Genomic DNA, 57,671 nt, shown 5'->3' with positions numbered 1-57,671 from the left:
AGATTATACTGGCATACGCATGAAACCAATCTCCGCGGACAACGACTGTATGACTGGGTGGCCCAAAAGAGCGGGATGATCGAATATCGTATGTAAGGATAATAATACTCAGGATAGTATTTAATTATTCAGTACTAAAAATAAGCCTCTGAGTAGATATACTCAGAGGATGTCTCGGTGACAAATCCCCCCAACCTGAATAAGATAAGGAAAAAAACCAGCGATAAGCAAATTCTTAAGAATCAAAAAGGTAAAGAGCCAGCATGGCAACGATAAAGGATGTTGCAGAGTTAGCGGGAGTGTCCACCGCAACAGTTTCACGTGTTATTAATCAAACCGCATGGGTTGAACCCGTGACGCGTGAGCGTGTTGAAAAAGCCATGCGCGAACTGAACTATCATCGCAATGCCGCCGCTATTGCATTAGCGAAACGCAGCGGTGACATGCTCGGGTTATTGACCGGCAACCTTGCCGATCCCTTTTTTGCCAGGCTTGCCCGAGGCGTGGAAGAAGTATCACGCCAGCAGCAATTTCGGCTGATGGTATGCAGCGGTGGCCACGATGAAGGAATGGAAAAATCAGGACTCGATTTCCTGATAAACCAGGGCTGCGAAGCTATTGTGGTCCATGCCAGTAGACTGTCTGAAAAGGAACTGTTGCGATATGCCGCTCATTTTCCTGCCATGGTGGTCGTGAACCGCTATATTGCCGGGATGGCCAATCGCTGCGTGTGGCTGGAAAATAGTCAGGCAGCTAAAACAGCCACGCTACATCTCCTGGAACAGGGGCACCGTTGTATTGCCTGCGTGACAAGTGATTTACCGATTATCGATCGCCGTGAGCGGCTGGAAGGCTATCGCCAGGCGCTGGCTGAATATGGCATTACGCCAGATAAAAACTGGGTGATTAGCGTGCCCTTTAATGAAGAAGGTGGCGAACGCGCTGCACATCAACTGCTTAATTGTGGCATTCCTTTCACCGCAACGGTGACATTTAATGATGTGATGGCCGCCGGGATTATGCGCATCCTCCATCAGCAGGGAATTACACTTCCGCAGCAGCTTTCGATCGTTGGATTTGATGATGTGGTGATGGCCCGCTATCTCTACCCCGCACTCACAACAATGCATTATCCCGTTGAGCGCATGGCTCGCTGCGCTTCGCAGCTGGCGATACAGCTTTTTAAGGGCGCAACTCAGCGTCCCAGCGTGAATAGTTTCACTGCGGATTTAGTGATCCGCGATTCTGTTCTTCCCCCCTCTCTCTGAAATCAATGCGTAAATCGTCAAGCCCCTGAATTGTGATCGACTTCAAGTTTAACGTCTTCATGTAATCGCTTACATGAGGGCCAATGAGCGATCACAGTCAGGCAAAAGGGTGTTCTCTACTCTTGAGCGACCTTACAGACTGGAGATTCATGAATGAATGCCTCTCAAAATCAGAAAAAAACACTCTCATTTGGACTGGCAGTGATCCCTATTTTAGCCATGCTACTGCTGCTAATTATTGGCTACGGCATCATGGGGCTACGTATTGAGCCCTTGTTGCTATGTTCTGCTGCAGTCGCCGCGGGCATGGCCTGGTGGCAAGGGTATTGCTGGGAAGACATCATTAATTCGGTGGTTGATAAACTCGCCAAAGCAATGCCGGTTATCATGATTCTTATCTGTGTCGGCGGCCTGATTGGTACATGGATGTTCAGCGGCACCATCCCTTACATGGTGTACTGGGGACTTAAACTCATCAGCCCCGAATACATTCTCATCGCCGCGTTCTTTTTGACCAGCGTCGTATCGGTGTGTACCGGAACCTCCTGGGGTTCCGCCGGAACGGTTGGCGTAGCATTGATGGGCGTAGCCGCCGGACTGGATGTTTCGATGGCAGCAGCGGCAGGTGCCGTTGTTTCTGGCGCTTACTTCGGTGACAAGATATCGCCGCTGTCAGACTCCACCAACTTTGCGGCCATTGTTGCAGATACCACCCTTTTCGAGCATATCCAGCACTTATTATGGACCACCATTCCCAGCTTTCTGCTTGCCGCCGTGGTTTATCTTATTGCCGGCCACAGCAATATGCTGGGCGAGGTCGCCACGCCGCAACGGGTTACCGATATTGTCAACGCTCTGGAGTCGCTGTACCACTTCAATATCATTCTGATTTTGCCGCCGGTTATTGTGTTGTGGGGTGCAATTCGTAAAAAACCGGTCATTCCTTTAATGCTGAGTGCATGCGTATTAGCCCTGATTCTGGGCGTTGTCATGCAAGGACTCAGCATCAAGCAGGGACTGGATGCCTTTATAGATGGATTCAACATTACTATGTTCCCGCAAGGGAGTGAGGGCATTATTGCTGATGTTCCGCGCCTGCTGAACCGCGGCGGAATGTTCTCAATGATGAGCACTATCCTTCTGGTATTTTGCGCATTCTCTTTTGCTGGAGCCTTAACGTTAACCGGCGCGCTCAACATTATCATTAACCGCTTACTGACGGTCATTCACAGTGTCGGTCAGTTAATTGCGGCAACCATTGGTACCACCCTTCTGGTGACCGGAGCGACAAGCGACGGCAAGCTGGCTCTTCTGGTTCCAGCTGAACTATTTAAAGACGCATATCGTCGTATGGGACTGGATACCAAAAATCTGTCCCGCACCATTGAAGACGCTGGCACCGTTATTGAGCCGTTGTTGCCGTGGACCGCTGCCGGAGTTTATATGGCCACGACATTAGGAGTGAGCACGCTGGATTTATTGCCATGGGCGATTCAGTGCTATGCCGCAATCTTCTTCGCCTTGATTTACGGTTTCACGGGAATTGGTATTGCGAAGGCGCCATCAGTGGCAGAAACAGAAAAAAATATTACGGCAGCAGAATAGGGAGAGCATGTAATGGATTTTAATAAGATTATCGATCGTCACGATACCGCCTCGTTGAAATGGGACTTTATGGCGCGATATTTCGGCGAGGATACACATCAACTATTGCCAATGTGGGTGTCTGATTTTGACTTTACTTGCCCGCCCGCTGTTCAGGAGGCTTTAACTCACCGCGTCGGGCACGGTATTTTTGGTTACAGCGAACGACCACAAAGCTACTTTGATTCATTAATTTCATGGTTCTCAACCCGGCATCAGCTGGAAATCAAGCAAGAGTGGATCTGCAGTATTGAAGGTGTTGTTCCGGGATTATCGCTACTCGTACAAATGCTAAGTCAACCCGGTGAAGGCGTGGTCGTTCAGGGGCCTTATTATGGTTCATTCGCTAAAATTATCTCTCTGAACGGCAGACAGCTGCTGGAAAATCCGTTGTATGAGGACCCGGCTACCGGTTATCAAATGGATTTTGCTCACCTGGAAATGTTATTCCGGACTGAACGTCCGCCGTTGATGATTTTATGTAATCCGCATAATCCAACCGGTCGTTGTTGGACTGCACAGGAGCTGGAACAGCTACTTACGCTATGCGAGACCTATGATGTAACGTTGCTGTCTGATGAGATATGGGCAGATTTATTGCTTCCAGGAGAACAATTTACTTCAGTTCTGCATCTGGGAGAACGCTGGCATTCACGTGTAATTTCAGCCACTTCAGCCAGTAAAACGTTTGGTTTGTCGACATTGCGTATTGCTAATTTTCTGATACCGGCACCAGCATTGCGTGAACACTTTTTACGCCGTCTGGATGCGCATGGACTGGATGTATTCAATGCGCTATCCGTCGAGGCGAGTACGGCTGCATGGCAACATGGTGCACCATGGTTAGACGATTTACTTGGCTATCTGGCTGAAAATCGACGCTGGTTTATTCAACAAATTGATGAATATCTCCCATGGGCTCGGGTTGTTCCTTCCCAGGCAACGTATCTACTGTGGATAGATTGCAAAGCGCTTGGACTGGATGATGAGCAGCTCAAATGGGTAATGCTTGATGTTGCCGGTATTGCGCCTTCAATGGGAAATGGCTTTGGTCCTGCTGGAAAAGGTTTTATCCGCCTGAACATGGGATGTCCACGCGCCTACCTCGAAAAAGCGGTAGAGGGATTGAAGCGTATTGCATTTACATCCTGTTGAATCTGCTCAGTAAACGAATCGGCCCTGGCACAGGGCCGCTCGATATTATCAGCCATTTCGACGAGGCCTGATTAACGGCCTCTTAACTACCAACCAAGAATGGCGATACGGAGAACGTGGTGCAGGTTACCCGAAAAATAAGATGTGCGCTGAAAACCGCAGTAAACGGGGTTTGCGTTGATTTCGGTAGACCTGGGAGGAGTTTGAAATGGTGCGATAATAGGAGTAAAACACAATAAATAATGCATTGTATTTATTGCATTTTATTTACAAATTATCGACAGATACCCGAATTGATACCCGTTTTTTTTATTTCGCTCCCGATTGGGGAACAAAACAGGCTATTCCGTCGCTTTATACCACGCCTGCCAGCGGTACTTATCCAGCCGCAACTGGCGCAGACATTCAGCAGTTTCAATGTCCGCCTGCAGGTCTTCATCGCTGTCAGTTCCTGCTTTGCTCGCCCCCCTGCACGGTTCCTGCATCAAATCTGCTGATGGAGTTGGCCGCGTCGAGGGCGTGCTGACGCAACTGCACAGCGTGATCGTCAAAATCGCACTTAGTATGATTCGGGTCGTTAACATATTTCACCACATCGCGATAAATGGTCCGGTAAATCACTTTTCCTTCTGCGCTGGCGGCCGCCGCTTTCTGTTCGCCGGCGACGACAGCCTTCTCTACCTTTTTGTTCTTTTTTGCATACTCGTCATTTACCATTTCGCTGTGGGTGTACCAGCCTTTGAGATAGCCGGCATAGTATGTACCGACAAACAGCGCCAGCAGAGCGGCCAGCGCTGACAGTTTCGCTTTTAAAGTCACTGGTCTATCCCCCAGCACGTCAACGCGCTTTCCTGGTCCCGACGCGACACCTGTCCGTAGCAATTGTTCGAACGGATACGGCAATCCCGACCGCCGTCTTTTATCCACCAGCGGATCGCCTCGCATGCTCCCTTGCGGTCGCCAGCGTTGATACGCTTATAGAACGTGGACGGGAAACATTTCCCAGGGCCGATGTTGTAAGGACAGAACGACGCAATCCCGGCTTTCTGCGGTTCGGTCAACGGCACCTTAATGTTGCGCTCCACCCAGGACAACGCCTTATTACGTTCGATGGCGTTAACCTGGTTGCATTTTGCCTGCGTCAGCTTCATGCCCTGAACTACCGGTTTACCATCCACCATCGTAGCACCACGACAAATCGTCCAGATCCCCCCGGCGTCACGATACGCCGTCAGGTTGTTACCTTCTTTCTCGTCAAGGAACTGATCGAGAATAACGGACGCTGGCGCACCGGCGAGCACAAGCCCCAGAACTGCGGCGCTAAGCTTAGTCCTGTTGCTGGCCATAAAGTTGAGCCTCTTTTCGCCGATCTTCTTTGATTTTGAAATACAGGTTGGTCAGGTATGTAACCAGCCCCAGAAAGATACTTCCCAGAACACCGATAGCGGCCCACTGACTGGGGCTTACCTTATCAAGCAGTTGTAACAGCCAGTAAATACCGCTACCGCCGGATGTGATATAGGAAGCCCCTGCAGCCAGATCTGAATGGTTGTTCATCCTCATGCCTTACCCCCGTGGGGTCCACTTAATTTAGTGGTGAGGGTAAGGCATGAGAGCGGTCGGAATCCTGACTATCCACTCATGAAAGCCATAGTGACAAGAAATAACGAATCTAAATCTTGGTTAACTGCACACTATTTATACTGGTTTTTCTTTCATAATGATGTACTATCAGCGCCAACATACAAAAAATTCAACATAACCTATATATATATAAGTATTTTTGTTAATAATTTTAATAGAATAAGCTGAATATAATGGAAAAAAGAAAAACAATTTACAATTTGCAAATGATGCGTTTTTTTGCTGCAGCAATGGTGGTGTTAGCGCATACTGAGTTAAGTCAATACAACACCACCACAGGAGATGGTTTTCTTGGTGGTTTTGGTGTTGATATATTCTTCGTTATCAGTGGATTTATTATTCCATATGTCGCCTATGGAGGAAATACATCTGAAGGAAGTTTCAGGATGTCACCCTTTAATTTCTTTATGCGGCGAGTGATAAGAATCATTCCAATTTATGCGATAATAACAGCACTCTGTGTTTTGTCAGCATATATTGTAAATCACATGAGTAATCCGACGGCTGCAATTAGTTATTGGTGGCCAGCATCTAAAATAGATTTTCAATGGTATATTGAAAGCATTACATTTACTCATTGGCATAGACCAGCGATTCTAAGTATTGGCTGGACACTTCAGTATGAGTTTTTGTTTTATACTTGCTTCTCTTTGTTTATGGCTATGAAGCTGTCAAAAATAGAGTATATCGACATAGCGTTTGTTACAATAATTGTTTTTGTGAACGCCTTAACATATCATCACGTAACAAATACTTTTGTAAAAGAATATGCTCTATTTATAGATGTTATGTCGCAACCAATTATGGTTGAGTTTGCTCTCGGGATGTTTATGTACAGATTGTATATATCAGGGGTCATGCTCAAAAAGAATATAGCGCTGGTAATTTTAGTTGCATTTATACCAGTTTTCTATATATGTGAAAGCATGTGGTTAACAAGAGAGATGGGCGGAGGATGGCATAGGCCATTGGTATATGGCTTCTTTGCCTTTTATGGTGTATGGGCTGCATTAAGCCTTGAAGGAAAGATTAAAGCCCCGCGTATTCTTACATTTCTTGGTGATGCGTCCTATAGCATATATCTTATGCATGGCCTTACCACTGCCTGGGTTTCATATATCTTCGTAGCTACAGGCGCATTAGCGTATACGAATATTGTGGTTTATATAGTGTGTTACTTCTTGATAAGTTGTGCGCTTGGCTCATTAGCCCACGTTTATCTTGAGAGACCTATAGCCAAATTCTTAAAGAAATATATTTAGTTTGAAGGGGGCCGCAAGCCCCCTTTTTTTTAGTTATCAATGTCGTATTGGCCTACACTTACCGCCGTATAGTAATCAAACGCTGCATCATAAACAAACTTCATACTCCTATGTTTGCTGGCTTTTGGGTTGCTCCAACCAGCATACCGTAAGCTATTATCGAAGTTAATTACAGGAGAGTCAGTCCCGGCGGTATTAAAAATAGTAATGTTAAACTCGATACCATCAATACGTGGTGATGATAAGGTTCCTATGTTAATTGGTGAACCAGTCATAAGTATGGAGAATTGTGAAGCCTCCATTGGATTGATTGTTACTGTTTCTCCTGCCGCTGCCGTTATTTGTTTCCTCTCAGGATATGGGTTTGTGGAGTTGACAACTTGCGCTGTTTTTAAATTCCACACCCTGCGCCAGGTGTTACGTATACCACTATTTGAAATAGTTGATGCAACATCGATAAATGTCACACCATCGACGTCATTATCATGGCTTTCAGGTCTAAAATCAAAACCACTACAACTACCTCCAAGGAATTTATTCCTGTACCCCTTAACTTGTATAGAAGGTGAGGAATAACCAGCTTTTAAGCCAATAAAATCATTCATACTAGATTGTGAATTTATTAAAATATCAGTTGCTGAGTTTTCCTCTAAATCCATACCTATAATGGTGTTGCCAAGGGCCGCCCAGTCTTCAGTATCATGGCCTAATTGAATTCCTATGCTATTACCTTCTGACGTGCCGTTAACAAAGACGGAATTTATTAAAGCAAGCGCAGCAATACCCGCGCCACTTACATGCTCTATACATGGGTTGATGTAGATGTCTGCAGATGACCCCCTATCATTGAGGCCGTTAATATCTTTTACCGCAAGTATTCCATTAGCAGGAGTGGTTGAAAAAACCTCTATGTTATTGCTACATTCATAATTTTCATATGTACATAGCTGTGTCCATGCCTGGTATAACCCTGCTACAGTTATGTTTGTCGTTCTGATATTTGGAAATTGTGATGAAATCACTCCACGTAGTGAAAGACCATATTTTGCATGTCCACCACCATCAATAATTAAACGTTCACCACCAAAATAAGCCCCGTACCCCCAATGCCCCTTGTCTGCCCCCCTCAAATCAATTTGCACAACATAGTCATGATCACCACTTGTTAGTTTAATTCGTGCACCGGCTTCCGCATGCCAGTAAATGGGCTTTGTAAATGATAGCGGCTGGGATGTCAGGCAGACTCCCGATGGTTGAACAATACGGATGCCTGTTTGCGCGGCTGCCATAGCCGACTGAAGTGCATCCGTATCATCAGTGACCCCATCGCATTTTGCGCCAAAATCCTTCAGGTTGATTACCTGAGCATTTTTGTCATGCTGAGTTTGATCCGCGGCACCAGCGACCGGCTGTTTGACACCGAGCAGATTATCTCCTTTTCCGCTCTCAGTACTGGCCAACTCAATCAGTACATCCGTAGCACTACCGGATTCAGGTAACACGACAATAGGCTGACCGGAATAATTAAATGCCAGCAGGCGATTAGCGCGTTCGGCCGCTGGAGGGATCGGGTTGACGGAAGACTCAGGAACGCGTAGCGCCCTGATTAGGCTAACGTTATCGACATAATTCTTGGTTGCAAAATCCTGTTTGTCTACCGGATCGGCGCCTTCAGAAATACGATAGCCTTCTGCGTTGTATGGACCGCCAAGCAACGGACGACGCAGCGCCAACCCAAGGTACAAAAATGATCTCTGTATCGCCATCCATAGACGGTCAAAATCTTTATTTACTGTATCGGCCAGTAAGTCGCCATTATCCTGGTAATCTGTCAGTCGGAAAGTAGGAACAACGCGCTCCAGCATAACGACTGTTCCGTTAGCTGGCGGCGTTAAAAAGACTACATCACCGCCGCCAACGTTTCCCACACCAGATACTGTGTACCCGGATGTCACTACTTCGCCATTCATTGTTATCTGAATATCGCTGGCACTGATGATATAGAATTCGAAAGGAAAAACGGTCGTAAGACCGTTGGCGTTATAAATAATATAGGGTATCTGGTTAGGTACCGACATAATGCGAACCTCTGGCATGTTAATAATCGACTTCGACCTCATGGTCTCCATCACTTAACTGCCAATATTCGCGCGACTGCCCGGTCGGGATCCCGACCACTTTACCGATACGTACCGGCGTTGCAATGACAGCGCCCGCGCCTGAATCAATGAAATCGTCTGGCTGGTTAGTCAGCGCCGGGTTGAAGTCGCGCATCTGGTCGTACATCGGGCCGTCCAGCACGTCGCTATGCGCCCACAGGAACCGGGAAGACAGCGGCGCTTCGAACGCATCAAGGATACGCTTCTGCTTATTGGTAACGCTGAATTCTTCCCGGACGCCGCAACCAGTTCCTTTAAGCGCCTGCCGCAGCAATTTACCCGCGAAACTGCCGGGACCGTTCACCTCGACACACACTACGGGGATCTGGAATCTGATAACCAGCTCTTTAATCTGCGCCACCTGGCCACCGGTGATTTTGTCGTTCTCATCAAATTCTGCCAGCTCGCCTGTCAGTTCCTGGCAAATATGCCAGTAAAGATGTCCCCGCGCGTCGGTCAGCATCAGAGAAAACGCCGAGGCGTCAGCTTTCACTTTGCCTGTTGCCACGTCCCACCATGCCACGGCGCCGACAATTTGCGTACTACCAAGCCACATTGACGCGGTACGGTTGGCGTAGCGAATTTCAGGCCGTACGCTGTACTCGCGTATACTTCGCGCGGCCGGTCGCTACTGCATAACTGAATACTTCACCGCACCACCGGCGCGTTTTGGCTGCTTTCTCGGTTGCGCCGCGGTTTTCAATTTTGCGCAGCGCCGTCAGCATCTGGACCGGCTCGATTTCAGCCACCGGCAACTTACCAACCGCCGGGAAAATATCTTTGTTAAACGCTTCGAGAATGTCAGAGGCATAGCCAGGCGACCAGCGCGGTTTCTTGAATTCGTGCCATTCTGTAGCAATTTCTTTAAATGTGATCGTCTTTGCTGCGGCAGCTGCAACATGGCTTTTGACCTTCACCGGATCGATACCCGCCGCAACGTTCCGCCGGGCCTCGTCGCGCTTTTCGCGAGCGGCCGCCAGCGAAACTGCCGGGTAGACACCGAGCGCCAGCATCTTTTCTTTACCGGCAAAGGTGTAGCGATAGCGCCAGTATTTTGCCCCGCTGGTTTTCACCAGCAGAATAAGCCCGTTGCCGTCTGGCAGCTTATAGTCTTTATCGGCTGGCTTTGCCGTCTCTACCTGTCGCGCGTTTAGTTTCATAGGTACCCGCCTCAAACTCAGATACCCGTTTATGTACCCGTTTTAAATTTGGATTGCAACGGCAAAAGGCGGATAACGCTGGACAAACAAAACAGCCAACGCCGCGAAAAACAAGGAAAAATGGACGATTAGGGATGATGCTGGATGAAAAAATGGTGCCGATAATAGGAGTCGAACCTACGACCTTCGCATTACGAATGCGCTGCTCTACCAACTGAGCTATATCGGCCCTGATAAGGACATGCCCACGAATGTGAACACGGGGTAGAAGGTTAAAACTAACCGGGCGATGCGTCAATGGCCTTGCGAATCAAACGCCTATTTTTGCATCATCCGAATTCAATTACGCACGAATCGTGTCGTCACAGGCTTCCTTGTACGCGGCAAGGGTATTCTATAACCAGCGGCGAACACGCTGCTCATAGCGTATCCATTCCGGCCCGAAATGTTTTCGCAGTTGTTCCTCTTCAAAATCAATATGTAATCTGGCAACCACCAGTATAAACAGCGGTGCAGCCAATATTCCAATCAGGCTACCGACGTAAAGAGAAAAAGCTAACTGGAGTCCACTCATTCCAAGATAGATTGGATTGCGGCTCCAGGCATAACATCCGCCAGTAACAAGTGTGGTCGATTTCTCTGCATGCAGTGGGTTTAGCGTCGTACGTTTCTTCCGCATCTGCCACGCGGTATGCAGTATCATCGCCAGACTGACGCTAGCCAACAATGCACTTATTACGATAGTCACCGCGCCAAATGTGAAACGCGGGATCGCCGTAAACGCATCCGCGATGAGGAATAATACCAGGATGAGTGGTGGTGGAAGCCAGACTCTTAATTTTGTCAGGAAATGACGCATGGCTACGGGCAAACCTCAGTACCTGTTTGATTAACGCCGATATCACTATAAATACCCCGTTTAAGATACATAAACAAACGGTGCACACCTCACTATAGGACTTTTTACTTAACCAGGCAGACAGGCAGCGATGCAAAGACGCCCATACCAGAGGCGTCTGCCCCTGGTGTTCAGGAAAAAATCATGCTGCAGGCCATGTCAGCTCAGAGCACATACTCGTTTAAAGGTTTACCCTTCAAATGTAAAAACCGTGTCAAAAATGAATTACGTAGATAAAGGTGAATCCGACGCTGATTCAAACAAATCTACAGACTGCTGGTAATACCGGATAAAATCATTAAATGTCACTGGCGGTAGAAACTGATACCCCTGCAGATAGTCAACATTATTTTTTCCCAGCCATTGTTGCTGATAGTCATTTTCAACGCCCTCGGCCACCGTACGTAACCCCAGAAGTCCTGAAAGGTGAGTAATTGACTCGAGCATAGGGATATATTGATCAACCTCTTTAATTTCCTTAATGAAGCTTTTATCAATTTTGATTACATCCAGGTCTAACTCATTGAGATAGCAGAGATTAGCGTATCCAGTACCAAAATCATCCAAAGCAAACAACACACCTTTATTTCGTAACGAACGAATAAGTTCTTTGATTGCAGGAGTGATCGTGAACGTCTGGTTCTCTGTTATCTCTATCATCAATTTTATCGGCAGACCTTGCGTTATATCCATAAAATTAAGGCATTCCCAATAGAATACGGGATTATTTAAACCTGACGGACTGACATTAAAAGAAACGAACAGAGTTTTATTAATGCTTGCGCCTCCAGAGACCAGATTGCGCGCAACAGCGGTCATTAAATAGCTAGTTAACTCATTGATTAAGCCACTTTTTTCAGCCAATGGAATAAACTCTCGCTGAGAAATAGCATAGTTATGTCCCTGTGGCCAACGAGCCAATACCTCAACACCACAAACGTCGCCCCTGATATTCACGATGGGCTGAAAATAAGGAATGATCTCCTCATTCCTTATTGCCATACTCAGTCTACTAGTATCCGAAACATCATATGCGTCAGTGTAAACTGCATCCCCATTCACATTATTATTGATTATAGAGCTTTCATTTAATAAATTATTTCGGGTTAAAAAGATAACAGTTTCATTAAAATTGGAAAAGCCGAGGCGAGCAGTAATTTTATCCCGATATCGATACACTGACTTAATTGTTAGCGAATTAGCAATACAGAAATCATGCAGTTTTTCTTTTGTGAATGATGAATACAGCATTTCTTCTTCAAATTCAGTCAAGTTAAAAGTAAACATCGGTGAATCTTTATTGACTTCCACAACTTTGTTAGGTGCCAATAGACTCTCTTTTAATTGAGCGATCAACTGCTCCGACAATACCCCCCCATTGATAAAGGAATATTCTTCATATCCCCGATTAACAGGCAGGGTTTCGCACATCCGCAGAACAATACAGTGTATGTTGATGAACTGTGTACTGTTTCTCTGAAGCCATTTTTTGACCAATAATAATGGCAACCGGTTATCGATCACCAGCAAGCAGGACGGATATTGCGACATAACTGACTGCGTGCCAGAAATAAATGTCCGTGCATCGATCAATACCAGATTTGGTAACCATGCTTTTATTCCTGAAAAAAGGAAAGTATCATAACTGAGCAGAAAAATTTTTTTCGTATTCATAGTTATCACCAACTTAAATTTATGGCATAGCAGGTCCCTCGCTCTATTCACGAGAGAATATACAACACCTTCGACCTCCAATAATCATAAGGCGATTCGTGATATAACTTTATCCATAAGCCATATCACGTAAATTCAGAATTTATAATCACAGTTATCCATATGAGTATTCTCATCACACCGTAAGTTCCATTTAAAAATTGAAAAAGAAAAATCTCCATTTCTTAATCAGTACAAATCCCTTTACTCACTTTCACTTCATTACAAAACAAAAAGCTATAAATACAAAATTTACAAAACATATAACTACAGTGACCAACAGAATAACATATTACCGTAGTTTATGCTGACCGACAAACTAAGAGAGGATGTCGTAGATCTTGTATTCATAAACATTTCCGGCAATATGCACGACATATTGTTTCATCGACTCTAAATTTATTGCTACATTTTCTATAGCGAGTGACAGTATAGGTTCAATATATAATCAGGGCATATTGGTTCAGACCCAACCCCCTTAATGATTAATTTTTGAGCAACTCTGACCCACGGGTAGGTATTTCTGCAACGCTACGATAAATTTCCGGTTTTTTGTTTTCAACTCACTACTATGCCAGGTTTCCCCCGGTAACACATAACGCATGGTGGCTTCATCATCAGTTGAGTGACACCCCTGGTGTACGATAATTTTGAAAAAAGTATTCCCTGTGTTTTTCAACGTCCCGTTTATCTCATCAATGGTGTAGGCCAGGTTCATTTTCCTCGGACGAACGACCAATATGGTATCCATAGCGATCACCGGGAGAGCCTGTCCGCCTTTCCCTTGATTACGCTCGGTAAACAGCGTTATCGGCATTTCACGAAACAGTATTCGGTAATAGCGTTCTTTATCATCCTGCGGGCCACGATAGAAAATCTTAAAAAACTCACTTGCCTGCGGTGCCAGTGAAAAACGGAGCGGAGTAAACAAAAGTTCGCCTTCGGCAATAGCACTTCTGTTTTCACCTCCCGGTCCCGGTTTATCTATTTTAACTGCGCTAATACTGTACACGTTCTGTTTCTGGCTATCGTTATAGATTCGTTTACTGATAAATGATTTATCCGATGGCATCTCATAAATAGTCGACTCCAGGTAGACGGCCTGTGCGGAGAACACCGTCAGCCCGGAAAGCAAGGCCAATATCCATCTTAGCGCCAAACGACAGTGGCTCATGGCGTCACTCCCACCCAATTCGCCGTCACTTTTATCTCTCCGCTGGCACTGACAACACCTTCCCAATCCGCACCGGAAACGGTCAACATCGAACGCGAATCATTCATTGGGAAAAGCAATTTTAAATCAGTCGCAAAGTAGCTTCCATCATCTGTATTATTTGCGTCCCAGGGCGTCTGTTGCCATTGCGCATCTCTCATGCTGATCGCCGCTTCACTACAGCTATTTCGTTTCTGTACCACGCCACCCGACTCACTGTTGTATTGCAGAAAGGCGGGAATTGGGACGGACAACCCGCCTTGCGTAGAAGTGAACAGGCAATAAGGCACATTGTTTATCGTCGTACTTTCCCCAATAACTTGTGCGGTAATGCTATCAGCCTGACGAGGCCCCGAGACCGTCACGGTGTAATCCATCTCAATCGGAGCGGTCTCGCCAATTGTGCCGCTGCCGCTTGCCGAGGTGCTGTTATCCGATGAGATAATACTGATCCCATATTCCTTTGGAACAATATTGAGCTGTAGCGAAGGAGTAAACTGGTAATACCCCGACTCTGGCGTTAAGCCATTATAAAAACCAAAAGTAAACGGTTGACTATTAGTGATACTGATTCCTGAATCGACAAGATTTTTCAGAAATACTTTCGACAGAAAAATATAAATATACTCTCCGGACGTGGTGAAAACGTTGTAATACGCCGTTGGCGTACCATAGTTATACCAGTTTGCACCATTCCCGGAGTATTTCACCGTAGTCGAACCCGGCGTAAAACCAAGCATCGCTGTGTCAACATAAGCTCGAAATGTCAGAGAGGCGGTCAGATTAGCCGTTTGTTGCAGGTTATAACTCACCATCTTACAAATCACACCGTCGGTGCCGCCTACTACGCCAAGTTCACAATAACCGGAGTCTTTGGTGATGCTTGGCGTTCCGTCGCTGGCAACCCAAAGTTCCTGAAACGCATTAGTCGATTCAAGTGACAAATGCCCGCGTTTGGTCAACGTGTAATTAACGTAATTCCATAATCCGGTCGACTGGTCTTTGCAACGCTGTCCGGAAGAATAATCATAATTTACAGAAGTATAGCAGCGGTTGAATACGTAGGTTTCGCTGCTACCGGTAGACACATTGCGAAAATACTCATAGGCAGTATCTGTCAGGGAGGCGAATCCGTAGGCTCCGCCAACTACACCTGCGACAGATCCCACCTGTGCATGATAAAAACCATTATTGTCAGTTCCTTGCCCGGCAATAAACCCGGTCGATGGACACTGGGTACCGCTATAACAACGTATTCCCCGGAAAGGCCCATTAATCGGGGAATTATCAATCCACATATCCTGATAATAATTTCCGGGTGCAGTCCAGCCCACAAAACCTAAATATCCGAGACTGACCTGTGAGGTACCGTATTTTATCCATGTGTTTGACCCGCTGAAGCGCGGATCAAGTGCCGATGGGGTAATAAAATATTCACCATCTATCGCATTCTCAATAAACAAATAATTATTGCTGACAGAACCGGACGAGGAGGCTTTCAAAGCCAAAACAGGTAAAGGCGTAAAGCTCCCCATGGCACAGATTAAAATAGCCCATTTAATTAATACTTTCATTTTATTACCTCTGTGCCATCGTGGTTTGCGTTGCACATTTCACATCGCCAACCCACGCAGCGCCGCGTGCTTTTTCCAGATCCAGATCGGCTTCACATATCCTGCCATTGGCAGAAATTAACGTAATAACCGGATACTTTTTATCAATATCGATAGCAAACTCACCTTTTGCATCCGTACGTGTTTTACCGATGTGGTTATGAATATCGGTATTTGCAGCCAACTGTCCATCGGGATAACGAATGCGACCGAATACGGTGACCATGCTTTTCACTTCAGGGTTGATAACTCCCACGTTACCCGGATATAGCGTCAGCTCCTGTTTGCGTCCTGAAACAATATCGAAGCTGTCCTCAGAGTTTTTATCATTGAGGATTTCCAGCTTGTACTGAGCATAGGGCGGCAGTGCAATGAAATTTGATTTACCGCTGAGACGATAATTGCGGTTATTAATCTTCGCAGCCAGTTTCCCCTCGCCGGTCAAATCTGTTTTTACGATAACGCCAGAACGCTGCCTCTCTTTACTCAGACCGAAGTCTTTACCTGCCCATGCCAGAGAACCTTGGGAAGAGAAGTTCATATTGGTGGAGTTGTCAGCAGAACGTGTTACCGATACGGTGCCAGCGTTATATTTCGTGTCATAACTTAGATTGCCGTTTACCGAATAATTATTGTCGTAATACTGTTCACCACTCAGACGCGTTGATGCCGATAATCCGACCGATTTAATCGGCCCTTCAGCATACTGTTTTCGTGCACTGAGATTACCCTGGGTGCTGCCATAGCGATCTCGGGAGACGCCCATGCTCAACCAGGTCGCCAACGGCAACGATAAGTCCAGGCTGACATAACGTTCCTGTCGCCCATCGTCATTTCGGTTGTTGTAGTAATAACGCTGAATTCCTGCACGTAACCCAATCGTGGCATACCTTCCAGAATAAAGAGTCGTGTTGTAATCCAGATTACGGTATTTATTGCCTGAGTAACGATTCTCCGTCTGACTAACAGTGAGTGAACCACCATGAGGAATAAACTTTCCGAGGTTAAGAGTTCCGCCAATGGAATAGTTATCACGCTCCTGCATAGGCAAGCGATCGCCAATTTTACTGTCTTCACGAGATGCCCAAAGGGAACCATATCCCTCAGGGACATTGAGATTAATGTTACTGATGTTTCGCCATGATGAATCGTTCGCTACCAACATCTGATTGCCAATACTGACGTATTCATTCACATTCAGCGTGACATCCGTTTCATTAACCGCATTGTTGTCAAAACCATAGATCGTTGATTTCAGGCCCAGCCCCGACAATATCGCCAGCGTCACCGATGCGGCCCCCCCGGCAATCCAGGTCTGCTCACTACCCAAATCCTGATAGTGGTTACGCTTATAGCTCACCCGATCATAATCCAGCGAACCACCAAAAAACTGCCATGAGAGCTGATGAACTCCGGCAGCTTGTTGGCGAGCAAAGATCTTATTAACCCGGCTGACACGACTATTAATTGTCCGCCCATTGACCACGATATCTACCGTGACGTCGTAAACACCATACGGAAAGCGACTGGTATCAATTTCATAGCTGCCCATATTAAAGTTCTGCACGCTGAGCAAACGTCCATCGCGGAAGACATGAACCTCACCAGCGGCTGGCAAAAATACGGTAATCGGCGTGAGTGAAAGCGCGGTATTCTCAACAACCGTACTTCCTTTGTTCCCGTAGCTCACACCGTAAATTTTCCCACCATTCAGCGCATTCAGGCTGGCAATAGACTGGACATTCCATGTATCAAGCATCCCCAGCGCCAGTCGATACCCTTCATAATCGCGCTCATACATCGCACGATAAAGTTTACTGGTACCATTGCTGTCACCGATGCCGTAAAACGAACCGTTAACATTAATGTGGTGCTCCCGCAGCGATGTTGTATTGTCCATCGTCAGATAGCTGCGGGTACTGCTGCCATTTCGGTAATCGTTGTAGTAGGTACCAAAGTTGTAGTTCAGGACGTTAGACAGAGTTTCAACGCTGGAAGGTCCAAGCAAGCTACTACGCGCGACAATCGCTTCAGTTAACGCATCTTTGCTGACAATCATCTCCAGGTGAAATGATGAGACATTAAGTTGCAGTCGAGCATCATCTGACAGTTCAATATTCGTATTATCGTGAAACTTTACATCACGGATTTTTTCCACTAACGCGCGGGTTTTCTCGGATAACACAGCATTATTGGGCAATTCAGCAAGAGTCAGTGCTTTAACTGTAATATTGCCATCAACAAGCGAAATCACCGCATCGGCAATTTTTTGCTGACTTTTCTCATCAGTCTCGTTGTAACGTATATATACCGGCACCGTCATTCCCTGCTCCAGTGAACGGGCGAAAGCGCTGGGAATAACGTAATTACCCACTTTTATTGGGGCTGCATGTGAAGTTCCTGGTGTCAGCGCAAGAAAAAGACAAATGCTACCGCCAACAATATATGTTGTTGTCATATGCATCCTTACAATCCGGTATTTTTATTTTTCCCGTACAGATGGCTGCTATTGACCATCACTTCACTGTAATAAACTGCTTACCGTGCCAGATCCCAATGCGTGAGCGGCTATTACTAATGTCGGTGAACTGCAGTTTTATTTTTGTACCTGGCATAATGTAATAACGTTCACGACAGCCCCGCCCCTGATCGCGAGCATTATTTTTGCAAGCCCCATAGGCGATTACTCGAAATGAAACATTGCCAGTATTGCTAATAACATCACCATTACGGTTATATTCAAAACGCTCTTTTCGCGGCGCAACAACCAAAATCGTGCCAATTTCTGCTGACGCTGTCGCAACAGCTAATTTATTGGCCCGGGTTTCCGCGCTCTCGGTGACCGGCTCATCTATCCATTGCAGACGATAATAACGCTCGACATCATCAGCAGGCCCTTTATAAAAGAAACGAAAAACATCCTTTGCCTGACCAGGCAGAATTAGATTGGCAGGCGTAGAGAGTAATTCCCCGGAATTAACAGGTTTTATTTCGACTCCGCCCGCTAAAGGTGATGACAGTTGTTTTACCGATACGCTGACATAACGAGCCGAATCTGTCGTATTAGTGATTTCTTTCGATAATGAACTCTCAGTAGAAGTCATTATCGACGTGATATCACCGACGTTAATTGCCCAGCTGGAAAAAGATATTACCAACCCTACCAACATTGCTGCCGGTAAATATTTATTCATGACACCATTCCTGATAAATTCGGGAGAAATTCTCCTCCCGAACTTTTATTTCTTAGGCGGACGGAGTCGTCCAGGTTGCATTGAACTGTACTTTTACATCACCAGTCCAATAGCCGTCTGGCAGTGCAGAGTAATCCGTTACCGGCGTGCTACCATCAGAAGTCGCAGACGCAATGGTGAATTTGAAGTTGGATTGATCGCTGACGCGGTCAGCACCGTTGTAAGCGCCATCAGCCATCAGGCTTTCAAGACCAGAAGTCGAGCTGGAATTTACCAGGACAGTATCTGATGAATTAGTCAACGCGGTGCCATTCCATGCCACCCCTACGTTCAGGGTAGACGCATCGCCACTGGCGTTGGTCAGAGTATTGCTAATAATCTGAGCGGTCAGTTCAAAATCAGTTGCCGTTTCCTGGCCCTGAATAGTCACATCAAACGCGCCATCCTGGGAGTTGAAGCCATTCAGACCTTCCGCATACTGGAAAGTCAAAGAGTTCAGCGGAGTGACGACCAACATGCTGGTGGTATCTTTTGTTGCCGTCGCGTCCCACGAGGCCGTTGCAGAAGCAGTGACATCTGCCATTGCATTTGCCGCAACAAATACAGACGCCAGAGAGGTCACTAATAATAATTTTTTCATTTTTATCTTCTCCTAAGAACAAACTCACCACCGAGTCTTATTATTAAGTCACTCCAGCGGTTCCATTAATTGCGAGCCAGAATTGCCGCGCCCAAAAATTATCATTTGAATTAAGTAACATCTCAACAAACCCTGAAACGCAAAAATTACAAAAAGACTAAGAATTTTCCCACTAAAACGATAATCTAAGAAGTTTCCTAAGTTTAATTTACTTAAATAACACCATGAACCAGAACTATCACCCAAATAAATAAGACAAATCAAACAATTCATCTTTTTTATGTTTTTGATAAATATCAAAAAGATCATACAAATACCACGAGAGCAAAACCCTTACAAAACATAAAGATAATTAACACCTCCATAGTTTCTCTATAATGCTTATTATTTGTTGCAATTATGCTAAATTTTTAACGCCGCAAGAAAATTCTCATTATATATCCATTTGCGAGGGAATATTCTTATAAAAAAACATTCACCTACAGAAACTACATTCTAACTGATAATTATTTGACAAAATTAAAACCAGGAATTTTCCATATAAAATGAATATTCCTGGCTTATCAGGAGAGATAATGATTATCGTTAAATAGAAAATTAGATAAAACGTTTTAAACCAAGATAACTATTAATTGTTACGGTACGTACCCTATGTAAGGTAATCAAATTCTGCTGTTCAAGAGATTTTAATGAGCGGCTAACGGTTTCAATTTTAAGATCGAGATAACTGGCAATTTCCTCCCGAGAAAATGGCAAGCGAAGCGTCGTTTCTGGCCTGCCGATGCGCAAATGCATCTCGTAAAATTCCACCAGGAAAGCCGCGATCCTGGCCTCAGCATGTTTATTCGCATAGCGCCGCAGTTTTTCAACAATGAATCCATTGTCCCTGCAGAGAAACTTGATGACTGCGGCAGCTACCGAAGGCTCCTTCTCTGCTACCTTGAACAACCGCGCAATATCAATGTGGCAAACCTCTGCAGCCGTTGCGGCCTGGATAGTTGTCAGGTACTTCCCCCCTTCGACAGCATCCAGCGCCATGATATCTCCCGGAACATAAAAGCGGCTGATAAAAACGTTATCGCCACATTCCACGCTGGACTTGCAGTACCCCTCATGGATAACAAAAAGCATATCCGCGGTTTCATCCTGCCGAGCGAGTATCTCCCCAGCTTTAAACCGCCTTCTTTTGTCTATTAATTTGTATTGATTATCACGATCAATCGCCGCTCCCTTTGGGCACAGCGAACAATGACGGGGAGGAAACGGGTTGCCAAGCGGCACAACAGGAATGCTAAGTTTGTGAATATCCGATTTCACGCAACAACTCCTCATAAAAATGAGATTGATTCTAATAGATCGGGCCATGGGAACAATACGTGAAACGAAGACCAGGAAAATTCATGCTGGCAGGGAAAATTCTGTGATACGTCGCCTTTTGGGCGCTGGTGAGAGCATAGGTCAAAAACAGACTGATGCGGATGATGTTAAAACGCAGGATAGAAAAATAAATGCGGCAGCGAAGTGAAGGTTAGAATTAAGCGGGAGATGCCTTAATAGCTTTAAAATTAAGAGCGCTATTATGGCATCGCCCGTTTTCAATTACGCCCGGATCGTGTCGTCACCGAAGCCAACCCACTTATATGTGGTCAGTGCTTCCAGTCCCATTGGGCCACGTGCGTGCAGTTTTTGCGTGCTCACCGCCACTTCCGCACCCAGTCCGAACTGGCCGCCATCGGTAAAACGAGTAGAGGCGTTTACATACACGGCAGAAGAGTCCACTTCATTCACGAAACGGTTGGCGTTGCTGAGCGTGCGCGTCAGTATGGCGTCCGAGTGCTGGGTACCGTGTTCGCGAATATGGGCGATAGCACCATCCATATTTTCGACCACCACAACGTTCAGATCCAGAGACAGAAACTCGTTATCCAGCTCTTCCGGTTTTAGTGGCACCAGTTTGGCAGGGCCATGCAGAACCTGCATCACAATTTCATCACCGTGCAGCGTAACACCGCTATCCGCCATCTTTTGGCTTAACGCAGGCAGGAAACGCTCAGCAATATCCTGATGCACCAGCAGAGTTTCTACAGTGTTACAGGTGCTTGGACGCTGGGTTTTGGCGTTAACGATAATCTTCAGGGCCGGGGCGATCTCCGCGGTATCATCAACATAAATATGGCATACGCCAATACCGCCGGTGATGACCGGGATGGTCGACTGCTCACGGCACAGCTTATGCAGACCCGCGCCACCGCGAGGGATCAGCATATCGATGTACTTATCCATCCGCAGCATTTCAGCGACCAACGCGCGGTCCGGGTTATCAATTGACTGTACGGCAGCCGCGGGTAAACCGCAGGCTTTCAGCGCCTTTTGGATAACAGCCACGGTGGCGGCGTTGGTCCGGTAGGTCTCTTTCCCACCGCGCAGAATCACCGCATTGCCGGTTTTCAGGCACAGGGAGGCAACGTCAACGGTGACGTTTGGACGCGCTTCATAAATCACGCCAATCACGCCCAGCGGGACGCGACGACGCTCCAGACGCAGACCGCTATCCAGCAGGCCGCCGTCAATCACCTGCCCTACCGGGTCGGCAAGATTACAGACCTGGCGCACATCGTCAGCAATCGCTTTCAGACGCGCCGGCGTCAGCGCCAGGCGGTCGAGCATCGCTTCGCTCAGGCCGTTGGCTCGCGCCTGCTCAACATCTTGTATGTTCGCGCTGAGGATGCTTTCCGTTTGCGCTTCCAGCTCATCAGCAATGGTTTCCAGTACGCGATTTTTTTCGCGACTGGAGAGCAGCGCCAGCTTGTATGACGCGGCTTTGGCAGCAATGCCCATTTGTTCCAGCATATGCCTGTTCCTTAACGGGTGATCATGTCGTCGCGATGGACAGCAACCGGACCGTATTCATAGCCCAGGATGGTGTCGATCTGTTGTGAGTGATGTCCGGCAATACGGCGCAGCGCGTCGCTGTTATAGCGGGTGACGCCATGGGCAATATCGCGCCCTTCGAGATTGCAGATGCGGATCACTTCACCACGAGAAAAGTTACCTGTCACGCTTTTAATGCCTTTTGGCAGTAATGAGCTGCCGCGTTCCAGAATTGCTGCGGTCGCGCCCTCATCGACGGTAATCTCCCCGGCAGGCGGCGCGCCAAAGATCCAGCGTTTACGGTTCTCCAGCGGAGAGGCCTGAGCATGAAAACGCGTCCCAACGGAAACGCCTTCCATCACGTCGCCAATCACGCCCGGCTTGCTGCCTGCGGCAATAATGGTGTCGATCCCGGCGCGGCACGCGACATCGGCTGCCTGCAGTTTTGTTCCCATGCCGCCGGTTCCCAGACCCGAGACGCTGTCGCCGGCAATGGCGCGCAACGCATCGTCAATACCGTGAACGTCTTTAATCAGCTCCGCCTGCGGATTGGTACGCGGATCGGCGGTGAACAGTCCCTGCTGATCGGTCAGCAGCAGCAGCTTATCGGCTCCGGCCAGAATCGCCGCCAGCGCGGAGAGGTTGTCGTTATCGCCGACTTTAATCTCAGCGGTCGCTACGGCGTCATTCTCATTAATGACAGGAACAATGTTGTTATCCAGCAGCGCGCGGAGCGTATCGCGGGCGTTGAGGAAGCGCTCTCTGTCTTCCATATCTGCACGCGTCAGCAGCATCTGCCCGATATGAATACCGTAAATCGAGAACAGCTGTTCCCACAGTTGAATCAGTCGGCTCTGCCCGACCGCCGCCAACAGCTGTTTCGAAGCTATCGTTGCCGGGAGCTCCGGGTAACCAAGATGCTCACGTCCGGCGGCAATCGCACCAGAGGTAACGATAACAATACGATGCCCTGCGGCATGGAGCTGCGCGCACTGGCGAACCAGTTCTACGATGTGGGCGCGGTTCAGGCGGCGGGATCCGCCCGTTAACACACTGGTGCCAAGTTTTACCACCAGCGTCTGGCTGTCACTCATGATTCTCTGCCATTCAAAATTGGGGAAAATGATATCAAACGAACGTTTTAGCAGGACTGGCCCCGGTTGCCAACAACCAGCGCACAAAGCATGAAATTTTATTGCGCAGGATCAGCAAGCGTAGCGGCAGATTTTGACGCATTTATTACAGAAACAAAAAAACATCCTTTTTTAAAAATATTCTTACTTTGTCATAAAACGTTCATTGCCAGACGTTAAAAACCCTCCTGTCTTTTAACGGGGATCACACCCAGTGAATATTAGCGCGTACTTTTAATCAGGAATGAAAATGAAAAAGAGCACTCTGGCATTAGTGGTGATGGGAATTGTTGCGTCGGCATCCGTACAGGCAGCGGAAGTGTATAACAAGAACGGCAATAAGCTGGATTTGTACGGCAAAGTAAAAGCCATGCATTACATGACGGATTATGACAGCAAAGATGGTGACCAAAGCTATATCCGTTTAGGTTTTAAAGGTGAAACGCAAATTAACGATCAACTAACCGGTTATGGTCGTTGGGAAGCAGAGTTTGCCGGCAATAAAGCTGAAAGCGACTCTAACCAACAAAAAACACGTCTGGCCTTCGCCGGTGTGAAATTAAAAGATTTTGGCTCGTTTGATTATGGTCGTAACCTGGGTGCGCTGTATGACGTGGAAGCCTGGACCGATATGTTCCCGGAATTTGGTGGCGACTCCTCCGCACAGACCGATAACTTTATGACCAAACGCGCCAGCGGTCTGGCAACTTACCGTAACACCGACTTCTTCGGCGTCGTGGATGGCCTGGATCTGACCCTGCAATACCAGGGTAAAAACCAGGATCGCGATGTGAAAAAACAGAACGGCGACGGTTTTGGTACTTCTGTTACCTATGACTTTGGCGGCAGCGATTTCGCGGTGAGCGGCGCTTATACCAACTCCGATCGTACCAACCAGCAAAATCTGCAAACTCGCGGTACGGGTGATAAAGCTGAAGCCTGGGCAACCGGCTTAAAATATGATGCTAACGATATTTATATTGCGACGTTCTATTCTGAAACACGCAACATGACGCCAATTTCCGGCGGCTTCGCCAATAAAACACAGAACTTCGAAGCGGTTGTTCAGTACCAGTTTGACTTTGGTCTGCGTCCGTCACTGGGTTATGTGCTTTCTAAAGGGAAAGATATTGAAGGCGTCGGCAATGAAGACCTGGTGAATTATATCGACGTGGGCGCAACGTATTATTTCAACAAAAATATGTCCGCGTTTGTTGACTATAAAATCAACCAGCTGGATAGCGATAATAAACTGGGCATCAACGATGATGATATCGTTGCTGTCGGTATGGTCTACCAGTTCTAATTATACCCGTCATATTTCAAGCTGCATGTGCGTTGGCTTTCCTCGCTCACCCCAGTCACGTACTTATGTACGCTCCTGGGGATTCGCTGCGTCGCCGCCTTCCTGCAACTCGAATTATTTAGGGTATAGCATAAAAAAATGCCGGATGGGGTTGCGCCGCCATCCGGCATTTTACTGTTCATTATGCCGTTAACTTAACCGGTTCATCCTTAAAGTCGTCAGCAGGTTCCAGCGCCAGATTCAGCGTCGTCAACAAGCCACGTAATTTTTCATGGAATTCACGTAAGGTGTATTCCAGTCGCTCTACCACTTCAGTCTCTTTCACCGGCACCGCCGTCCAGTTACCGTCTTTATCAAACAAACCAAACTGATAGCTGTACGTGAAGCGTTTTTCCTGCGCCTCCAGTTCCATCCACCAGCCCCAGAACTCGCGTTTCTCAGGGGCGGGTTTCACGTTGACGCAAACAGCCAGACAATCGAAAAAAAATCGATTATCTTCGCACTGCCCTTCCCGGATGTACGGGCCAAGCGCGGTGAATTTCTTGATCAATCTACTTTTCGGATGCCCACTCGGTAACGTCATTACGATCTCCTTAGATGAAGCACCTGTTTTACCAAATCGCTAAAATTTAGCAAACTTTTAACACAATCTCTGATTGATCCAACCGGTTATTTCCTGCAGCCCTTTGTCAAAATTGCGATACACCGGGTTGAAGGGGATCTCCAGTAGCTTACCGTCTGAAGATGAAGATGTGATTAAACGTGACTCTTCTTCCGGGCTAAACGGATCGTTCTTCCAGAATCCCGAGAGCATTGGCGTCGGGCAGCGTCGCCCCAACAGGCCCTGCACTTTTAATGAATAGCGATTAAGTTCAACGCGCAGCGCTTCATCGGAGGCGTCATGCATCCCCAGGCGGCTAGCCAGTACATCAAGGTACATTTCCGGGACGCTCGCCTGACGCTGCGGGTCGCTAAGCAGCGCATGAACCACTGGCCCCAGACAGGCCACCGCCTTCAGACGCGATGATTCCAGATACGCCAGACGTACCGCTACGTTAGCGCCAAAGCGGAAACCGAAGGCCGCCACGCGGGTGTGATCCACCCAGGGAACATTAGGCAGCGCTTTTAATACATGCTGATGCAGCAGGCTGGAATCCTGAGTCAGTTTCCATTTTGACGAGAACCCAACCGACGGCATATCCAGCGTCAGCATGGCTATACCCCGTGGGGCAAAATAGCGCTCATACAGGGTGTAGTAATCCGTTTGCATGGAATCGAGGCCACCACACATCAGCACCGTCGGGAACGGACCGTCACCTTTTGGCATATGTAAGAAGCCGGTGATCGGCGCACCGCCAGCGACGGGAAACTCCATCTCACGCAGCGTGCCCGGCAATCGCTGTGCGGCCTCTTCATAGGCGCGATTCGCCAAAGCCTGTGCCTGCTCTGCCAGCTCATCGCCTTTCAGGTGTGGGTAAGCGGCAATGTTGTACAACGTAGACGCATGCAGCCAGTGGCGTCCGCTCACCTGCGGATCCTCTTCCATAGACGCTTTCTGTTGCCAGTCCATCGCCTGCTTCGCCCACTCATAGATCCAGTTCCCACCGCGATAGCCGATAACCGTATCGTAGAGTTCTTTATCTGTACGCTCGGCTTCGCTCATCACGATACGTGCCTGCACCTCAAGGATTTCGCGCGGGTCGACGCCGCGCCAGATCCACATCAGGCGATTCACCATGCGATACCAGTGCGGAATGGTTTTGCCATCCAGGGCAGATTGTACGGACGGCTGCGCGCCGTGATTAAAACGACGAACCAGTGTTGACGTTTCAGGGTGTTTGAAGCGGGGTTTAAACAGGACTTCGCTGAGGTTAGCCTGTGACATGATTGCAGCCTCCATGAGTACTCACTAAGGCATAGTGTAACCTGACACAGCACAAAAAGAACAACGCCCGGCAGTTGCCAGGCGTTGAAAACTTTTTAGATTAGCGACCAGAGATCGGCGGGACGAACACTACGCCCATATCCCACGGCTGCTCAATCCAGGTATCCTGAGGGATATCAACAACATAATCATTCACCAGCGGGCGACCAGCCGGCTTAGCGAAGATAGTGACGAAATGCGCTTTAGGATACATTTCGCGGATCGCAACGGCGGTACCTCCGGTGTCAACCAGGTCATCGATTACGATGAAACCTTCACCGTCGCCTTCGGCACGCTTCAGCACTTTCAGTTCGCGCTGGTTGTCGTGATCGTAGCTGGAGATGCATACGGTATCGACATGACGAATACCCAATTCACGCGCCAGCAATGCGCCCGGCACCAGACCACCACGGCTAACGGCAATAATGCCTTTCCATTGTTCAGAAGGCATCAGGCGGCTTGCCAGTTTACGTGCATGGATCTGCAACATGTCCCAGGTGACGACGTATTTTTCGCTCATGTGAAGTGTCCCAGCCTGTTTATCTACGGCTTAAAAAGTGTTCGAGGGGGAAATAGGTTGCGCGAGATTATAGAGATCTGACGCACTAAAAACCAGTGTTTCGCGGAATCCGCGCCTCTTTTTGCATGCTTTATGCTAGCCGTCAGCGGAGAAAGTGGTATTCTCAATCGCATCGCGCAAGCCTGACTTGTGGTGTTTTTAATTCTGCTAACCCCGTGGCCTGCAAGCAAGTTTTGTAGGACATCGCCAAGGAGACTCAACGTGTCTGAACTGTCTCAATTATCCCCGCAACCGCTATGGGATATTTTTGCCAAAATCTGTTCTATTCCTCATCCGTCCTATCATGAAGAGCAGCTCGCTGAACACATTCTGAGCTGGGCCCAAGAGAAAGGTTTCCACGTCGAGCGCGATCAAGTCGGTAATATCCTGATTCGCAAACCCGCTACCGCAGGCATGGAAAACCGCAAGCCGGTCGTTCTGCAGGCGCACCTGGATATGGTCCCGCAGAAAAACAACGACACCGTGCATGACTTCACTAAAGATCCTATCCAGCCTTATATTGACGGCGAATGGGTGAAAGCCCGTGGCACTACGCTGGGTGCGGATAACGGCATCGGTATGGCGTCTGCGCTGGCCGTTCTGGCTGATGACAGCGTAGTACACGGTCCGCTGGAAGTGCTGCTGACCATGACCGAAGAAGCGGGTATGGATGGCGCGTTTGGTCTGCAGGCTAACTGGCTGCAGGCAGATATCCTGATCAACACCGACTCAGAAGAAGAAGGTGAGATCTACATGGGTTGCGCAGGCGGTATCGACTTTACCTCTAACCTGCCGCTGTCCCGTGAAGCAATCCCGGCTGGATTCCAGAGCTTTAAGCTGACGTTAAAAGGCCTGAAAGGCGGTCACTCCGGCGGCGAAATCCACGTGGGTCTCGGTAACGCGAACAAACTGCTGGTACGCTTCCTGGCGGGCCACGCTGAAGAGCTGGATCTGCGTCTGGTTGATTTCAACGGCGGTACGCTGCGTAACGCGATTCCGCGTGAAGCCTTTGCTACCCTGGCCGTGGCTGCAGATAAAGTTGATGCGTTAAAAGCGCTGGTCAACACCTATCAGGAAATCCTGAAAAACGAACTGGAAGCCAAAGAGAAGAACCTGGCTCTGCTGCTGGATGCCGTAACTCAAGACAAAGCCGCGCTGACCGCTCAGTCTCGCGACAGCTTTGTGCGTCTGCTGAACGCCACCCCGAACGGTGTAATCCGCAACTCTGACGTCGCCAAAGGCGTGGTAGAGACCTCTCTGAACGTCGGCGTTGTCACCATGACTGACGACAACGTTGAAATTCACTGCCTGATCCGTTCCCTGATCGACAGCGGTAAAGACTACGTGGTGAGCATGCTGGATTCACTGGGTAAACTGGCTGGCGCGAAAACCCAAGCAAAAGGCGGATACCCAGGCTGGCAGCCGGATGCTAACTCTCCGGTTATGCACCTGGTTCGTGAAACCTATCAGCGTCTGTTCAACAAAACGCCGAATATCCAGATCATCCACGCTGGTCTGGAATGTGGTCTGTTCAAGAAACCGTATCCGGATATGGACATGGTTTCCATCGGGCCAACTATCACCGGTCCGCACTCCCCGGATGAGCAGGTTCATATCGAAAGCGTCGGCCATTACTGGACGCTGCTGACTGAACTGCTGAAGTCTATTCCGGCGAAGTAAGATTCTGCGCTAATTGCCGGATGGCGCTGCGCTTATCCGGCCTACACGCTGGTTTGTAGGCTGGATAAAGTTTTTACGCTGCCATCCGGCATGCACGCTGATTTGAAGGCTGAATAAAGTTTTTACGCTGCCATCAGGCATGCTCGCTGGTTTGTAGGCCGGATAAGGCGTTTACGCCGACATCCGGCAATTGTTCTGAATCACAGCCCCAATAGCAGTTGTCTTTCCATTTGTGGATCCAGCAGCGTGACGTGTAATCCCACCAGCCTGACACCTCGCCCTCCCCTACGCTCGTCCCAGGTCTTGCGCGCTGTCGTAATTAAGTCATCTTTATTTAAGCGCGGCCAGACGTGCTCCTGCGTAGTCTGCTGAAAATCATTAAACTTGAGTTTTATCCCCTGGCGAGCGATCAGCAGATCCGGCTTTACCTTTGCCAGACGCCGTTCCAGTTCAGGATAGAGCCGTTCAATTATCGCCTCACACTCCGACCACTCGTGAATATCTTCCGCCAGCGTACGCTCCACGCCGACGGATTTACGCAGCCTGTCGTTGTTGACGTCCCGCTCGTCAATCCCCTGACTGCGCTCCCACAGCACGCGACCAAACTTGCCGAAGCGTTTGAGCAGCATTGCCAGGTCGTATTTTTGAACATCTTCGCAGGTACGTAATCCCATTGATTCCAGCTTAGCGGCGGAGACTTTGCCAACGCCGGGAATTTTGCCTAACGGCAATGTTCTGAGAAATTCAGGAACATCGGCAGGGGTAATCACATATTGCCCGTTGGGTTTGTTGAGATCGGAGGCTATTTTTGCCAGAAATTTTACCGGCGCAATTCCGGCAGAGGCGGTTAACTGTAACTCGTTAAAAATTGTCTGACGGATTTCCTGAGCGATCAGCGTAGCTGAGCCGTGGCAGTGGGTGCTGTCGGTCACATCCAGATAGGCTTCATCCAGCGAAAGAGGTTCTATCAGCGAGGTATAGCGGGAGAAAATAGCCTGAATCTGGCGGGAGGCTTCTTTATAGGCCTCGTAACGACCAGGTAATAAAGTGAGATGCGGACACAGCTTTAATGCCATTCCCGTTGGCATTGCGCTACGCACGCCAAATTTGCGCGCCGGATAATTGGCCGTGCTGATGACCCCCCGACGTTCACGACTGCCGCCAATAGCAATGGGAATGTCGCGCAGGGCGGGGTTGTCGCGCATTTCCACTGCCGCGAAAAAGCAGTCCATATCGACATGTATGATTTTACGCATCGTTTCCCTCCCACATCACTGTTTAAGTATACAGTACTTTTATGTTGTGAGAAGTCTGGTTGTACCTAATGCTGGGCCGTTCCAGACCCATTATCCATCCAGCACGAATAAGACCCAATGAAGCGCAGTAACCAGCAAAATACGCCAGTGTCTGACTGCCTTTAAGCGCAATTTTCCGTATAAAGAAAAACTAAAGTGTAAACGCCGCACGAGAGACTTGCGAAAAACTCTCTTGGTGCTAATGTGAGCGCTCCAGATCCAGATTTATCCGATTTGGGGATTCTTTTTGCCGTCCTGGCGTGTGTGATCGTTTTATCAAGGAATAAGCAGTATGCGTAAAATCGCATTTTTTCTTGCGATGCTTTTATTGCCGTGCGTTTCATTTGCCGGTTTGCTGAGCAGCAGCAGCCCGACTACGCCTGTCAGCAAAGAATATAAGCAGCAATTAATGGGCTCCCCCGTTTATATCCAGATCTTCAAAGAAGAGCGAACCTTGGATCTGTACGTCAAGATGGGCGAACAGTATCAATTGCTCGACAGTTATAAGATCTGTAATTATTCCGGTGGCTTAGGTCCGAAGCAGCGTCAGGGTGATTTCAAAAGTCCGGAAGGGTTTTACAGCGTTCAGCGTGGACAGCTGAAACCAGATAGTCGCTTCTATAAAGCGATTAACATTGGTTTCCCTAATGCCTATGACCGCGCACACGGTTATGAAGGTAAGTACCTGATGATCCACGGTGCCTGTGTTTCCGTCGGCTGCTACGCAATGACCGACAACGGCATTGATGAGATTTTCCAGTTTGTGACCGGTGCTCTGGTGTTCGGGCAGTCCAGCGTACAGGTTAGCATTTACCCGTTCCGCATGACCGATGCCAACATGCAACGCCATAAGTTCTCGTATTACAAAGATTTCTGGGCCCAGTTAAAGCCGGGATACGATTACTTTGAACAAACACGTAAACCACCGACCGTTTCTGTCGTCAATGGTCGTTACGTCGTCAGCAAGCCGTTGAGTCACGAAGTGGTTCAGCCTCAACTGGCATCAAACTACACGCTCCCCGAGACAAAATAATGCCCACTCGCCTGGCATAATCTTTTGCCAGGTTTCATTGCCGGTTAATGGTTGAGTGGCAATCACGGTGACCACATCATTGGGTGTGGTCTCTGAGCTAAAATCGATTTCCACGTCCTGATCCAGCAATGTCGCCACGCCAAACGGCGCACGACGCGTGATCCAAAACAGGTTGGTCGAACAGAAGGCCATCACATAGCGTCCGTCAGACAACAGCATGTTGAAGACGCCCTTCTCCCGCAGTTCTCCTGCCAGCATCGCGATGTATTTAAACACTGCCGTCATATTGCCAGGCGTGCGCGGATAACGCTCCGTCAGCTTGTGGAGCAGCCAGCAGAAAGCTTTTTCGCTGTCGGTTTCCCCGACCGGGCGGAAATTTCCGGTTTCCAGCGATTTATAGCCACTGAGCTGTCCATTATGAGCATAGGTCCAGTTGCGTCCCCACAGTTCGCGGGTAAAGGGATGGGTATTTTCCAACGCCACTTCGCCACGGTTCGCCTGACGAATATGGGCAATCACGGAACAGGATTTGATGGGGTAGTCTTGTACCAGTTTGGCGATAGGCGAATTAAAGCTGGGTTGCGGATCTTTAAACGTACGGCAGCCCTTACCTTCATAAAACGTAATACCCCAGCCGTCTTTGTGTGGCCCGGTCCCTCCGCCGCGCTGAACCAGCCCGGTGAAGCTAAAGCAGATATCGGTTGGCACATTGGCGCTCATCCCGAGCAGTTCGCACATACATCACCTACCTTAAAACCGTGAACTGCCTGATGGCGCTGCGCTTATCAGGCCTACGTGGCGCTCATGTAGGCCGGATAAGGCTTCAGCCACCATCCGGCAATCGTCTTCTTATGGTTTAACCATCTCTTTTTCGATCAGCTGGATCAGGATATGGATCACTTTGATATGAATTTCCTGAATACGGTCAGCGTAGCCAAAGTGCGGCACGCGAATTTCGATATCCGCGCTGCCCGCCATTTTTCCGCCATCTTTACCGGTCAGGGTGATCACTTTCATCCCTTTCTCACGCGCTGCGGCAATCGCTTTAATTACGTTACCGGAATTACCCGAAGTCGAAATGCCTAACAGGACATCACCTTCACGACCCACGGCTTCTACGTAGCGAGAGAACACATAATCGTAACCAAAATCGTTGCTGACGCAGGAGATATGGCTGACGTCAGAGATAGCGATAGCAGGGTAACCAGGACGGTTTTCACGATAGCGTCCGGTCAGCTCTTCGGCAAAGTGCATCGCGTCGCAATGGGAACCGCCGTTACCGCAAGAAAGTACCTTACCGCCCGCTTTAAAGCTGTCTGCCAACAGAACCGCCGCGCGCTGAATGGCGTGAATATTGGCGTCATCTTTAAGAAAATTAGCCAGCGTTTCCGCCGCTTCGCTCAGTTCGTTACGAATAAGATCCTGGTACATGAGGATATCCTTCAGCATGAATGTAAATGACAAGACGCAGTGTACCGGATAGCGCTACCTGCGAGAAGTCCAAGCCACAGGAATGGCTGTCGCTTTTGATTTTTTGTGCCGGTTAAAACAGCAACAATGTGAGCTTTGTTGTAATTATTTTGTAAACATATTGCTAAAAGAATTTACATCCACTACAAACATATCATCACAAGTGGTCAGACCTCCTACAAGCAAGGGAGCTTTTCGTTATGATGATTTTGAGTATTATCGCTACGGTTGTTCTGCTCAGCGTTCTGTTTTATCACCGCGTGAGCTTATTCCTCAGCAGTTTAATTTTGCTCGCCTGGACGGCTGCGCTTGGCGTGGCTGGCCTGTGGTCAGTCTGGTTGCTGGTTCCTCTGGCCATTATCCTCGTGCCGTTTAACTTTACGCCGATGCGCAAATCCATGATCTCTGCGCCGGTGTTCCGCGGCTTCCGTAAAGTCATGCCACCGATGTCGCGTACAGAGAAAGAAGCGATTGATGCGGGTACAACCTGGTGGGAAGGTGACCTGTTCCAGGGCAAGCCTGACTGGAAAAAACTGCATAACTATCCTCAACCGCATCTGACCGCTGAAGAACAGGCGTTTATTGATGGTCCAGTGGAAGAAGCGTGCCGCATGGCGAACGACTTCCAGATCACTCACGAACTCGCGGATCTGCCGCCGGAACTGTGGGCATATCTGAAAGAACACCGCTTCTTCGCGATGATCATTAAGAAAGAGTACGGCGGGCTGGAATTCTCAGCATATGCTCAGGCTCGCGTTCTGCAGAAACTCTCCGGCGTTTCCGGGATCCTGGCGATCACCGTTGGCGTACCTAACTCATTAGGCCCAGGCGAACTGCTGCAACATTACGGCACCGAAGAGCAGAAAAATCATTACCTGCCGCGTCTGGCTCGCGGTCAGGAGATCCCATGCTTTGCTCTGACCAGCCCGGAAGCAGGCTCCGACGCAGGGGCGATCCCTGATACCGGCGTGGTTTGTATGGGCGACTGGCAGGGCCAGCAGGTGCTGGGTATGCGCCTGACCTGGAACAAACGTTATATCACGCTGGCGCCTATCGCCACGGTACTGGGTCTGGCATTTAAACTCTCTGACCCGGAAAAACTGCTGGGTGGTGAAGAAGATCTCGGTATTACCTGTGCGCTGATCCCAACCTCAACGCCGGGTGTACAAATTGGGCGTCGTCACTTCCCGCTGAACGTGCCGTTCCAGAACGGTCCTACCCTCGGTAAAGATGTGTTTGTACCGATTGATTACATCATCGGTGGTCCGAAAATGGCCGGTCAGGGCTGGCGCATGCTGGTGGAATGTCTGTCTGTAGGACGTGGTATTACCCTGCCGTCTAACTCGACGGGCGGCGTGAAATCAGTCGCAATGGCCACCGGCGCATATGCGCACATTCGTCGCCAGTTCAAAATCTCCATCGGCAAGATGGAAGGTATTGAAGAACCGTTGGCACGTATTGCCGGTAACGCCTACGTGATGGACGCTGCGGCATCACTGATTACCTACGGCATTATGCTGGGTGAAAAACCGGCGGTGCTGTCGGCTATCGTGAAATATCACTGTACCCACCGTGGGCAGCAGTCAATCATCGATGCGATGGATATCACTGGCGGTAAAGGCATTATGCTTGGCGAAAGCAACTTCCTCGCCCGCGCTTATCAAGGTGCGCCAATCGCCATTACCGTTGAAGGTGCCAACATTCTGACCCGTAGCATGATGATCTTCGGTCAGGGTGCGATTCGCTGCCATCCGTATGTTCTGGAAGAGATGGCTGCGGCACAGAGTAACGATGTGAATGCGTTCGACAAGCTGCTGTTCAAACACATCGGTCACGTTGGCAGTAACAAAGTGCGCAGCTTCTGGCTTGGCCTGACACGTGGCTTAACCAGCAGCACGCCAACCGGCGATGCGACCAAACGTTACTACCAGCACCTGAACCGTTTGAGCGCCAACCTGGCCCTGCTTTCAGATGTGTCCATGGCCGTACTGGGCGGTAGTCTGAAGCGCCGTGAACGTATCTCCGCGCGTCTGGGCGATGTGTTAAGCCAGCTGTATCTGGCCTCTGCGGTACTGAAACGTTATGACGATGAAGGCCGTAATGAAGCGGACCTGCCGTTGGTTCACTGGGGCGTTCAGGATGCGTTGTACAAAGCGGAACAGGCGATGGACGATCTGCTGAAAAACTTCCCGAACCGTCTGGTCGCAGGCTTGCTGAACGTGGTTATCTTCCCGACCGGTCGCCACTACGACGCACCGTCTGACAAGCTGGACCATAAAGTCGCGAAGATTTTGCAGGTTCCAAGTGCTACTCGTTCTCGTATTGGTCGCGGTCAATATCTGACGCCAAGCGAGCATAACCCGGTTGGTTTGCTGGAAGAGGCGCTGCTGGATGTCATTGCAGCCGACCCTATCCACCAGCGGATCTGTAAAGAGTTGGGTAAAAACCTGCCATTTACCCGTCTCGACGAACTGGCGCACAATGCGCTGGCGAAAGGGCTGATTGATAAAGATGAAGCCGCGATTCTGGTGAAAGCCGAAGCGAGCCGCCTGCGCAGTATCAACGTGGATGACTTTGAACCCGAGGAGCTGGCGACTCAGCCGGTAAAGCTGCCAGAGAAAGTGCGTAAAGTCGAAGCCGCATAACGATATACGCACAACGTTTAGCCCCGCTTAATGCGGGGCTTTTTATTGCCACATTTTCATTAATGCTCATGCTACAGTGTCAAAATGTTGTTCAACGAGGAGCCTCGATCGTGCCTGGTTTGAAAATTACTCTGCTGCAACAACCCTTGATCTGGATGGATGGCCCGGCCAACCTGCGCCATTTTGACCGACAACTGGAAACCGTCGCCGGACGTGATGTCATCGTGTTGCCCGAGATGTTTACCAGCGGATTTGCCATGGAAGCGGCAAATAAATCGTTGCCGCAGGAAGAGGTCGTAAGCTGGATGCGCGTCAAGGCGCAACAGACCAACGCCCTGATCGCGGGCAGCTCTGCTATCCAGTCTGAACGCGGCCCGGTAAACCGCTTTTTTCTGGTTGAGCCCGAAGGTAATGTGCATTTCTACGACAAGCGCCATCTGTTCCGCATGGCGGACGAGCATCAGCATTACCATGCAGGTGACGCGCGCGTTATTGTTGAATGGCGCGGCTGGCGCATTCTGCCGTTGGTCTGTTATGACCTGCGTTTTCCGGTATGGTCGCGTAATCGCAACGATTACGACCTGGCGTTGTATGTTGCCAATTGGCCTGCGCCGCGTTCGCTGCACTGGCAGCTTCTGCTTGCCGCACGGGCGATTGAGAACCAGGCTTATGTAGCAGGATGTAACCGCGTGGGCACAGACGGTAACGGCCATCATTATCGCGGTGACAGCCGGGTGATTAATCCGCAGGGTGAGATTATTGCCACCGCCGAGCCGCATCAGGCCACACGCATTGACGCCGAACTGTCACTCTCAGCGCTGCGCGAGTATCGCGAGAAGTTTCCCGCCTGGCAGGACGCCGACCCGTTCACGCTATAACTACCGCCTTCACTCCCGCTGCACTACGTTTCTTGTGGCGGGATTGTTTCACTCCGTAACCAACCGCAAAACAAATTCGCGTGGCGACATGCGGTGAGCATCGTATTCTGCAAAGGATAATCACTCGTAACCAGCGAGTGGCAGACAATGTCGATAATTTCCTTATCAGGATTTCAATAATGAAGAACTTCTTACGCATGACTTTGCTGGCGGCTACCTTAGCGGGCGCTTCTTTTAGTACGCTTGCAGCAAACGTATCCAATGTTCCTACTCCAGCTCAGGACCCGGTCGTTCAGCATCTTAAGCTGACCAACGACCAGGTGGCGCAGATTAAAAAACTGCACCAGCAGCTTGAAACCAACGTAAGCCAGATTTCGGTGAAAGATGTTAAAGACGGCGCGTTGATTGACGTCATCAAGTCCGGGAAATGGGATGAAGCTGCCGTTCAGAAACAGCTTTCCGCGTTCAGCAACATCGAACAGCAGGCGCGTTATTATCGCGTAAAATACTATTTTGACCTGAACAAAGTGCTGACCCCAGAACAGCGCCAGCAGGTGCAAAAAGATATCGCACAGACGCTGAGCGAGTAATTGTCAGAGCCTGAGTCAGCAATGATTCAGGCTTTTCGGTAAAATTTCCTGCTCAAACAGAAAGCCCTGTACAGCATCTGCGCCGCTCATACGGCAAATGGCATAATCCTGTGGTGTTTCAACTCCCTCAATGACAACCCGTTCACCCAGCCCACGAAATTGATTGACCAGAACTCTCAACTGCCACTCCGATGTTCTGAACTGATGAAACATTCCGCTTTCAATTTTGATGGCATCGAAACGGATGCCCGACAGCCGCCAGACAAAAAATAGCTCAGGCGAAACATCATCCAGCCACACGCGAAACCCGTGACGCACCAGCATTTTTACGGCAATGCATACGGCCTGCTGCTCTGCCTTATCCAGGCGCATCATGGAGCCCGGATCCTGAATTTCAATAACAATCCTCCCCTGATGCACCTGCTTTGTGAGACGTGTGATCCATGACAGACTGGTCAGCATCCTGACGGATAAATTCAGCGAATAGCTTCCAGAGAGGGCCAGCACCCGCTGCATTTGCCATAGAAAAAGCTGCTGTTTTGCCGTGATGGAAAGGTGCTTGAAAAACAAATCCAGTGGGAGCGGTGTGCGTACCTGACTTAACACCTCACAGACATCCAGCGATGCGTCATCAAAAAAATGAATGCGCTGCAAACGGATCCCGGTGATCCGCAGCAGTTCGGCGTTGCGGGGAAGTTCTGGCACATAACGGGCCTGTTCACTGAATCTGTTCATATCATTCCATTATTTTATTAAAAGGACGTCGTGCATTCTGCAGCCACGGGATACGGCGATCGTTTGGGTATATCAGGCAAAAGCGCGTCGCCAGACGATGCGCCTCGACCAGGTCGCGCTGTTGCAACGCCAGTAAGATTTGCGTGAAGGAGACATTAGGGTCTGGGTGAACGCGCACATAGTCAGGCGCCCAGCGGCGAACCGCTTCCAGCCAACGTGCGTCCCGGGTACGCTGATACCGTTGCAGATACCCCATCTGGACATCAAACCGATAGCGACTGGTAAGAAGCCAGCCTCCTACAGGGAGCTGTTCGGCAAGATGCCACTGCGTTGACTGCCTCTCCGCCAGCGTCAATTGCTGTTGCGTGTGCAGCGTGAGAAGCAGCAATGGCGCGACGGTCAGTAACGAGATAAACCCTGCCGCGCGAATCAGCGACGTCGACGTAAGCGCCAGGCGTATTCCCGTTCGCGCGCTGTCTGCACATCGAAGCAACAGGATCAACAGCAGCCAGTGTGGCGTTGACTGCCTAACGGGGTATTCCGTCAACATATGAATAACCACCGGCAGTGCCGCCACCAGGCAGGCGCGACGCCAGCAATTACCGTGCAGCCAGAGCCATAAACCACCCGCTATAAAACAGAGTGCCCCCGCAAGCCCAACCAGACCGCCCTCCACCAACCACAGCACCAGTTCGTTGTGCGGATGCGAAATGCTGCCCAGCCCCAATGGCCCCGCGCGTTCGAGAAACACGGCAGCAAAACTGCCCACGCCCCACCCCATCCACGGACGTTCGGCAAATAATGCCAGCGACGTTTTCAACACCGTCCAGCGCACTTGAGAAGTCGTCAGATGATCGACCGTGACCACAGACAAAAAATGGCGGGCCGTAGCCCCTATCGCTACGCCTAACGCCAGCGGCAGTAGAAGCAGCAGCAGCGTGCGCCGTTGCGCCGGGAAAACCGCCAGCAGCAGCACTTCACCGATTACCAGAGACAGGTAGCCGGTTTGCGACTGAGATTCATGCAGCACAAATCCCATCATTACCAGGCCTATCCCAATGGCAATTCGATACCCGCGGTGCAGACGTAAAAAGAGCGGCGCTGACAGCAGCACACCGCATGCCGTGAAGCTGGCTATCAGGTTGACCTGCTGAAATATCCCGTAGGGTCGCGTACCGCGCCGCCAGGCAAACTCCCAGTATTCAACGCCCGGCAAATGCCAGTACTGATAGACAAACGCCAGACATTCAATGACGCACGCTCCCCATAGCAGAGCCAGCAGTGCCGTTAAGGTGTTTGCCGTGAGCGGAATTTGTAATGTGACCAGATAGACGCTCACACCGCCCAGTAACGCCCCCGCCACCAGCAGTGCCTCGGCCTGCCAGACATCAGGCGTTAGCAGGCAAAGCAACGTCAGGATGAACGCCCCGACTGTAAAACCCGCAGCGGGCACAGTGATGCGCCAGCGTTGACGAGGCACCAGCATCAATACGCTTGCAGCCAGTACAACAGCGTAGATCCAGCTCGTAATATTAAGCGGCAACGACAGACCGCTGCCGCCGTTGTTCGGCCAGTAGAGATGCATGGCCCCACACCAGAAAAACAGACTAATACCGAGCAATAATTTCTGCGCAGGCAGCGGCGCAATGCGATTCAGTACGTTCATCATGCTACTGGTAGTTCAACGTCCAGGTCCCGCTGGCGCTGAACGGACCGTATTCGAGAGACTGATTTTTTATCGCCGATGGCTCCGCTGCGACCCACGCCAAGAAATTCAGCGTCATCGAGCCTTCTGTTATCTCTTTAACTGACGTGCTCTCATCAAGGCGGATTGCCGTGCCGTCTTCTTCGCTCATCCCAATCCCGATCCCTGACGCGCCGCCTTGTTCACTGCTATCCAGCGCCAGATGATCGGTCAGCTCCGCATCCTCACGACCGCTGAAGGTAACCGAGATCCCACGGAAAACCTCAGGGTTGCAGTCGCGTAACTGGATGCTGAATTTTTCCGGCTTACTGCGCCCCGAGAGATAGAGATCCTGTGTCGCGATTTGCTTGAAATCGACCTCGATTTTGTCGCCTCCCGGTGCAAGGCTGCAGGCCAGGGCTCTGATGGTGCCGTGAAAATACATATCGCCGCCGACCAGTTTGGTGTCGGCCTGCGCCATGCCACCTAGCAGTAACATACTGGTCGCGAATAACGCCGAGAATCTCATGACATCCCCCTACTGAAACTGCGCGACAACGGTGGCAGAGGCTTCAAATTCACCTTCTTTCACGCTTCCCACGCCCGGCTTTGCCACCGGCGCGGCGGTGAGATTCCAGTCGCCCTGATTCTGGTAAAATCCCTTCACGTTGTAGAATTGATTGGGCACGACGGTGCCACCACTCTCGTCTTTAAGCATAATGCCGAGATCGTCGCGCTTTTGTCCGCCGCTCAGCGTGCCAAGGAGATTACCGTTAAACCCCGCCGTGCCTGACGCCGTGGTCGTTTGTATACCAAGATTAATGTTCAGCGCGCCCTGATCGAAACTCCCGCCTTCACAGACCACATGTATAGGGACTGACTTGCTGTAGTTAGTGCCGTTGAGCCGGGCAGCGGATCCAGGCAGATCGCCAAACTCAATGCTGATTTTGTCTCCCCGGTTGAAGGTGCATTTGTCCGGGACGGTAATCAGCCCGGATTTAATCACCACGCGAGAAATCGCCGTGGTTGGCGTAGGTCCCGCGCTTCCCATGCGCCCGGCCACCTCCACCAGCGACTGGGAAGTGATATTGATGCCATTTATAATGGGTTTAGTGACAATAAACGTCACTTTCCCTTTTGAACCACTTTCAACGTTAGTCGCTCGCGTGTAGCCCTTACGCTTTTTACAGCTGTTGTTGCTGTTGCGGTTTGAAACGTTGGTAAAAGGCGCCTGCACATATTTTTTATAGCCCCCAGCAACCCACACCTGAACTTCCACATCCAGATACTCGTTTAGCCGAAAACGGTTCGCCCCCTGATTTGAAGGCGGCATCGTGGTTGTGGTGGTGTAGTAAATTGGTGCTCGGGAGATGTCAGCCTGTTCGCAATAGAAATTCACCACATACCAGCCGCCCAGATTCCATGGGAACGGCTCCGTTCTGCCACCCACGTGGTTTTTACTGACATCCAGCGAGCTCAGTTCAATATCGTACTGATGCGGCGACCCACCTTCCGGCTCACCTTCTCCCTGTGTAAATGCCTGCCCGGCCAACGGACAACCTGCCAGCACCAACCACAACAGCGTTTTACGTAATACGCTCATAGATACTCCAGCTTAAGTCTGACCAGACCGTTAAATTCTCCGGCGGTCACCTCTCGCCCAAAAGATTCCAGCGCGGCAAGAAAATGAATGGCGTTATCGCCCGGTTTGAGGATCCACATGCGTTGCGGTTGGTTCAGGTGGATTAACTGATTACGTTCAGTCAGTAGTCGGATGCCCGCGCCGCGAACATCGCCACGAATACGCCCCAAATCGCTGTTTTCCGGTGCGCCTTCAGCCATTAGCGTCATCGAAACACCACGCTCCACCGTGCTGTGCGCAAGCTCAGGCATCTCACTGGTCTGCCCAGGGAAATCCCTTAAGGTATGACCGGAGCCCTTTAAACAGCCATTCAGATACAGCGTGACCAATACCGGATCGCTGCGATCGCCGCCCTGGCGAAATCGGCTGGCGGAAATATCACCAAGATCGATAGTCTGATCGCGGGAGGCCATATCCAGCACGCACGGCGAAACGAACACCCGACCATGAAAGCGGACGTTGCCATACTCGCCGGACACATTGCTCATATCCTGGCGACCGCTTGTGGCCTGAACCGAGCAGGCCATGCCCGCCATCAGCAGAGCGCAAAGCATCTTTTTCATTTACGAATCCTGTTACCGGGGCTGTTGCTCCATCGGCAATGCTTTACACACATTGCCTGTGCAGCTGAATTTCAATTCGGGATGACCGCCAAAATCGTTCACATACATCATGCTGAACTGGCTAACGCTGCCGTCGGCCACGCTGAAATCGAGAGAGGACTTTGGTGAAACCATAATCCCAGGGAAGTCAGTCAGCCTGTCGCCGCCCTGCGCTTCAGGCTTGCGGCTTAAGCCGATTAAGGTAACGAAGTACGGCGTTGGGTTATCCACACTCCAGCGCTGCCCCTGCTTATGAAAGACCAGTTGGTTTTGCCACACGGCGCCCGGTGTTTCCGGCACGATGGCGGTCGGACGGTAGAACAGTTTGATGCGCGACTGCATCGCCAGTTGCAGCACGTTCGGCTTATCCGGCTTGGGCGGAATTTCACGCACGTTCAGGTAGAACAGACTTTCGCGATCCTGCGGCAAAGCGTTAATACCGCTGGTTTTTGTCACACGCGCAATGCCCTTTTGCCTGCCGTTAATCCGTTGTAGCGGCGGTAAAACCATCAACGGCGAGGTAATTTTTGTTCCATTGGCGTCTTCCACCCACGACTGAGCCAGAAACGGAATGCTCGGACTGGTGTTGGTTAAGTTCGCACTGACAGATCGCGCATCACCGGTGATAATCAGACGGGTACGGTCAAGTGCAATGCCCGCCCATGAGGCGTTGATCTCTGCAATAAAAAGCAGACCGCAGACCACGGGTTTGAGCCAACGCTGCACGGAGTAAAATGCTTGATTTTTCATGACAAAATTCATTCAGGTTATTGATATTATTCACAAGGCAACAGCACGTTACCTTCCGGGTTGATTTGTTGCGGCACCTGTAAGTGACACTGCGCGCGACCGCCCCAGGCAACAGAAAGACGCTCGGCTGGATTCACACCCGCAATCCAGGCCATGCCGTTTTCCATCACCATGGCGACGCTGACACCGTTGGCGTTAAACACTTCGGCACCAAACGGCGGTACCGAACCATCTTTCAGGCGCAGCAGCGCCATCATTTTTTGCCCCTGCGCCACGGCGAAGCGCTGATAACCAATCGCGCCTTCCGTCAGGGTGTTGGTGACGATGGCTTTGGTCGCGGAAATGTCCTCGTCCATTGCATCCACATCGATACGGGTATCAAAGCTGTGATAGCTGACGACGTCCGGTACGACGGCAATACCGAAGCGGTTTGAGTGCGCCTGTTCGCCGTTCAGCGGTACATTCGCCACACCGTCGGTATCAACCATCACCCTGGCGGTATTCATCGACGCCTGGCTGTTGTGTAGCGCCGCGCCATGGCGCGTTGCGGTAAAGCCGCCGCGCATCGTGCCACCAACGGAGAAATAGCGTGATTGCTGCCAGCTGACGTTAGATTCCAGTTCCGCCATCATGCTGCGATGCTTGTAGTAGCCATCAAACGCGGTGTGCCCTTCACCGGAAACCCCTGCGCGCAGTCGCCATGGATTGTTACGGTCGCGGTTATCGGAATACGAAACCATCTGACTGGTCTGGCTGCCGCTGTTTTGCACTTCATAATCCATTGAGCGGCCATCGCTCCATGGCACCGAAATGGACAGCGAAAGGCTGTCGTCCCGTTTGCCCTGATACTCAGAGCGGTAAGCGGCAAGGTTGGCGCTGATCCCCTGAATGCCTGCGAACGAAAAGCTGTGTCCCATCGACACCCCGTAACGATCCTGAGAGCCACGATCCCAGTAATTCTGGTGGGTATAGGTCAGATACAGCGTGGTCGCTAATTGCGGGTCGTCAGCAAAAAAGGTCTTGTTACCGGTGATGGTGTACATCTCTTTTTCGTTGCCGGCGCTGTTGTTATTTTCATACTGCTCGTCGAGGAACTGCGAGAAGGTGCGGAAGTTACGCTGTGAAAAACGGTAACCGGCAAAGGTGATGGCGCTGTTGTATTCATCAAAGGTTTTGGCATAGCTGAGCTTAAAGGACATCCCTTTTTGTTCAGCCTGATGCTTCACCCGGCTCACGGATTGCGTCGCATCAGCCGACAGCGCGCCCAGCCAGCTCAAATCCCGCCCAATCCCCATCGACCAGGCGTTATAGCGATCGCCAGTGAGCAACGCGCCACCGTACAGTGACCACGCATTGCTGACCCCCCATGAAAAATCACCGCTATAAAATGCAGGTCCCTGGACGTCGTGGTTATAACGCGATGGCTTACCGACAGCGGCGTTGTAACGAACATAGCCCGGGCGCGTCAGGTAAGGGATATCTGCCGTATTGACCTGAAAGGTTTGTACGCTGCCATCCTGCTCTTCGACACGAACATCCAGCGTGCCGCGTACCGAGCCGTGTAGATCCTGAATATTAAATGGCCCCGCAGGAACGGTGGTTTGATAGATAACACGCCCCTGCTGACTGACGGTGACCTTCGCATTACTGCGGGCGATGCCGTGCACTTCGGGCGCGTAGCCCTGCAAATTCGGTGGTAGCATGCGCTCGTCGCTGGCAAGGTTAGCCCCGGTAAATCGCACTGAATCAAACACCTGGGAATTCAGATATATTTCACCGACCGTCAGTTTTGCAGCCTGCATAGGTAACGGGCGATAGGCATAGATCTGATCCCAGTCGATACGCCCACGATTTTCATCCGAAGCATAATTGGCCTGATACTGACCACGAAAGCGCCACGCGCCGAGGTTAAAGCCCGTCTGTCCATAACCAGACAGTGAGCGGTAATGATCGCCACCTTGTTCGTAATGTGTGGCCTGGCCCGAAACGCTGTAGTCGAAAATCAGTCCCGCGACGCCGTTATCCCAGCGCTCCGGCGGCGTCCAGTCTGGATCGGTATATTTCATCCATGCCTGAGGCACGGTAATGTCCAGTACGCCTGCGCTATTATTCAGCACCACACCCGGCAGGCGGGAAATGTCATAGCAGGTCGCGCTAATCGGATGAATATAGGTCAGCGCCTCTTCTTTGAGCGCCAGTAATTCGAGCTGTTGCGGCGTCAGGCACGCCATGGATTTATGCGAGTTGGCAGGATCAACGATATAACGGATCGACTGCTGAGGAATCTCCTGGCTGTTAATACGAACATCCAGCAGATATTCTCCGGGAGTCACAAAGTTGCCTTCGGAAAAACGCTGTAAATCGACATTTTGTCTGTCACTGGCATCCAGGACGTCAGTATTAAATTCAATAGACTCATCCGCTTCAGCCCATGAAGAGGCACAGACCAGAGCAATTAAAAGCGCCAGACGTTTTTTATCTGTTTTCAGCGTGATCATTTTCGTTCGCAAACCTTCAGATACCCGAATTGCTGTGTAGCTCAGAGATAATTCACAACAAAATGCGTGACTGCAGTAAATTCACCAGACGTCATTCTTCCGTCGCGGGAGATCAAATAAGCCGTAAAATTGAGCGTGTTTTTCCCTGGGTTAAGCGCATAATCCGGTGATGGCTCACCCAAATGAATTTGCTTGCCTTTGCCGTCATATATTTCTATCGCTAAATTTTCAGTTTCCGATTGCACGCTCAGATAATCAGGATTGTCACTATCCGGTGCGCCGGAAAAGGTAATATTGGCGCGTTGGAACAGATTCCCGGGGTGTTGAGAATCCCCTAATGAACATCCCAGCAAATGAATGCTGAAATCATGCGCAGATACTTTTTCAGGTTTTCCGGAAATATCTCTGGCTGAGAGGTCATCAAATTCAACCAGCAGCGACCGGTCGCGTGGATCGACATAACAGGCAGCCTCAATAATATTTCCCCGCATGCGCATTTTGCCGGGCGTACTGACAAGACGATGGGTGTCAGCCAAAACCCATGCAGGCGATATGAAGATAAAAAGCAGTAAAATACGCCATCCAGGCATCACCGCATTTCCTTTCAGTTATTCGCAGGAAGGGTTAAGCAGGCGCATAATTGCGCCCGCAGCAGATCGTTACTGATAATCGATCTGGAAATTAACGGTAGATTCGAAGTCACCCGGGGTTACGGCTGCGGATGCATTGTTGGCCTGCAGATAAGCAACGAAATCAATGTCGGTTTCGCCATCGGTAATGTTGACCTGAGATGCGGCTTCGCCCCATTTCACATCCTGGTTACCACTGTCAATCATACCGATGCCCGCGCCCTTTGCTGTACCCGAGGTAAATGCAGCCAGCGCATTGTTGTCGGTATCAATCGTTGCCGGGGTGTAGGTTACTGTGGCGGTTTTCGCAACAGTTGTATCGCAGCCCTGCAGAACGATTTTGGCATGCTTAACACCAGCACGTTGGTTGTCTTTTAACTGAGAAGTTGGGATCTCACCAAAATTAACCTGCACCGGGCTGGATTCTGGGGCCAGACCGCATGCGGAATTAACCAGAGAACCAGTGAAGTGAATTTTACCGTTAGTCGGTTCAACATTTTTTGCAGCGAAAGCAGAAGATGCAGTAAAAGACATTCCCGCCATCAGCGCACAAGCCACAGCCACGTTTTTCATTTTCATATTACTACTTAACCTTATATCTGTTTTTTGGTTATTCCGACGATCTATTTCCACAGACAATTTATGCAAGGGAAACCCTGATCTGCAGGTGGCGGAAGTGCATTTCCTTGCAAACAATCCATCTCAAGCCACCCTGTATTTTGAACTTCATTGGTATTCCATCCGAAATACCGCCCACAGTTGTTTACGCTGTTTCGGGGCTTATATTAAGTCGACGAAAAAATGACACAATGCAAAAATCCGGTATTAATCAAACTCAGGGAATCGTGTTGTAACACTGTCTGTAGAGCGATCGTTTACCTAAAAAATAGCCAAAAAACACGCCGACACCAGTGTTAATGTCTATTATTTATAATCTTTATAGAGTTTTTATCTATCAACTATTTTTTTATTTAGCCAGAAGAACAGGCAAAATGTATTTATGAATGTTTTGTAAAAATGAAATTGGGCATCAAAAGCGAGTAATGACAATAAGATAGTGAAAGAGAGGAAGGAGATTGGAGGATTCTATTAGATATATTAAGAGATTGTTATATAAATATTAATAAAGCGATCTATGGCACAATCATTTTTTATAAATGAATTATGTTATGCTATTGCTTCCCCCACTCGAATGCGAGATATCCTGCTTTAAAGGAGACATCAGTGATTTCTCATATACCAATAAACAAAATTAAATCCGTAATTATTGGTGAAGGCTTAGTTTTCAGACCACATAAAAATACCCTAAAAGACCTGGCATCTGGTGAAATGGCCACATTGAATAATGTGGCAACACAATTACTGCTCTATCTGTTGCAAAATGGTAAAGAGATATCCTCGCGCGATGAAATTCTGCGGAATGTTTTCCAGCATAATGGCGCCAGAGCGACGGATGCTAATCTCAATCAGCACATTTCATTTCTGCGCAAAGCAATAACGTCTACGGGCCATCCTGCAGAACTGATCGTCACCATTCCGCGAATAGGATTTCGGATGAGCGACGCCAGTATCAATATTCAGCAACTGGAGGAATCGCAAGCGCCCACCAGAATAGTCAATGTTGCATTGACGCCCAGGAAAAAGAAACGAAACCTGTGGCCTGTCACGATAACAACGTTAATTACCGGCATCGCCGTGCTGGCGACAGCGTGGTTAACATGGATACCCAATGAAATCGCGATGACGGACGCGGCGATCCTGCGGACTATCGACTACGAGCAATGCCGTGTGCATATATTAGGAAACGCCCTCACCGACACCATAACCGAAAAAAAAGCGCTGGATATTTTCAAGTCCGTGGGTATTAACCCCAACTGTTCGTACCCAAAAGATCTGTATCTCAATACCTGGGCGAGCAACCATAATCTGGTTGAGTGGTCGTTTGCCGCTGAATGCGGGCTAAACCTCGGCTATTACCATTGCATCAGCCAGTATCGCCATCATGAGGAATGATATGAAGCAGGAAAGCGATCACTCTCCTTTACTATGGTCAGTCGTGATTGCCATTTTTGGGCTAGCGGCTATCGCTTTTTTTATTATCGCCGGGAATGCGAAAAAACAAGAAATCAGTTTTTCCTGCTCCTCGGAATTCACGTCGATACTCGACATCCAGAATACAAAAAAGGAACTCCACGGAATAATGCTGATAACCAGCTACAACTCCGGACACCTTTCATTGTCAGTCCAGGGGAAACTCAAAAGTGACGACGGCGAGTTCGCTGTTAACCGAAAACTGTTCTTTCGCTATGCCCGTCCACTCGGCCATACCGCAGGCGTTTTTATGCTCACTCCCGATGGTCGGGAAAAATCCCCCGATGATGACGCAACGGACGCTGTCGACTATCTCTTCTTCGACGCTTACGAACGTGCCGACAAGCTGTATATGCTAAAGCACCTGAATGAGGAAACGGTTCTTATTGGCGATAACTTCTCACCCCGCTTCGCCTGCGTGATGAATCACTTCGCGAGTTAATCGCCTTCTGGATATGCGTCGGGTTAAGGATGACCTGATGTGTTGCCCACCCGAAAGCTCGGGCGCGGTCGATAAAGCGTGATAATGAGATTATTATTTTTGGGCGGGCTAAAACGACGAAAGCCTGAATCATTTCTGATTCAGGCTTTCTGAATAGTGGCGGAATGGACGGGACTCGAACCCGCGACCCCCTGCGTGACAGGCAGGTATTCTAACCAACTGAACTACCACTCCGCGTTGTGTTCCGCTTGGGAACGAAGCGAATATTACGGATTGCCTCGCGCCTCGTCAACGCTTTTTCTCACGTTTTTAATCGTTTGCTGCAAAAATCACCCGAATGGCCATTTTCATACGGTAAACGTACAAACTATGCCCGCCAGAGGCAACTTCCGCCTTTCTTCTGCACCAGGTCAAGGCGTGACTCATGGGCCGCTAACTCTTCATCAGTAGCGAAAACAACGCGTAGTTTGCTGGACTGTCGCACAATACGCTGAATCCCCGTGTCATTCTGCTGCTGGCTGTCGCCTTCCATTGAGAACGCCATCGTGGTCTGCCCGCCGGTCATCATCAGATAAACGTCGGCCAGAATCTGGGCATCGAGCAATGCGCCGTGCAGGGTTCGTTTACTGTTGTCTATCTCATAGCGCGAGCATAACGCATCAAGGCTGTTTCGCTTGCCAGGAAACATTTTCCTCGCCAGCGCCAGGCTATCGGTTATTTTGCAAAATTCATTCGTCTTCGGAATATCACGCTTGAGCTTCGCGAATTCGTAATCCATAAAGCCGATATCGAACGATGCGTTATGAATGACCAGCTCCGCGCCGCGAATGTAGTCGAGAAACTCGTCGGCTACATCGGCAAACGTAGGTTTATCGAGCAGGAATTCGTCTGCGATTCCGTGTACGCCGAACGCTTCCGGGTCCACCAGCCGATCCGGCTTCAGGTAAACGTGGAAGTTATTGCCGGTCAGGCGGCGGTTCACCACTTCAACCGCACCGATCTCAATGATCTTGTGGCCTTCATAGTGGGCGCCAATCTGGTTCATACCGGTGGTTTCGGTATCGAGGACGATCTGTCGTGTAATTCCAGTGCTCATAACGGTCATTTATGTCAGACTTATCGTTTGATTTCGATTTGCTAAAACAGGAAGTCTACCAGAGATGCTTAAACAGGTAGAAATTTTCACCGATGGTTCTTGCCTGGGAAATCCAGGGCCTGGTGGTTATGGGGCGATTTTACGCTATCGCGGGCGCGAAAAAACCTTTAGCGAGGGCTACAACCTCACCACTAATAATCGCATGGAGCTGATGGCGGCAATCGTTGCGCTGGAAGCCCTGAAAGAACAGTGTGAAGTGATACTCAGCACGGACAGCCAGTATGTGCGCCAAGGCATTACGCAGTGGATCCACAACTGGAAGAAGCGCGGCTGGAAAACAGCAGATAAAAAACCGGTGAAGAACGTCGATCTGTGGAAACGTCTCGATGCCGCGCTGGGGCCGCATCAAATCAAATGGGAATGGGTTAAAGGCCATGCGGGCCATCCGGAAAACGAACGCTGCGATGAGCTTGCGCGCACCGCGGCCATGAGCCCGACTCAGGATGATATTGGGTATCAGACTGAGGCTTAAGCGTCCGGTTTACGGTATTGCCGGGTCGCGCCAACGGCATGACGGATAGGCGTTTTGCTTTTATTTTGTTTCATCGGGTTGAGCGTAAGCGGAATGGTTCGCTTGCGCGCAACCACCAGCTGTAAACAGCCCAGCGCGGGGATATGGGCGCTTAACATTTTCCCGCCCTTCTTGTTCCAGGGCAGAACATGAAAACGACTATAGTGCAGCACTTCAAAATTCAGTAATGATAGCCAGTCCAGTTGACGCATGAGGGTAAACATCCGACTGTTATAGGGCGATGTCTTGCGCAATACGGGCACCAGTTTACGCAATCCCATCAAGCTTACCGGGTTAAAACCGCTCAGAATCAACCAGCCGTCATCAATCAACACGCGATCGGCTTCACGCAGTAGGCGATGCGGATCGGAGCACCACGGTAACGTATGGGCCAATAAACAGACATCCACGGACTTATCGGCAAAGGGAAGATGCAAAGGATCGGCCGTCACCTGCATGGGAGATCCCTGCAAAGAAACATTTACCTGATGAGAAACCGCGCACGCTTCAGAATCGATTTCTGCGCTTAAATTACCAACCTTAAGCAGATGAAAACCGTACATTTTTGCAAACCACGGGTTAAGCTGATGCTCCAGCGCCTCACGATAGTGTTCGCCCCAGGGCAAATCATCCCAGCTAACGGGCGCTACGACAGTTTGGGGGATCCTTGCCGGTTTCATCACAACCTTCCGTTACGCATTGAGAGGTAATCTATGAATCTTAACAGTATTCCTGCATTTCAGGACAATTACATCTGGGTCCTGTCAAATAATGACCAGCATTGTCTGATTGTGGACCCGGGTGAAGCGGCTCCTGTTTTGAAAGCCATTGCAGAGCATAACTGGGTGCCGGAAGCCATTCTGCTAACCCACCATCATCAGGATCACGTTGGTGGAGTGAAAGAACTCCTGCAACATTTCCCACAAATAGTGGTATACGGACCGGCTGAAACGCAAGATAAGGGAACGACACACGTAGTCGAAGATGGCGATATTGCACTCGTTTTGGGGCATGAATTTAGGGTAATTGCTACTCCTGGTCACACTTTAGGACATATCTGTTACTTTAGCCATCCTTACTTATTTTGTGGTGACACGCTCTTTTCTGGCGGTTGCGGTCGACTTTTCGAAGGTACAGCAACTCAAATGTATCAATCACTTAATAAAATAAACGAACTTCCTGACGATACATTAATTTGTTGCGCACATGAGTACACATTAGCAAACATGAAGTTTGCCTTAAGCATTCTCCCGCACGATTCGTTCATAAATGAATATTATCGTAAAGTTAATGAGTTACGCGTAAAAAAACAAATGACACTACCCGTAATTCTGAAAAATGAGCGGCGAAATAATCTTTTTTTGAGAACGGAAGATATTGATTTAATTAATGAAATCAACAAAGAAACAATATTGAAACAACCTGAAGAGCGTTTTGCCTGGTTAAGGTCAAAGAAAGATACGTTCTGACAATTCCGGGTTGCCTTTTGAAAACTTCGCCGTTATGATCGGTCGTCTTTTAAGCAACTATTGACACACACATGAAGGCAAAAGCGATATTACTCGCCTCTGTCCTGCTTGTTGGGTGCCAGAATACTGGTAACGTCCAACAACACGCACAGAGCCTTTCTGCAGCTGGTCAAGGGGAAGCAGGAAAGTTTACAAGTCAGGCGCGATGGATGGACGACGGAACATCTATCGCTGCTGATCAAGATTTGTGGGCTTTCATTGGTGACGAGCTAAAGATGGGAATTCCGGAAAACAGCCGGATTCGCGAACAGAAACAGAAGTATTTACGCAATAAGAGCTATCTCCACGATGTAACTTTACGGGCAGAGCCGTATATGTACTGGATAGCCGGGCAGGTTAAGAAACGTAACATGCCTATGGAACTGGTACTACTACCCATAGTGGAGAGCGCTTTTGATCCTCACGCAACGTCTGGCGCCAATGCCGCAGGTATTTGGCAGATCATTCCGAGCACGGGGCGCAATTATGGTTTAAAACAGACCCGCAGTTATGATGCACGTCGCGACGTTGTGGCTTCCACCACCGCCGCGCTGGACATGATGCAGCGTCTGAACAAGATGTTTGATGGCGACTGGCTGCTGACCGTTGCTGCTTATAATAGCGGTGAAGGTCGTGTCATGAAGGCAATCAAAACGAACAAAGCTCGTGGTAAACCCACTGACTTCTGGTCGTTGCCATTGCCTCAGGAAACGAAGCTATACGTGCCTAAAATGCTGGCATTGAGCGATATACTCAAAAACAGCAAACGCTATGGCGTACGTCTGCCAACAACAGACGAAAGCCGCGCGTTGGCACGTGTTCGCCTGAGTAGCCCGGTTGAGATGGCTCAGGTTGCTGATATGGCGGGTATTTCCGTCAGCAAGCTGAAGACCTTCAATGCAGGCGTGAAAGGCTCCACATTGGGTGCCAGCGGCCCGCAATATGTGATGGTGCCAAAGAAGCATGCAGAGAAGCTGCGTGAGTCTCTGGCTTCAGGCGAAATTGCAGCCGTGCAGTCAACGCTGGTCGCGGATAACACGCCGCTGAACAGTCGTAGCTACAAAGTTCGCTCTGGCGATACGCTTTCTGGCGTCGCGTCACGCCTTGGCGTGAGCACCAATGACCTTAAGCAGTGGAATAACCTGCGCGGGTCATCCCTGAAAGTGGGTCAAAACCTGACGGTGGGTGCGGGTACCAGCGCACAGCGTCTGGCGAACAACAGCGATAGCATCACCTATCGTGTGCGTAAAGGCGACTCGCTGTCGAGCATTGCCAAACGTCACGGGGTTAACATCAAAGATGTCATGCGCTGGAACAACGATACGGACAATCTACAGCCAGGCGATCAGCTCACGTTGTTTGTGAAAAACAACGGTATGCCGGACTCCTGATAGCATTGTAGAAATGAAGGCACTGGATTCCCCCCAGTGCCTTTTTTATTTATCCCGCTTTATGTGCCTCAACCATTATCGTGTCGCTGATAAACGAGCCATCTTCCTGTAACGCAAAGTAGGCTTTCACGTCTGCAGAAGCACTTTGTTGGTATGCACGAATCGCGTCGCTCAACGCCGCGGGCGTGCGCATCCTCGCGACCCACGAACTGAACTCCAGCGGCAGGCGATCGGTTAACAAAGTATCGGCAATCAAATTGGCATCGTTGATTAACGACAGCCACTCTCCACTGGAATAGTTACGAACGTGCGAGGTATCGCGTAACGCCTCCACGGTTTGCAACCAGATATCACGTACTGGGTGGCCTGGCGACATCACATCCATCACAATCAATACACCACCGGGCTTCAGAACGCGGTTCACTTCCCGCAGCGCGCGTCCGACATCATGCCAGTGATGCGCAGAATAGCGGCTAATCACCACGTCAAATTCGCTATCTTCAAATGGCAGACTTTCGGCATAACCCTGGCGTGTGGCGACATTCTCCAGGCCTCTGTCTTTTGCCGCCTCAGCGACCACCTCAAGCATCTGCGACGATAAATCATAAGCCACAACCTGCTTTACGTGTTGCGCGGCTACAAAGCTGGCATGCCCCGCTCCACATCCCATATCCAACACACGGGCCTGCGGAAATGCCGACAACCTTTCCCCCAGACGCAGCAAGTCACGGCCAGAGGCGTGCACCGCACTGGTTAAATAGGCATTAGCCTGAGAGCCAAACTGTTTTTCGACGTTGTCATGGTGAGAGCGAGTTGTCATTGTGTTGTCCTTCGGTTGTTGTGAAATAGGAAGGGCAACCATCACAGGCCTGCCCTACGGCAGACCTGACACACCGTTATTGTTCAGGTTTGCCGGGACTGAATTCAACGAGTAGCGGGTTGTGATCGGATGCACGGGTGACCAGCACAGAGGCTTCACTCACGTTCAGACCACGATAGAACACAAAATCGAGAGGGCGACCAAACGCGCGCCGGCGCTGATCGTCAGTAAAACGTACCTGGCGCAGCGACATTTCTCGCGCAAAGCGGTACAGCGCATTCATCCGTCGACGGCTCCAGGCATTGAAATCGCCGGCCATAATAACCGGACCGCTGTGATGAGCAATCTGATCGCCAATGGGAAGTAACTGCTTACTATAAACATCGACGCCGAGGCTAAAGTTAACCGCGTGGATATTCACCACCATTAATAATCGAGAGTCAGGCAGCGGATACACCGTTACCAGAGCCGATTTCGCCAGCCGTAAAATAGGCTCACGCTCGCGCAATGGACAACAGTAAACAGGATGAGCAGCAGAGAGCGTCATGACGCCAGAGGGATGCTGAGGCAGCACAAAGGCAGGAACCTGATCGGCAGCAAGGTAGTTAGCGGTCGCAAACTGCACCAGTTCTGGCGTGGTTTGCGCTTCCTGTAATAATACCAGATGCGCATCTTTGCCAAAATTCTTCAGCACCGACTGCCATTCTGCGCGCTGCTGTTTAAAAATATTCCATACCAGCACGCGAATGCGGTCTTCACTGCTTAACGGAACGCCTGCGGGTAATGCCTGGCCAATATGCGCAAACGACCCCGGCGGTAAAATCCGCTCGGCGGGTTGTCCGGCAACATAACGCATGGCATAGGTGTTTTTTCGCACTTTAGACTTTCAAACCTCTGTAACGTCAACCAGTCCGCAGCCGGACTGGTTCTTCTGTTATAGGGATTTTAGCACTCACTTTCAACGAACAATTGCAGTTTGTTTTGTAAGTGGGCGCTTACATCAATGATTTACCCCAGAGCAACACGCACGGGTTTATCAAGACGACCGCTGACCCCCATCAGCAGGAAAGCTACCAGAACAATGAGGGCGCCAATCCACGGCGTCTGTGCTAAACCATAATGCTCGACCGTTTGCCCGCCAATCACTGACCCCAGCGCAATCCCAATGTTAAACGCCGCAATGTTTAACCCTGACGCCACATCTACAGCATTAGGCGTAAATTGCTCCGCTTTCTGTACCACGTAGACCTGCAACCCCGGCACGTTACCAAAGGCAAAGATCCCCATCACCAGAATGGTAGCCAGCGCGGCGTACTGCGTGGAGGCCGTCAGTTGGAAGACCATCAGCAGAACAAACAGCACGGCGAAAATGAATTTCAGCGCAGGAACCGCACCATGCTTATCTGCCAGCTTACCACCCCAGATATTACCGATAGCCACTGAAACACCGTAACCCAGTAAGATCCAGCTTACTGCTGCCGGGGAGAACCCCGCCAGATCCTGCATCATCGGTGCAAGGAAGGTGAATGCCGTGAATACACCGCCGTAGCCCAGTGCCGTAACGGCGTAAATCAGCAACAGACGGGGATGAGTCAGCACCTTCACCTGGTCGCGAATGCTGGCGGCTGCACGACCGGGAATGTTGGCAGGGATCAGTAACTGGCTACTGATCAGTGCAATCACGCCTAACATTGATACCGCGAGGAAAGTCTCACGCCAGCCAAAGTGCTGACCGATAAATGTTCCCAGCGGCACGCCGGTGACCAGCGCCACCGTTAAGCCACCAAACATAATGGCAATGGCGGAAGCCGCTTTCTCTTTTGGCACCAGACTTGTCGCGATGGTAGAACCAATCGAGAAGAATACGCCATGTGCCAGTCCAGTCAGCAGACGAGCAACAATGAGTGTCATATACCCGGGTGCCTGCCATGCCAGCAAATTCCCCGCCGTAAACAGAACCATCAGCGCAACCAGTAACTGTTTACGTGGCAGGCGTCCGGTCAGAGCGGTCAGTACCGGCGCGCCAATTGCCACACCCAGCGCATAAATTGAAACCAGCATCCCGGCTGAAGGTAACGAGATCGCCAGCTGTTGAGCGATGGTCGGCACCAGACCAACAATCACAAACTCAGTAGTGCCTATAGCGAAGGCACTTATTGTTAGTGCAAATAAAGCGAGAGGCATAAATAACTCCGTAACATCAGTAATCAGATGACACGCAGTATGCCTGGATGTTTTAATGACAAAAATATTCAAAATCTCAATATAATTTTGCTTCAGGTGCAAAAATGAAAGCAACCTCCGAAGAACTTGCAATTTTTGTGGCGGTAGTGGAAAGCGGCAGCTTTAGCCGGGCGGCAGAACAGCTTGGACAAGCCAATTCCGCGGTCAGCCGGGCAGTAAAAAAGCTGGAGATGAAATTGGGCGTCAGTTTGCTTAATCGCACGACCCGACAGCTAAGCCTGACCGAAGAAGGAGAGCGCTACTTCAGGCGGGTGCAGCAGATACTGCAAGAGATGGCTGCAGCAGAAACTGAAATCATGGAGTCGCGTAATACTCCGCGCGGCCTGCTGCGCATCGACGCAGCAACACCGGTGATGTTGCATTTCCTGATGCCGCTAATCAAGCCGTTCCGGGAGCGGTATCCTGAGATGACGTTGTCTCTCGTCTCCTCAGAAACGTTCATCAATCTTATTGAACGAAAAGTGGATGTTGCTATACGAGCGGGTACACTGACTGACTCGAGTCTACGTGCGCGTCCGTTATTTACCAGCTATCGTAAGATTATTGCCTCACCGGACTACATTGCCCGTTTTGGCAAGCCAGAGAGCGTCGAGGAGTTAAACCAGCATCTGTGTCTGGGGTTTTCCGAACCAGTTTCACTCAATACCTGGCCGATTGCCTGTAGCGACGGACAGCTGCATGAGGTTGAGTGCGGAATTTCTTCCAACAGTGGAGAAACGCTAAAACAGCTTTGCCTGAATGGCAACGGCATCGCATGTCTTTCAGATTATATGATAGATAAAGAGATCGCGCGGGGTGAACTGGTGGAGTTATTGGCAGATAAACGTCTGCCGGTAGAGATGCCTTTTAGCGCAGTTTATTACAGCGATCGTGCCGTCAGTACGCGCATCCGGGCATTTATCGACTTTTTAAGTGAATATATAAGAACAGCTCCCGAAGGAGCTGTGAAAGAGGGTTAATGGGTACAGAGGGTCAGGCAATTAATCCCAATCAGGGGCCAGACCTTCCGGGCTGACCAGACGATCGTTGCAGTCCAGTGCCGCGATCGCTTTTTTATCTTCGGCATCCAGATGCAGTTCCAGCGCCAGCAGGTTGCTTGCCAGGTTTTCACGTTTGGTAGAAGAAGGAATTACGGAGTAACCTTCCCCCATTGCCCATGCCAGAATAACCTGCGCCGGGGTCGCGTTATGTTTAGCGGCAATGTGCGCAATCACTTCATCTTTCAGCGCTTTACCATAAGCCAGCGTCATGTAAGAGGTGATGTGGATGCCCTGTGCTTTCGCCCAGTCAACCACCTTACGGCTCTGCAGATACGGAGACAGCTCAATCTGATTGGTCGCAATGTTCTCTGCACCTACTGCGGCAATGGCTTTTTCCATCAGCGGAATGGTGAAGTTTGAGATACCAATTTCGCGAGTCAGCCCCTGCTGTTTTGCTTCGAGCAGCGCCTGCATGAATTCCTCAACAGATACCGCATCACCTGGAGATGGCCAGTGGATCAGCGTCAGATCGACATAATCTGTACGCAGCTTCTTCAGGCTTTCTTTCAGACTTGGGATCAGTTTTTCTTTGCTGAGATTTTCAATCCAAATCTTGGTGGTGATATACAGCTCGTTACGCGGTACGCCGCTTTCGGCAATCGCCTGACCAACAGCCGCTTCATTATCATAGATTTGCGCAGTGTCGACAGCACGGTAGCCTAGCTCAAGCGCCGTTTTAACAGAAGCGATAACCACGTCGTCTTTCAGGCGGAAAGTACCTAAACCGAATGCAGGGATAGTCATAGAATTCCTCTTTTTAATCACTATGTTCGTTAACTGAGAGGATTATGAGCTTAAGCTCTTTATAGAAAAAGAGTGAAAAATGCAGAGGATTTTTGCGGATTCAGCAATAATTAAATTGCAGACAAAGAAAAAGCCCTGAGCGTTAGCTCAGGGCTCTTAATAAGTGGCGGAACGGACGGGACTCGAACCCGCGACCCCCTGCGTGACAGGCAGGTATTCTAACCAACTGAACTACCG

At 49.7% G+C, this 57,671-nt stretch carries 51 protein-coding genes, 2 tRNA genes and 3 pseudogenes (1 of these 56 running past the window's edge); 17 read left to right on the top strand and 39 right to left on the bottom strand.

The window, feature by feature from the left end; all coding sequences use genetic code 11:
* From OGX97_RS15255 to OGX97_RS15240, 4 genes are all read left to right on the top strand, one after another.
* On the top strand, positions 1-96 hold the 3' portion of the coding sequence (locus OGX97_RS15255; protein ID WP_279850365.1) for a GNAT family N-acetyltransferase. Its footprint begins 354 nt before the window's first position; only the last 96 of its 450 coding nucleotides appear in the window; the start codon falls outside the window, past its left edge; it ends in the stop codon at positions 94-96.
* A 167-nt stretch (positions 97-263) separates the two neighbouring features.
* The gene (locus tag OGX97_RS15250) at positions 264-1,268 is read left to right on the top strand and encodes a LacI family DNA-binding transcriptional regulator (protein ID WP_235125166.1); all 1,005 of its coding nucleotides are present in this window, start codon (positions 264-266) and stop codon (positions 1,266-1,268) included.
* Between the two features lie 153 nt (positions 1,269-1,421).
* Positions 1,422-2,873, top strand: a complete 1,452-nt coding sequence (gene nhaC, locus OGX97_RS15245; protein WP_048226419.1) for a Na+/H+ antiporter NhaC — start codon at positions 1,422-1,424, stop codon at positions 2,871-2,873.
* A 12-nt stretch (positions 2,874-2,885) separates the two neighbouring features.
* Positions 2,886-4,067, top strand: coding sequence for a MalY/PatB family protein (locus OGX97_RS15240; protein WP_137377047.1), 1,182 nt, complete (start codon positions 2,886-2,888; stop codon positions 4,065-4,067).
* A 444-nt stretch (positions 4,068-4,511) separates the two neighbouring features.
* On the opposite strand, the gene OGX97_RS15235 is transcribed toward OGX97_RS15240, so the two are convergent.
* From OGX97_RS15235 to OGX97_RS15225, 3 genes are read right to left on the bottom strand one after another with little or no spacing between them, the layout of a single operon-like run.
* A complete protein-coding gene (locus OGX97_RS15235; protein WP_279850364.1) occupies positions 4,512-4,886 on the bottom strand; it encodes a hypothetical protein in 375 nt (124 codons plus the stop codon).
* Positions 4,883-5,413 (bottom strand): lysozyme, encoded by a 531-nt coding sequence (locus OGX97_RS15230; protein ID WP_279850363.1) that lies wholly within the window; start codon positions 5,411-5,413, stop codon positions 4,883-4,885. The genes OGX97_RS15235 and OGX97_RS15230 overlap by 4 nt, the downstream gene beginning before the upstream one ends.
* Positions 5,394-5,624: a class II holin family protein gene (locus tag OGX97_RS15225; protein WP_279850362.1), complete on the bottom strand. Its 231-nt coding sequence runs from the start codon at positions 5,622-5,624 to the stop codon at positions 5,394-5,396. The genes OGX97_RS15230 and OGX97_RS15225 overlap by 20 nt, the downstream gene beginning before the upstream one ends.
* A 260-nt stretch (positions 5,625-5,884) precedes the next feature.
* Here OGX97_RS15225 and OGX97_RS15220 point away from each other — a divergent pair, with 260 nt between their 5' ends.
* Entirely contained in the window at positions 5,885-6,973 is a 1,089-nt protein-coding gene (locus OGX97_RS15220) for an acyltransferase family protein (protein WP_279850361.1), read from the top strand.
* A 29-nt stretch (positions 6,974-7,002) separates the two neighbouring features.
* Here the strand turns inward: OGX97_RS15220 and OGX97_RS15215 are convergent, their stop codons facing one another.
* From OGX97_RS15215 to proB, 14 genes and pseudogenes are all read right to left on the bottom strand, one after another.
* Positions 7,003-9,051, bottom strand: coding sequence for a phage tail fiber domain-containing protein (locus OGX97_RS15215; RefSeq protein WP_279850360.1), 2,049 nt, complete (start codon positions 9,049-9,051; stop codon positions 7,003-7,005).
* A 19-nt stretch (positions 9,052-9,070) separates the two neighbouring features.
* Positions 9,071-9,742: pseudogene (locus tag OGX97_RS15210) on the bottom strand (phage terminase large subunit); the annotation flags it as partial.
* Positions 9,741-10,292 (bottom strand): annotated as a pseudogene (locus OGX97_RS15205) (tyrosine-type recombinase/integrase); the annotation flags it as partial. The pseudogenes OGX97_RS15205 and OGX97_RS15210, both read right to left, overlap by 2 nt.
* Before the next feature lie 153 nt (positions 10,293-10,445).
* Positions 10,446-10,521 (bottom strand) — tRNA-Thr (locus OGX97_RS15200).
* A gap of 165 nt (positions 10,522-10,686) precedes the next feature.
* Entirely contained in the window at positions 10,687-11,151 is a 465-nt protein-coding gene (locus OGX97_RS15195; RefSeq protein ID WP_125363554.1) for a methyltransferase family protein, read from the bottom strand.
* A gap of 264 nt (positions 11,152-11,415) precedes the next feature.
* The gene (locus OGX97_RS15190) at positions 11,416-12,864 is read right to left on the bottom strand and encodes an EAL domain-containing protein (protein ID WP_235125216.1); all 1,449 of its coding nucleotides are present in this window, start codon (positions 12,862-12,864) and stop codon (positions 11,416-11,418) included.
* Between the two features lie 517 nt (positions 12,865-13,381).
* Positions 13,382-14,077 carry a fimbria/pilus periplasmic chaperone gene (locus OGX97_RS15185; protein WP_235125217.1) on the bottom strand — a complete coding sequence of 232 codons (696 nt, stop codon included), beginning with the start codon at positions 14,075-14,077 and terminating at the stop codon, positions 13,382-13,384.
* On the bottom strand, positions 14,074-15,690 hold the full coding sequence (locus OGX97_RS15180; RefSeq protein ID WP_235125219.1) for a fimbrial protein: 1,617 nt from the start codon (positions 15,688-15,690) through the stop codon (positions 14,074-14,076). Before OGX97_RS15180 ends, OGX97_RS15185 begins: the two co-directional genes overlap by 4 nt.
* A gap of 4 nt (positions 15,691-15,694) precedes the next feature.
* Positions 15,695-18,187: a CS1-pili formation C-terminal domain-containing protein gene (locus OGX97_RS15175; RefSeq protein WP_235125229.1), complete on the bottom strand. Its 2,493-nt coding sequence runs from the start codon at positions 18,185-18,187 to the stop codon at positions 15,695-15,697.
* A 58-nt stretch (positions 18,188-18,245) separates the two neighbouring features.
* Positions 18,246-18,923 (bottom strand): hypothetical protein, encoded by a 678-nt coding sequence (locus OGX97_RS15170; protein ID WP_235125230.1) that lies wholly within the window; start codon positions 18,921-18,923, stop codon positions 18,246-18,248.
* A gap of 52 nt (positions 18,924-18,975) precedes the next feature.
* Positions 18,976-19,563 (bottom strand): common pilus major fimbrillin subunit EcpA, encoded by a 588-nt coding sequence (gene ecpA / locus OGX97_RS15165; RefSeq protein ID WP_003830835.1) that lies wholly within the window; start codon positions 19,561-19,563, stop codon positions 18,976-18,978.
* A 597-nt stretch (positions 19,564-20,160) separates the two neighbouring features.
* The gene (locus tag OGX97_RS15160; RefSeq protein WP_048226431.1) at positions 20,161-20,880 is read right to left on the bottom strand and encodes a Crp/Fnr family transcriptional regulator; all 720 of its coding nucleotides are present in this window, start codon (positions 20,878-20,880) and stop codon (positions 20,161-20,163) included.
* A gap of 282 nt (positions 20,881-21,162) precedes the next feature.
* The gene (gene proA / locus OGX97_RS15155; protein ID WP_279850356.1) at positions 21,163-22,413 is read right to left on the bottom strand and encodes a glutamate-5-semialdehyde dehydrogenase; all 1,251 of its coding nucleotides are present in this window, start codon (positions 22,411-22,413) and stop codon (positions 21,163-21,165) included.
* Between the two features lie 11 nt (positions 22,414-22,424).
* Positions 22,425-23,528 (bottom strand): glutamate 5-kinase, encoded by a 1,104-nt coding sequence (gene proB / locus OGX97_RS15150; RefSeq protein WP_003031373.1) that lies wholly within the window; start codon positions 23,526-23,528, stop codon positions 22,425-22,427.
* A 289-nt stretch (positions 23,529-23,817) separates the two neighbouring features.
* Between proB and phoE the strand changes: the two genes are divergently transcribed.
* Positions 23,818-24,873 carry a phosphoporin PhoE gene (gene phoE / locus OGX97_RS15145; RefSeq protein ID WP_003830831.1) on the top strand — a complete coding sequence of 352 codons (1,056 nt, stop codon included), beginning with the start codon at positions 23,818-23,820 and terminating at the stop codon, positions 24,871-24,873.
* Between the two features lie 181 nt (positions 24,874-25,054).
* Here phoE and crl read toward each other — a convergent pair whose 3' ends face one another.
* The 3 genes from crl to gpt all read right to left on the bottom strand — a co-directional run bounded on the left by crl (position 25,055) and on the right by gpt (position 27,317).
* Complete coding sequence (gene crl / locus OGX97_RS15140; RefSeq protein ID WP_008783790.1) at positions 25,055-25,456, bottom strand: sigma factor-binding protein Crl; 402 nt, start codon at positions 25,454-25,456, stop codon at positions 25,055-25,057.
* Positions 25,457-25,513: 57 nt separating this feature from the next.
* Positions 25,514-26,758: an esterase FrsA gene (gene frsA, locus OGX97_RS15135; RefSeq protein WP_048214870.1), complete on the bottom strand. Its 1,245-nt coding sequence runs from the start codon at positions 26,756-26,758 to the stop codon at positions 25,514-25,516.
* Between the two features lie 100 nt (positions 26,759-26,858).
* Entirely contained in the window at positions 26,859-27,317 is a 459-nt protein-coding gene (gene gpt, locus OGX97_RS15130) for a xanthine phosphoribosyltransferase (protein ID WP_003031380.1), read from the bottom strand.
* Positions 27,318-27,578: 261 nt separating this feature from the next.
* Here gpt and pepD point away from each other — a divergent pair, with 261 nt between their 5' ends.
* Positions 27,579-29,036, top strand: a complete 1,458-nt coding sequence (gene pepD, locus OGX97_RS15125) for a cytosol nonspecific dipeptidase (RefSeq protein WP_008783788.1) — start codon at positions 27,579-27,581, stop codon at positions 29,034-29,036.
* 200 nt (positions 29,037-29,236) lie between these two features.
* Here pepD and dinB read toward each other — a convergent pair whose 3' ends face one another.
* Positions 29,237-30,292, bottom strand: a complete 1,056-nt coding sequence (gene dinB / locus OGX97_RS15120; RefSeq protein ID WP_003830824.1) for a DNA polymerase IV — start codon at positions 30,290-30,292, stop codon at positions 29,237-29,239.
* Positions 30,293-30,623: 331 nt separating this feature from the next.
* Here dinB and dpaA point away from each other — a divergent pair, with 331 nt between their 5' ends.
* Positions 30,624-31,364, top strand: coding sequence for a peptidoglycan meso-diaminopimelic acid protein amidase (gene dpaA / locus OGX97_RS15115; protein ID WP_008783787.1), 741 nt, complete (start codon positions 30,624-30,626; stop codon positions 31,362-31,364).
* On the opposite strand, the gene OGX97_RS15110 is transcribed toward dpaA, so the two are convergent.
* Positions 31,335-32,102 (bottom strand): class II glutamine amidotransferase, encoded by a 768-nt coding sequence (locus OGX97_RS15110; RefSeq protein WP_003031388.1) that lies wholly within the window; start codon positions 32,100-32,102, stop codon positions 31,335-31,337. The genes dpaA and OGX97_RS15110 overlap by 30 nt on opposite strands.
* Before the next feature lie 111 nt (positions 32,103-32,213).
* Positions 32,214-32,795: a D-sedoheptulose 7-phosphate isomerase gene (gene lpcA / locus OGX97_RS15105; RefSeq protein WP_003031390.1), complete on the bottom strand. Its 582-nt coding sequence runs from the start codon at positions 32,793-32,795 to the stop codon at positions 32,214-32,216.
* Between the two features lie 239 nt (positions 32,796-33,034).
* Here lpcA and fadE point away from each other — a divergent pair, with 239 nt between their 5' ends.
* From fadE to OGX97_RS15090, 3 genes are all read left to right on the top strand, one after another.
* Entirely contained in the window at positions 33,035-35,479 is a 2,445-nt protein-coding gene (gene fadE / locus OGX97_RS15100; RefSeq protein WP_003830821.1) for an acyl-CoA dehydrogenase FadE, read from the top strand.
* Positions 35,480-35,589: 110 nt separating this feature from the next.
* Entirely contained in the window at positions 35,590-36,357 is a 768-nt protein-coding gene (locus OGX97_RS15095) for an amidohydrolase (RefSeq protein WP_279850355.1), read from the top strand.
* A 179-nt stretch (positions 36,358-36,536) separates the two neighbouring features.
* Positions 36,537-36,947 carry a Spy/CpxP family protein refolding chaperone gene (locus tag OGX97_RS15090; protein ID WP_279850354.1) on the top strand — a complete coding sequence of 137 codons (411 nt, stop codon included), beginning with the start codon at positions 36,537-36,539 and terminating at the stop codon, positions 36,945-36,947.
* 15 nt (positions 36,948-36,962) lie between these two features.
* Here the strand turns inward: OGX97_RS15090 and OGX97_RS15085 are convergent, their stop codons facing one another.
* The 9 genes from OGX97_RS15085 to OGX97_RS15045 all read right to left on the bottom strand — a co-directional run bounded on the left by OGX97_RS15085 (position 36,963) and on the right by OGX97_RS15045 (position 46,066).
* A complete protein-coding gene (locus OGX97_RS15085; RefSeq protein ID WP_208744666.1) occupies positions 36,963-37,682 on the bottom strand; it encodes an EAL domain-containing protein in 720 nt (239 codons plus the stop codon).
* A gap of 1 nt (position 37,683) precedes the next feature.
* Complete coding sequence (locus tag OGX97_RS15080; RefSeq protein ID WP_279850353.1) at positions 37,684-39,351, bottom strand: O-antigen ligase family protein; 1,668 nt, start codon at positions 39,349-39,351, stop codon at positions 37,684-37,686.
* Between the two features lies 1 nt (position 39,352).
* Entirely contained in the window at positions 39,353-39,895 is a 543-nt protein-coding gene (locus tag OGX97_RS15075) for a fimbrial protein (RefSeq protein ID WP_003830815.1), read from the bottom strand.
* A 9-nt stretch (positions 39,896-39,904) separates the two neighbouring features.
* A complete protein-coding gene (locus tag OGX97_RS15070) occupies positions 39,905-40,969 on the bottom strand; it encodes a fimbrial protein (RefSeq protein ID WP_057068865.1) in 1,065 nt (354 codons plus the stop codon).
* Entirely contained in the window at positions 40,966-41,571 is a 606-nt protein-coding gene (locus OGX97_RS15065; protein ID WP_048214874.1) for a fimbrial protein, read from the bottom strand. The genes OGX97_RS15070 and OGX97_RS15065 overlap by 4 nt, the downstream gene beginning before the upstream one ends.
* A 12-nt stretch (positions 41,572-41,583) precedes the next feature.
* A complete protein-coding gene (locus OGX97_RS15060) occupies positions 41,584-42,360 on the bottom strand; it encodes a fimbrial biogenesis chaperone (RefSeq protein ID WP_424953244.1) in 777 nt (258 codons plus the stop codon).
* Between the two features lie 26 nt (positions 42,361-42,386).
* Entirely contained in the window at positions 42,387-44,858 is a 2,472-nt protein-coding gene (locus tag OGX97_RS15055; RefSeq protein WP_079935333.1) for a fimbria/pilus outer membrane usher protein, read from the bottom strand.
* A 41-nt stretch (positions 44,859-44,899) separates the two neighbouring features.
* Positions 44,900-45,448 carry a fimbrial protein gene (locus OGX97_RS15050; protein ID WP_020996612.1) on the bottom strand — a complete coding sequence of 183 codons (549 nt, stop codon included), beginning with the start codon at positions 45,446-45,448 and terminating at the stop codon, positions 44,900-44,902.
* A gap of 69 nt (positions 45,449-45,517) precedes the next feature.
* Positions 45,518-46,066, bottom strand: a complete 549-nt coding sequence (locus OGX97_RS15045; RefSeq protein WP_048236091.1) for a fimbrial protein — start codon at positions 46,064-46,066, stop codon at positions 45,518-45,520.
* A gap of 645 nt (positions 46,067-46,711) precedes the next feature.
* Here OGX97_RS15045 and OGX97_RS15040 point away from each other — a divergent pair.
* Together OGX97_RS15040 and OGX97_RS15035 are read left to right on the top strand one after the other, a co-directional pair.
* Positions 46,712-47,500 carry a winged helix-turn-helix domain-containing protein gene (locus OGX97_RS15040; RefSeq protein WP_020996613.1) on the top strand — a complete coding sequence of 263 codons (789 nt, stop codon included), beginning with the start codon at positions 46,712-46,714 and terminating at the stop codon, positions 47,498-47,500.
* A gap of 1 nt (position 47,501) precedes the next feature.
* Positions 47,502-48,020 carry a hypothetical protein gene (locus OGX97_RS15035; RefSeq protein ID WP_003830806.1) on the top strand — a complete coding sequence of 173 codons (519 nt, stop codon included), beginning with the start codon at positions 47,502-47,504 and terminating at the stop codon, positions 48,018-48,020.
* A gap of 157 nt (positions 48,021-48,177) precedes the next feature.
* Here the strand turns inward: OGX97_RS15035 and OGX97_RS15030 are convergent.
* Positions 48,178-48,254 (bottom strand) — tRNA-Asp (locus OGX97_RS15030).
* A gap of 133 nt (positions 48,255-48,387) precedes the next feature.
* Complete coding sequence (dnaQ, locus tag OGX97_RS15025; protein ID WP_095533177.1) at positions 48,388-49,116, bottom strand: DNA polymerase III subunit epsilon; 729 nt, start codon at positions 49,114-49,116, stop codon at positions 48,388-48,390.
* Here dnaQ and rnhA point away from each other — a divergent pair.
* A pseudogene (rnhA, locus tag OGX97_RS15020) lies at positions 49,070-49,648 on the top strand (ribonuclease HI). The gene dnaQ and the pseudogene rnhA sit on opposite strands and share 47 nt — an antisense overlap.
* On the opposite strand, the gene OGX97_RS15015 reads toward rnhA, so the two are convergent.
* Complete coding sequence (locus OGX97_RS15015) at positions 49,645-50,367, bottom strand: class I SAM-dependent methyltransferase (protein ID WP_048214878.1); 723 nt, start codon at positions 50,365-50,367, stop codon at positions 49,645-49,647. The pseudogene rnhA and the gene OGX97_RS15015 overlap by 4 nt on opposite strands.
* 33 nt (positions 50,368-50,400) lie before the next feature.
* On the opposite strand from OGX97_RS15015, the gene gloB reads away from it, so the two are divergent.
* Together gloB and mltD are read left to right on the top strand one after the other, a co-directional pair.
* Positions 50,401-51,156, top strand: coding sequence for a hydroxyacylglutathione hydrolase (gene gloB, locus OGX97_RS15010; RefSeq protein ID WP_279850350.1), 756 nt, complete (start codon positions 50,401-50,403; stop codon positions 51,154-51,156).
* Positions 51,157-51,227: 71 nt separating this feature from the next.
* Positions 51,228-52,586, top strand: a complete 1,359-nt coding sequence (mltD, locus tag OGX97_RS15005) for a murein transglycosylase D (protein WP_048236093.1) — start codon at positions 51,228-51,230, stop codon at positions 52,584-52,586.
* Positions 52,587-52,635: 49 nt separating this feature from the next.
* Here the strand turns inward: mltD and OGX97_RS15000 are convergent, their stop codons facing one another.
* The 3 genes from OGX97_RS15000 to OGX97_RS14990 all read right to left on the bottom strand — a co-directional run bounded on the left by OGX97_RS15000 (position 52,636) and on the right by OGX97_RS14990 (position 55,590).
* Positions 52,636-53,406, bottom strand: coding sequence for a class I SAM-dependent methyltransferase (locus tag OGX97_RS15000; protein WP_191215139.1), 771 nt, complete (start codon positions 53,404-53,406; stop codon positions 52,636-52,638).
* Between the two features lie 76 nt (positions 53,407-53,482).
* The gene (locus OGX97_RS14995) at positions 53,483-54,283 is read right to left on the bottom strand and encodes an endonuclease/exonuclease/phosphatase family protein (RefSeq protein ID WP_008783770.1); all 801 of its coding nucleotides are present in this window, start codon (positions 54,281-54,283) and stop codon (positions 53,483-53,485) included.
* 131 nt (positions 54,284-54,414) lie between these two features.
* Positions 54,415-55,590, bottom strand: coding sequence for an MFS transporter (locus OGX97_RS14990; protein WP_008783769.1), 1,176 nt, complete (start codon positions 55,588-55,590; stop codon positions 54,415-54,417).
* Positions 55,591-55,694: 104 nt separating this feature from the next.
* On the opposite strand from OGX97_RS14990, the gene yafC reads away from it, so the two are divergent.
* Positions 55,695-56,609, top strand: a complete 915-nt coding sequence (gene yafC, locus OGX97_RS14985) for a DNA-binding transcriptional regulator YafC (protein ID WP_008783768.1) — start codon at positions 55,695-55,697, stop codon at positions 56,607-56,609.
* A 21-nt stretch (positions 56,610-56,630) separates the two neighbouring features.
* On the opposite strand, the gene dkgB is transcribed toward yafC, so the two are convergent.
* A complete protein-coding gene (gene dkgB, locus OGX97_RS14980) occupies positions 56,631-57,434 on the bottom strand; it encodes a 2,5-didehydrogluconate reductase DkgB (protein ID WP_008783767.1) in 804 nt (267 codons plus the stop codon).
* Positions 57,435-57,671 lie beyond the last annotated feature (237 nt).

It is taken from the genome of Citrobacter sp. Cpo061, from assembly GCF_030332845.1.
Lineage (GTDB): Bacteria > Pseudomonadota > Gammaproteobacteria > Enterobacterales > Enterobacteriaceae > Citrobacter > Citrobacter portucalensis.
Note: the sequence above shows the minus strand (reverse complement) of the source record. Positions and strands in the feature narration are given on the sequence as shown.

Coding starts and splice junctions, on each gene's coding strand:
- OGX97_RS15250 (WP_235125166.1), top strand. CDS start 264: ATGGCAACGATAAAGGATGTTGCAGAGTTAGCGGGAGTGTCCACCGCA.
- nhaC (WP_048226419.1), top strand. CDS start 1,422: ATGAATGCCTCTCAAAATCAGAAAAAAACACTCTCATTTGGACTGGCA.
- OGX97_RS15240 (WP_137377047.1), top strand. CDS start 2,886: ATGGATTTTAATAAGATTATCGATCGTCACGATACCGCCTCGTTGAAA.
- OGX97_RS15230 (WP_279850363.1), bottom strand. CDS start 5,413: ATGGCCAGCAACAGGACTAAGCTTAGCGCCGCAGTTCTGGGGCTTGTG.
- OGX97_RS15225 (WP_279850362.1), bottom strand. CDS start 5,624: ATGAACAACCATTCAGATCTGGCTGCAGGGGCTTCCTATATCACATCC.
- OGX97_RS15220 (WP_279850361.1), top strand. CDS start 5,885: ATGGAAAAAAGAAAAACAATTTACAATTTGCAAATGATGCGTTTTTTT.
- OGX97_RS15215 (WP_279850360.1), bottom strand. CDS start 9,051: ATGTCGGTACCTAACCAGATACCCTATATTATTTATAACGCCAACGGT.
- OGX97_RS15195 (WP_125363554.1), bottom strand. CDS start 11,151: ATGCGTCATTTCCTGACAAAATTAAGAGTCTGGCTTCCACCACCACTC.
- OGX97_RS15190 (WP_235125216.1), bottom strand. CDS start 12,864: ATGAATACGAAAAAAATTTTTCTGCTCAGTTATGATACTTTCCTTTTT.
- OGX97_RS15185 (WP_235125217.1), bottom strand. CDS start 14,077: ATGAGCCACTGTCGTTTGGCGCTAAGATGGATATTGGCCTTGCTTTCC.
- OGX97_RS15180 (WP_235125219.1), bottom strand. CDS start 15,690: ATGAAAGTATTAATTAAATGGGCTATTTTAATCTGTGCCATGGGGAGC.
- OGX97_RS15175 (WP_235125229.1), bottom strand. CDS start 18,187: ATGACAACAACATATATTGTTGGCGGTAGCATTTGTCTTTTTCTTGCG.
- OGX97_RS15170 (WP_235125230.1), bottom strand. CDS start 18,923: ATGAATAAATATTTACCGGCAGCAATGTTGGTAGGGTTGGTAATATCT.
- ecpA (WP_003830835.1), bottom strand. CDS start 19,563: ATGAAAAAATTATTATTAGTGACCTCTCTGGCGTCTGTATTTGTTGCG.
- proA (WP_279850356.1), bottom strand. CDS start 22,413: ATGCTGGAACAAATGGGCATTGCTGCCAAAGCCGCGTCATACAAGCTG.
- proB (WP_003031373.1), bottom strand. CDS start 23,528: ATGAGTGACAGCCAGACGCTGGTGGTAAAACTTGGCACCAGTGTGTTA.
- phoE (WP_003830831.1), top strand. CDS start 23,818: ATGAAAAAGAGCACTCTGGCATTAGTGGTGATGGGAATTGTTGCGTCG.
- crl (WP_008783790.1), bottom strand. CDS start 25,456: ATGACGTTACCGAGTGGGCATCCGAAAAGTAGATTGATCAAGAAATTC.
- frsA (WP_048214870.1), bottom strand. CDS start 26,758: ATGTCACAGGCTAACCTCAGCGAAGTCCTGTTTAAACCCCGCTTCAAA.
- gpt (WP_003031380.1), bottom strand. CDS start 27,317: ATGAGCGAAAAATACGTCGTCACCTGGGACATGTTGCAGATCCATGCA.
- dinB (WP_003830824.1), bottom strand. CDS start 30,292: ATGCGTAAAATCATACATGTCGATATGGACTGCTTTTTCGCGGCAGTG.
- dpaA (WP_008783787.1), top strand. CDS start 30,624: ATGCGTAAAATCGCATTTTTTCTTGCGATGCTTTTATTGCCGTGCGTT.
- OGX97_RS15110 (WP_003031388.1), bottom strand. CDS start 32,102: ATGTGCGAACTGCTCGGGATGAGCGCCAATGTGCCAACCGATATCTGC.
- lpcA (WP_003031390.1), bottom strand. CDS start 32,795: ATGTACCAGGATCTTATTCGTAACGAACTGAGCGAAGCGGCGGAAACG.
- fadE (WP_003830821.1), top strand. CDS start 33,035: ATGATGATTTTGAGTATTATCGCTACGGTTGTTCTGCTCAGCGTTCTG.
- OGX97_RS15090 (WP_279850354.1), top strand. CDS start 36,537: ATGAAGAACTTCTTACGCATGACTTTGCTGGCGGCTACCTTAGCGGGC.
- OGX97_RS15085 (WP_208744666.1), bottom strand. CDS start 37,682: ATGAACAGATTCAGTGAACAGGCCCGTTATGTGCCAGAACTTCCCCGC.
- OGX97_RS15080 (WP_279850353.1), bottom strand. CDS start 39,351: ATGATGAACGTACTGAATCGCATTGCGCCGCTGCCTGCGCAGAAATTA.
- OGX97_RS15075 (WP_003830815.1), bottom strand. CDS start 39,895: ATGAGATTCTCGGCGTTATTCGCGACCAGTATGTTACTGCTAGGTGGC.
- OGX97_RS15070 (WP_057068865.1), bottom strand. CDS start 40,969: ATGAGCGTATTACGTAAAACGCTGTTGTGGTTGGTGCTGGCAGGTTGT.
- OGX97_RS15065 (WP_048214874.1), bottom strand. CDS start 41,571: ATGAAAAAGATGCTTTGCGCTCTGCTGATGGCGGGCATGGCCTGCTCG.
- OGX97_RS15060 (WP_424953244.1), bottom strand. CDS start 42,360: ATGAAAAATCAAGCATTTTACTCCGTGCAGCGTTGGCTCAAACCCGTG.
- OGX97_RS15055 (WP_079935333.1), bottom strand. CDS start 44,858: ATGATCACGCTGAAAACAGATAAAAAACGTCTGGCGCTTTTAATTGCT.
- OGX97_RS15050 (WP_020996612.1), bottom strand. CDS start 45,448: ATGCCTGGATGGCGTATTTTACTGCTTTTTATCTTCATATCGCCTGCA.
- OGX97_RS15045 (WP_048236091.1), bottom strand. CDS start 46,066: ATGAAAATGAAAAACGTGGCTGTGGCTTGTGCGCTGATGGCGGGAATG.
- OGX97_RS15035 (WP_003830806.1), top strand. CDS start 47,502: ATGAAGCAGGAAAGCGATCACTCTCCTTTACTATGGTCAGTCGTGATT.
- dnaQ (WP_095533177.1), bottom strand. CDS start 49,116: ATGAGCACTGGAATTACACGACAGATCGTCCTCGATACCGAAACCACC.
- OGX97_RS15015 (WP_048214878.1), bottom strand. CDS start 50,367: ATGAAACCGGCAAGGATCCCCCAAACTGTCGTAGCGCCCGTTAGCTGG.
- gloB (WP_279850350.1), top strand. CDS start 50,401: ATGAATCTTAACAGTATTCCTGCATTTCAGGACAATTACATCTGGGTC.
- mltD (WP_048236093.1), top strand. CDS start 51,228: ATGAAGGCAAAAGCGATATTACTCGCCTCTGTCCTGCTTGTTGGGTGC.
- OGX97_RS15000 (WP_191215139.1), bottom strand. CDS start 53,406: ATGACAACTCGCTCTCACCATGACAACGTCGAAAAACAGTTTGGCTCT.
- OGX97_RS14990 (WP_008783769.1), bottom strand. CDS start 55,590: ATGCCTCTCGCTTTATTTGCACTAACAATAAGTGCCTTCGCTATAGGC.
- yafC (WP_008783768.1), top strand. CDS start 55,695: ATGAAAGCAACCTCCGAAGAACTTGCAATTTTTGTGGCGGTAGTGGAA.
- dkgB (WP_008783767.1), bottom strand. CDS start 57,434: ATGACTATCCCTGCATTCGGTTTAGGTACTTTCCGCCTGAAAGACGAC.